At 39.3% G+C, this 57,671-nt stretch carries 53 protein-coding genes (2 of these 53 running past the window's edge); 7 read left to right on the top strand and 46 right to left on the bottom strand.

Annotated elements, in window-relative coordinates; all coding sequences use genetic code 11:
• On the bottom strand, nucleotides 1-320 hold the 5' portion of the coding sequence (locus IGJ14_RS04685) for an AEC family transporter (RefSeq protein ID WP_019723059.1). It extends 646 nt beyond the left edge of the window; the window shows 320 of its 966 coding nt (coding positions 1-320); the start codon lies at nucleotides 318-320; its stop codon lies off the left edge, out of view.
• 234 nt (nucleotides 321-554) lie between these two features.
• Here IGJ14_RS04685 and IGJ14_RS04680 point away from each other — a divergent pair, with 234 nt between their 5' ends.
• Nucleotides 555-1,445, top strand: coding sequence for a LysR substrate-binding domain-containing protein (locus IGJ14_RS04680; protein WP_195274525.1), 891 nt, complete (start codon nucleotides 555-557; stop codon nucleotides 1,443-1,445).
• Between the two features lie 80 nt (nucleotides 1,446-1,525).
• On the opposite strand, the gene pyk is transcribed toward IGJ14_RS04680, so the two are convergent.
• The 3 genes from pyk to dnaE form a co-directional block, all read right to left on the bottom strand.
• On the bottom strand, nucleotides 1,526-3,310 hold the full coding sequence (pyk, locus tag IGJ14_RS04675) for a pyruvate kinase (RefSeq protein ID WP_010735840.1): 1,785 nt from the start codon (nucleotides 3,308-3,310) through the stop codon (nucleotides 1,526-1,528).
• A 128-nt stretch (nucleotides 3,311-3,438) separates the two neighbouring features.
• Entirely contained in the window at nucleotides 3,439-4,401 is a 963-nt protein-coding gene (gene pfkA, locus IGJ14_RS04670; RefSeq protein ID WP_034691339.1) for a 6-phosphofructokinase, read from the bottom strand.
• Between the two features lie 166 nt (nucleotides 4,402-4,567).
• Nucleotides 4,568-7,882, bottom strand: a complete 3,315-nt coding sequence (dnaE, locus tag IGJ14_RS04665; protein WP_195274527.1) for a DNA polymerase III subunit alpha — start codon at nucleotides 7,880-7,882, stop codon at nucleotides 4,568-4,570.
• A gap of 223 nt (nucleotides 7,883-8,105) precedes the next feature.
• Between dnaE and IGJ14_RS04660 the strand changes: the two genes are divergently transcribed.
• On the top strand, nucleotides 8,106-8,300 hold the full coding sequence (locus tag IGJ14_RS04660; RefSeq protein WP_010735843.1) for a YjzD family protein: 195 nt from the start codon (nucleotides 8,106-8,108) through the stop codon (nucleotides 8,298-8,300).
• A gap of 45 nt (nucleotides 8,301-8,345) precedes the next feature.
• Here the strand turns inward: IGJ14_RS04660 and IGJ14_RS04655 are convergent, their stop codons facing one another.
• From IGJ14_RS04655 to IGJ14_RS04645, 3 genes are all read right to left on the bottom strand, one after another.
• A complete protein-coding gene (locus tag IGJ14_RS04655) occupies nucleotides 8,346-9,542 on the bottom strand; it encodes a multidrug efflux MFS transporter (RefSeq protein WP_010735844.1) in 1,197 nt (398 codons plus the stop codon).
• Between the two features lie 254 nt (nucleotides 9,543-9,796).
• Nucleotides 9,797-10,252 carry an IS200/IS605 family transposase gene (gene tnpA / locus IGJ14_RS04650; protein ID WP_100917284.1) on the bottom strand — a complete coding sequence of 152 codons (456 nt, stop codon included), beginning with the start codon at nucleotides 10,250-10,252 and terminating at the stop codon, nucleotides 9,797-9,799.
• Between the two features lie 207 nt (nucleotides 10,253-10,459).
• Nucleotides 10,460-11,896, bottom strand: a complete 1,437-nt coding sequence (locus tag IGJ14_RS04645; protein ID WP_019723063.1) for an NCS2 family permease — start codon at nucleotides 11,894-11,896, stop codon at nucleotides 10,460-10,462.
• 292 nt (nucleotides 11,897-12,188) lie between these two features.
• Between IGJ14_RS04645 and IGJ14_RS04640 the strand changes: the two genes are divergently transcribed.
• On the top strand, nucleotides 12,189-12,998 hold the full coding sequence (locus IGJ14_RS04640) for a Cof-type HAD-IIB family hydrolase (protein WP_010735846.1): 810 nt from the start codon (nucleotides 12,189-12,191) through the stop codon (nucleotides 12,996-12,998).
• Nucleotides 12,999-13,152: 154 nt separating this feature from the next.
• Here IGJ14_RS04640 and IGJ14_RS04635 read toward each other — a convergent pair whose 3' ends face one another.
• The 7 genes from IGJ14_RS04635 to IGJ14_RS04605 form a co-directional block, all read right to left on the bottom strand.
• Nucleotides 13,153-15,309: a peptidoglycan D,D-transpeptidase FtsI family protein gene (locus tag IGJ14_RS04635; RefSeq protein WP_041684181.1), complete on the bottom strand. Its 2,157-nt coding sequence runs from the start codon at nucleotides 15,307-15,309 to the stop codon at nucleotides 13,153-13,155.
• 254 nt (nucleotides 15,310-15,563) lie between these two features.
• Complete coding sequence (locus IGJ14_RS04630) at nucleotides 15,564-16,409, bottom strand: MurR/RpiR family transcriptional regulator (RefSeq protein ID WP_010735849.1); 846 nt, start codon at nucleotides 16,407-16,409, stop codon at nucleotides 15,564-15,566.
• Nucleotides 16,410-16,691: 282 nt separating this feature from the next.
• The gene (locus IGJ14_RS04625) at nucleotides 16,692-17,096 is read right to left on the bottom strand and encodes a VOC family protein (protein WP_195273408.1); all 405 of its coding nucleotides are present in this window, start codon (nucleotides 17,094-17,096) and stop codon (nucleotides 16,692-16,694) included.
• A 42-nt stretch (nucleotides 17,097-17,138) separates the two neighbouring features.
• Nucleotides 17,139-17,942, bottom strand: a complete 804-nt coding sequence (locus IGJ14_RS04620; RefSeq protein ID WP_195339603.1) for an AraC family transcriptional regulator — start codon at nucleotides 17,940-17,942, stop codon at nucleotides 17,139-17,141.
• Nucleotides 17,943-18,100: 158 nt separating this feature from the next.
• Nucleotides 18,101-20,035, bottom strand: a complete 1,935-nt coding sequence (gene thrS / locus IGJ14_RS04615; protein WP_195476288.1) for a threonine--tRNA ligase — start codon at nucleotides 20,033-20,035, stop codon at nucleotides 18,101-18,103.
• A gap of 325 nt (nucleotides 20,036-20,360) precedes the next feature.
• Complete coding sequence (locus IGJ14_RS04610) at nucleotides 20,361-20,540, bottom strand: 2-hydroxymuconate tautomerase (protein WP_002287649.1); 180 nt, start codon at nucleotides 20,538-20,540, stop codon at nucleotides 20,361-20,363.
• A 110-nt stretch (nucleotides 20,541-20,650) separates the two neighbouring features.
• Nucleotides 20,651-22,462 (bottom strand): heavy metal translocating P-type ATPase, encoded by a 1,812-nt coding sequence (locus IGJ14_RS04605; RefSeq protein WP_195339605.1) that lies wholly within the window; start codon nucleotides 22,460-22,462, stop codon nucleotides 20,651-20,653.
• Nucleotides 22,463-22,658: 196 nt separating this feature from the next.
• On the opposite strand from IGJ14_RS04605, the gene helD reads away from it, so the two are divergent.
• Nucleotides 22,659-24,941 (top strand): RNA polymerase recycling motor HelD, encoded by a 2,283-nt coding sequence (helD, locus tag IGJ14_RS04600; RefSeq protein ID WP_195339606.1) that lies wholly within the window; start codon nucleotides 22,659-22,661, stop codon nucleotides 24,939-24,941.
• A gap of 199 nt (nucleotides 24,942-25,140) precedes the next feature.
• On the opposite strand, the gene IGJ14_RS04595 is transcribed toward helD, so the two are convergent.
• Nucleotides 25,141-25,779: a hypothetical protein gene (locus IGJ14_RS04595; RefSeq protein ID WP_019724515.1), complete on the bottom strand. Its 639-nt coding sequence runs from the start codon at nucleotides 25,777-25,779 to the stop codon at nucleotides 25,141-25,143.
• Between the two features lie 534 nt (nucleotides 25,780-26,313).
• Here IGJ14_RS04595 and IGJ14_RS04590 point away from each other — a divergent pair.
• Entirely contained in the window at nucleotides 26,314-27,609 is a 1,296-nt protein-coding gene (locus IGJ14_RS04590) for an ISL3 family transposase (RefSeq protein ID WP_195339621.1), read from the top strand.
• Nucleotides 27,610-27,781: 172 nt separating this feature from the next.
• Here IGJ14_RS04590 and IGJ14_RS04585 read toward each other — a convergent pair whose 3' ends face one another.
• The 25 genes from IGJ14_RS04585 to fabT form a co-directional block, all read right to left on the bottom strand.
• The gene (locus IGJ14_RS04585) at nucleotides 27,782-28,501 is read right to left on the bottom strand and encodes a YebC/PmpR family DNA-binding transcriptional regulator (protein ID WP_029594248.1); all 720 of its coding nucleotides are present in this window, start codon (nucleotides 28,499-28,501) and stop codon (nucleotides 27,782-27,784) included.
• 98 nt (nucleotides 28,502-28,599) lie between these two features.
• On the bottom strand, nucleotides 28,600-29,781 hold the full coding sequence (locus IGJ14_RS04580; protein WP_066025700.1) for a nucleotidyltransferase: 1,182 nt from the start codon (nucleotides 29,779-29,781) through the stop codon (nucleotides 28,600-28,602).
• 77 nt (nucleotides 29,782-29,858) lie between these two features.
• Complete coding sequence (locus tag IGJ14_RS04575) at nucleotides 29,859-30,620, bottom strand: class I SAM-dependent DNA methyltransferase (RefSeq protein WP_066025699.1); 762 nt, start codon at nucleotides 30,618-30,620, stop codon at nucleotides 29,859-29,861.
• 1 nt (nucleotide 30,621) lies between these two features.
• On the bottom strand, nucleotides 30,622-30,975 hold the full coding sequence (rsfS, locus tag IGJ14_RS04570) for a ribosome silencing factor (protein ID WP_034688417.1): 354 nt from the start codon (nucleotides 30,973-30,975) through the stop codon (nucleotides 30,622-30,624).
• 24 nt (nucleotides 30,976-30,999) lie between these two features.
• The gene (gene yqeK, locus IGJ14_RS04565; RefSeq protein ID WP_023519420.1) at nucleotides 31,000-31,584 is read right to left on the bottom strand and encodes a bis(5'-nucleosyl)-tetraphosphatase (symmetrical) YqeK; all 585 of its coding nucleotides are present in this window, start codon (nucleotides 31,582-31,584) and stop codon (nucleotides 31,000-31,002) included.
• On the bottom strand, nucleotides 31,574-32,221 hold the full coding sequence (locus IGJ14_RS04560; protein WP_019724119.1) for a nicotinate-nucleotide adenylyltransferase: 648 nt from the start codon (nucleotides 32,219-32,221) through the stop codon (nucleotides 31,574-31,576). Before IGJ14_RS04560 ends, yqeK begins: the two co-directional genes overlap by 11 nt.
• Before the next feature lie 12 nt (nucleotides 32,222-32,233).
• Nucleotides 32,234-32,545, bottom strand: a complete 312-nt coding sequence (gene yhbY, locus IGJ14_RS04555; RefSeq protein ID WP_019724120.1) for a ribosome assembly RNA-binding protein YhbY — start codon at nucleotides 32,543-32,545, stop codon at nucleotides 32,234-32,236.
• A 15-nt stretch (nucleotides 32,546-32,560) separates the two neighbouring features.
• A complete protein-coding gene (gene yqeH, locus IGJ14_RS04550; protein ID WP_019724121.1) occupies nucleotides 32,561-33,670 on the bottom strand; it encodes a ribosome biogenesis GTPase YqeH in 1,110 nt (369 codons plus the stop codon).
• The gene (locus IGJ14_RS04545) at nucleotides 33,667-34,194 is read right to left on the bottom strand and encodes a YqeG family HAD IIIA-type phosphatase (protein ID WP_010735865.1); all 528 of its coding nucleotides are present in this window, start codon (nucleotides 34,192-34,194) and stop codon (nucleotides 33,667-33,669) included. Before IGJ14_RS04545 ends, yqeH begins: the two co-directional genes overlap by 4 nt.
• A gap of 314 nt (nucleotides 34,195-34,508) precedes the next feature.
• On the bottom strand, nucleotides 34,509-35,243 hold the full coding sequence (locus tag IGJ14_RS04540) for an amino acid ABC transporter ATP-binding protein (protein WP_019724122.1): 735 nt from the start codon (nucleotides 35,241-35,243) through the stop codon (nucleotides 34,509-34,511).
• Nucleotides 35,244-35,256: 13 nt separating this feature from the next.
• Nucleotides 35,257-35,946 carry an amino acid ABC transporter permease gene (locus IGJ14_RS04535; RefSeq protein ID WP_019724123.1) on the bottom strand — a complete coding sequence of 230 codons (690 nt, stop codon included), beginning with the start codon at nucleotides 35,944-35,946 and terminating at the stop codon, nucleotides 35,257-35,259.
• Between the two features lie 11 nt (nucleotides 35,947-35,957).
• Complete coding sequence (locus IGJ14_RS04530; RefSeq protein ID WP_195339089.1) at nucleotides 35,958-36,776, bottom strand: transporter substrate-binding domain-containing protein; 819 nt, start codon at nucleotides 36,774-36,776, stop codon at nucleotides 35,958-35,960.
• Nucleotides 36,777-37,104: 328 nt separating this feature from the next.
• Nucleotides 37,105-37,962, bottom strand: coding sequence for a nucleotidyl transferase AbiEii/AbiGii toxin family protein (locus IGJ14_RS04525; protein ID WP_066025697.1), 858 nt, complete (start codon nucleotides 37,960-37,962; stop codon nucleotides 37,105-37,107).
• Between the two features lie 12 nt (nucleotides 37,963-37,974).
• Nucleotides 37,975-38,568, bottom strand: a complete 594-nt coding sequence (locus IGJ14_RS04520) for a type IV toxin-antitoxin system AbiEi family antitoxin domain-containing protein (RefSeq protein ID WP_195339090.1) — start codon at nucleotides 38,566-38,568, stop codon at nucleotides 37,975-37,977.
• A gap of 1,001 nt (nucleotides 38,569-39,569) precedes the next feature.
• Nucleotides 39,570-40,355, bottom strand: coding sequence for an acetyl-CoA carboxylase carboxyl transferase subunit alpha (locus IGJ14_RS04515; protein WP_195339091.1), 786 nt, complete (start codon nucleotides 40,353-40,355; stop codon nucleotides 39,570-39,572).
• A complete protein-coding gene (accD, locus tag IGJ14_RS04510; RefSeq protein WP_062805459.1) occupies nucleotides 40,348-41,217 on the bottom strand; it encodes an acetyl-CoA carboxylase, carboxyltransferase subunit beta in 870 nt (289 codons plus the stop codon). The genes IGJ14_RS04515 and accD overlap by 8 nt, the downstream gene beginning before the upstream one ends.
• 1 nt (nucleotide 41,218) lies before the next feature.
• Nucleotides 41,219-42,598 (bottom strand): acetyl-CoA carboxylase biotin carboxylase subunit, encoded by a 1,380-nt coding sequence (locus IGJ14_RS04505; RefSeq protein WP_066025694.1) that lies wholly within the window; start codon nucleotides 42,596-42,598, stop codon nucleotides 41,219-41,221.
• A gap of 7 nt (nucleotides 42,599-42,605) precedes the next feature.
• Nucleotides 42,606-43,025 (bottom strand): 3-hydroxyacyl-ACP dehydratase FabZ, encoded by a 420-nt coding sequence (gene fabZ / locus IGJ14_RS04500; protein WP_010735872.1) that lies wholly within the window; start codon nucleotides 43,023-43,025, stop codon nucleotides 42,606-42,608.
• 19 nt (nucleotides 43,026-43,044) lie between these two features.
• Nucleotides 43,045-43,524, bottom strand: coding sequence for an acetyl-CoA carboxylase biotin carboxyl carrier protein (gene accB / locus IGJ14_RS04495; RefSeq protein WP_317742961.1), 480 nt, complete (start codon nucleotides 43,522-43,524; stop codon nucleotides 43,045-43,047).
• Between the two features lie 2 nt (nucleotides 43,525-43,526).
• On the bottom strand, nucleotides 43,527-44,762 hold the full coding sequence (fabF, locus tag IGJ14_RS04490) for a beta-ketoacyl-ACP synthase II (protein ID WP_195339093.1): 1,236 nt from the start codon (nucleotides 44,760-44,762) through the stop codon (nucleotides 43,527-43,529).
• A 12-nt stretch (nucleotides 44,763-44,774) separates the two neighbouring features.
• Nucleotides 44,775-45,512, bottom strand: coding sequence for a 3-oxoacyl-[acyl-carrier-protein] reductase (gene fabG, locus IGJ14_RS04485; RefSeq protein ID WP_195339094.1), 738 nt, complete (start codon nucleotides 45,510-45,512; stop codon nucleotides 44,775-44,777).
• A gap of 10 nt (nucleotides 45,513-45,522) precedes the next feature.
• Entirely contained in the window at nucleotides 45,523-46,443 is a 921-nt protein-coding gene (gene fabD, locus IGJ14_RS04480; protein ID WP_066025709.1) for an ACP S-malonyltransferase, read from the bottom strand.
• A gap of 109 nt (nucleotides 46,444-46,552) precedes the next feature.
• A complete protein-coding gene (locus IGJ14_RS04475) occupies nucleotides 46,553-46,777 on the bottom strand; it encodes an acyl carrier protein (protein ID WP_010735877.1) in 225 nt (74 codons plus the stop codon).
• Nucleotides 46,778-46,831: 54 nt separating this feature from the next.
• Nucleotides 46,832-47,794: a beta-ketoacyl-ACP synthase III gene (locus IGJ14_RS04470; protein WP_010735878.1), complete on the bottom strand. Its 963-nt coding sequence runs from the start codon at nucleotides 47,792-47,794 to the stop codon at nucleotides 46,832-46,834.
• A gap of 9 nt (nucleotides 47,795-47,803) precedes the next feature.
• Nucleotides 47,804-48,244, bottom strand: a complete 441-nt coding sequence (fabT, locus tag IGJ14_RS04465; RefSeq protein ID WP_010735879.1) for a fatty acid biosynthesis transcriptional regulator FabT — start codon at nucleotides 48,242-48,244, stop codon at nucleotides 47,804-47,806.
• 310 nt (nucleotides 48,245-48,554) lie between these two features.
• Here fabT and IGJ14_RS04460 point away from each other — a divergent pair, with 310 nt between their 5' ends.
• Nucleotides 48,555-49,511, top strand: a complete 957-nt coding sequence (locus IGJ14_RS04460; RefSeq protein ID WP_108144144.1) for a GIY-YIG nuclease family protein — start codon at nucleotides 48,555-48,557, stop codon at nucleotides 49,509-49,511.
• A gap of 30 nt (nucleotides 49,512-49,541) precedes the next feature.
• Here the strand turns inward: IGJ14_RS04460 and IGJ14_RS04455 are convergent, their stop codons facing one another.
• From IGJ14_RS04455 to IGJ14_RS04430, 6 genes are all read right to left on the bottom strand, one after another.
• Nucleotides 49,542-49,772 carry a YkuJ family protein gene (locus IGJ14_RS04455; RefSeq protein ID WP_010735881.1) on the bottom strand — a complete coding sequence of 77 codons (231 nt, stop codon included), beginning with the start codon at nucleotides 49,770-49,772 and terminating at the stop codon, nucleotides 49,542-49,544.
• A gap of 85 nt (nucleotides 49,773-49,857) precedes the next feature.
• Entirely contained in the window at nucleotides 49,858-50,745 is an 888-nt protein-coding gene (locus IGJ14_RS04450) for an NAD(P)-dependent oxidoreductase (RefSeq protein ID WP_108144145.1), read from the bottom strand.
• A gap of 87 nt (nucleotides 50,746-50,832) precedes the next feature.
• On the bottom strand, nucleotides 50,833-52,056 hold the full coding sequence (locus IGJ14_RS04445) for a glycosyltransferase family 4 protein (RefSeq protein ID WP_108144146.1): 1,224 nt from the start codon (nucleotides 52,054-52,056) through the stop codon (nucleotides 50,833-50,835).
• Between the two features lie 23 nt (nucleotides 52,057-52,079).
• Entirely contained in the window at nucleotides 52,080-53,120 is a 1,041-nt protein-coding gene (locus IGJ14_RS04440) for a glycosyltransferase family 4 protein (RefSeq protein ID WP_104871384.1), read from the bottom strand.
• Nucleotides 53,121-53,285: 165 nt separating this feature from the next.
• A complete protein-coding gene (gene ptsP / locus IGJ14_RS04435) occupies nucleotides 53,286-55,013 on the bottom strand; it encodes a phosphoenolpyruvate--protein phosphotransferase (RefSeq protein ID WP_019723966.1) in 1,728 nt (575 codons plus the stop codon).
• Nucleotides 55,013-55,279 carry a phosphocarrier protein HPr gene (locus tag IGJ14_RS04430; RefSeq protein ID WP_002287602.1) on the bottom strand — a complete coding sequence of 89 codons (267 nt, stop codon included), beginning with the start codon at nucleotides 55,277-55,279 and terminating at the stop codon, nucleotides 55,013-55,015. The genes ptsP and IGJ14_RS04430 overlap by 1 nt, the downstream gene beginning before the upstream one ends.
• A gap of 544 nt (nucleotides 55,280-55,823) precedes the next feature.
• Between IGJ14_RS04430 and IGJ14_RS04425 the strand changes: the two genes are divergently transcribed.
• Nucleotides 55,824-57,671, top strand: the 5' portion of a protein-coding gene (locus tag IGJ14_RS04425) for an ATP-dependent Clp protease ATP-binding subunit (protein WP_104871385.1). Its footprint extends 390 nt past the window's final position; only the first 1,848 of its 2,238 coding nucleotides appear in the window; it begins with the start codon at nucleotides 55,824-55,826; its stop codon lies off the right edge, out of view.

The following is a 57,671-nucleotide window of genomic DNA, read 5'->3' as shown; positions in this document are numbered from 1 at the left end:
TTCACTACTGCATTCATAAAAATCCCCCGTCTACCTGGTTGTATCTTGAGTAATTTTGTTAGCACATAAGCAATCAGGTAGGAAATGATCACTGCAGCGATCGGATATATCAAACTTCCAGATAGTTCAATCAAACTGCTTTTAGTTAAATTCTTCATAACTGAAACAAAAATCGAGGCGGGTAAAGCTACTTTAGTAATCAAGGAAGAGATACTTCCCCCAAACTGTTCATCAAACCACCCCAAGCTTTTTAGTACATAGCCTAGTCCAATCATCAAGATTATACTGATCACACTTTCAATTGATTGAAAAAATACCATTTCTTCCATCTCCTCAGTACCCATTTAGTGAAGCAATCTCTTTATAAATATGAGCCAGCACTGCTCAAACATGTTGCTTCTTCTATTTTTTGTTTTAATCTAAAAGACGATTCGCGTGCCACTAGCCTAGCAGATTACTTATTTCTTTTTTAAGTGTAGTCTTTTAGGTTTGTTATAGTCAAAATTATCGATTACAATAAACATTATTTATATGTCAAGGGAGCGAATCGATTCATGAATACAAGAGATCTTGAATACTATGTTCAAATCGTCAAACAAAAAAACTTTACTAAGGTGGCTAAGTTTTTTGAGGTCAGTCAACCGACGATCACTTATGCCTTACAACGCCTGGAAAAAGAAATTGGTGCCACACTGATTACAAGAGATCGTTCCCATCATGAATTGATCATCACTCCTGCTGGTAAGCAATTATTGATCCATGCACAATCCGTCTTACAAGAAATTACACTTGCTAAGGCAGAGATTGCTCAACTACAAAAGAAAAAATTGCGCTTTGGTATGCCACCTATCATTGGCAATGAATATTTTCCAAAATTATCGAGCTATTTTATCAAGCATCAATTAATGGGTCAAATCGATATCATCGACGGAGGTTCTCGTGATCTATATGGCATGATTCATCAAGGGCGGATTGATCTTGCGATTCTTGGATCAACGCAACCGATCGTTGATCAAAAGCTAGAAGTCGAGCCATTGTTGGATAAATGCTTCATGATCATTGTGTCCCCTTCACACCCTCTAGCAGATCGTACAAGCATTTCTTTTAAGGAGCTAGTCAACGATCAATTTGTTTTATTAAATGAACACTACGTCCATCCTGCTGCGTTTACAAAGCTTTCTAAGCAAACGCATATTGTACCTAAGATCGTTTATCAGAGTAATGACTTAACTATTTTGAAAAGCATGATCCGAGAAAATATCGGGATTGGCTTTCTCACCGAGATCGCAATTCATCCTGAAGATAATCTCGTAGCTATTCCTTTAGCAGATACTGCTCAACCACGTTTTTTGATTTCATTAGCCACTCGTGCACAGCAGTTACCAACGGTTTTACATGAAAACGTGATCGAAGTCATCCATGAATTTATGAAAACTCAAAAATGACTTGCTCAACTCACACACAATAAAAAACAAAAAAAGAGTGCTGAGATTTCTCTCAACACTCTTTTTGATTTTGATTTCAATTAGATAGCTGTTGTTTCTCCGCGATAAACGATACCACGACGAGCGTCAACAGTGATCAATTCACCATCTTTGATTGTTGAAGTTGCATCTTTCGCACCAACGATTACAGGAATATCTTGTGCAATTCCCACAACTGCTGCATGTGAAGTCAAACCGCCTTCTTCAACAACTACTGCTGCTGCTTTTTCGATTGCAGGCATGAATTCTTTGTCAGTTGAAGGAACAACTAATACCATACCATCTTTTGCTTTTTTGATTGCTTCTGCTGCTGATGAAGCAACTACAGCGTTCGCTACAACAGATTGTTGGCCAATTCCTTGTGCTTCAAGCAATTTTGAACCAATCATTTGAATCTTCATTACGTTTGTTGTTCCACGTTCACCAACTGGTACACCAGCAGTGATCAAGATCAAGTCACCTTCTGAAGCGAAACCTAATTCGACTGCTTTTTTCGCAGCTAATTCAAACATTTCGTCTGTTGTTGTTGGTTTTTCAGCAACTGTTGGATATACACCCCAGTTAAGCATCAAACCACGTTTTGTGCGTTCGTCAAATGTAACAGCTAAGATGTCAGCATCTGGGCGGTATTTAGAGATCATTTTTGCTGTGTAACCAGATTCAGTTGCAGCAACGATTGTTTTTACGCCTAAGTTTTTCGCAGCACGTGCCACTGATAAACCGATTGTTTCTGTTACATCAGTTTTGTCAAATTCATTTAATTGGAATGAACCTAATTCTGCTAATGCTAATTCAGCTTGTTGGTCGATACGAGCCATTGTTGCAACAGCTTCAACAGGATAGTCACCATTTGCTGATTCACCTGATAACATTGTTGCGTCTGTTCCGTCAAATACTGCATTGGCAACGTCAGATGCTTCCGCACGTGTTGGACGTGGGTTTTCTTGCATTGATTCTAACATTTGTGTTGCAGTGATTACTGGGATACCCGCAGCGTTACATTTTTTGATGATACGTTTTTGAACCATTGGTACTAATTCAGCAGGAATCTCAACACCCATGTCTCCACGAGCAATCATGATACCATCAGAAACTTTGATGATTTCATCAATGTTGTCGATACCTTCTTGAGATTCGATTTTAGGGAAGATTTGAACATGTGTCATGTCTTTTTCTTCTAAAATTTCACGAATATCTAATACGTCTTGTGCTTTACGAACAAAACTTGCAGCGATGAAGTCGATGTCGTTATCTAGTCCGAAGCGGATATCGTCTGCATCTTTTGGTGTAATACCTGGTAAGCTGATTGAAACGCCTGGTGCGTTAACACCTTTACGTGATCCTAGCATACCTGCATTTTTCACTTCTACTACTAATTCACGCGTTGCTTCATCTTTTTCAATGATTTCCATGTCGATCAAACCATCATCGAATAAGATATGTCCACCTACATGAACGTCTTCAAAAAGACCTGGATAAGTTACTGCGATTTTTTCTTTTGAACCTACATGTTCAGGGTCCATTGAGATGCGTGTTTTGTCGCCAACTTCAAATTTGATGTAGCCTGCACGGCCAAAATCTTCTTCAGTTGTGCCTTGAACTGTTGTACGGATTTCTGCACCTTTTGTATCTAAAAGGATGCCGACATCTTTACCAGTTTTCTTCACTGCTTCGCGAACCATTACCATACGTGATAATTGTTCTTCATGGTCACCATGTGAAAAGTTGAAGCGGAAGACATTTGCTCCAGATTCAATCAATTTAGAAATAGTTTCTACTGAATTACTGGCTGGTCCTAATGTACTAACGATTTTCGTTTTTTTCATTTTACAAAACTCTCCCATTCAAATTGTTTATTTAAAGCCATTCAAAGCTTAAATATCTGTTAGATATTGGGAAGACCTGCTTCCCACTCCCATATATATCTATTGATTTATCTGACTACTTTTCTTTATTAGAAAGAAAGTGAGTTGTTCAAGTCATATAATGATAAATCTGGTTGGTGTTTGTTATTTTCTAGTGTGTCGATGATATCAGCCTCAACGATATCGTTGTCGCGAATACCGATACACAAACCACCTTTACCTTGTTGCAATAGTTCAACAGCATGTGCGCCAAATTTACTTGCTAATACACGGTCGCGTGCAGTTGGTGAACCACCACGTACAACGTGTCCTAAGATCGATACACGTGTATGATAATCGCCATATTCTGACAATTTTTCTGCAAATTCGTTTCCGCCCATTACGCCTTCTGCCAAAATGATCAAGCAATGTTTTTTGCCACGATCGCGGCCATCTTGGATTTTTTTGGCAACAACTGCCATATCAAAATCATGCTCAGGAATGATGATCTCATCCGCTCCACCAGCAACACCTGACCATAAAGCGATATCTCCAGCATTACGTCCCATTACTTCGATCACGAATGTACGAACGTGCGAAGTTGCTGTATCACGGATACGGTCGATTGATTCTAATACTGTGTTGATTGCAGTATCAAAACCGATCGTAAAATCAGTTCCTGGAATATCGTTATCGATCGTACCTGGTACACCCACTGCTGGGAAACCACGTTTAGTCAAAGCCATCGCGCCATGGTAAGAACCATCGCCACCGATCACAACAAGACCTTCGATACCGAATTTTTTCAATTGTTCGATTCCTTTTAATTGTCCTTCTTCTGTTGCAAATTCAGGATAACGTGCAGAGTATAAGAATGTACCTCCGCGTTGGATCTTATCACCGACATCTGCAACATCTAATCGACGGATATCTCCGGCAACTAATCCAGCAAAACCATAATTGATCCCGTAAACTTCCAATCCTTCATATATACCTTTACGAACGACTGCACGAACTGCTGCATTCATCCCAGGAGCATCTCCACCACTAGTCAAAATTCCGATGCGTTTCATATTCATCTTCACCTCATTAAATTACTTTATCCTAAGCAAGACTTAGGTTTATAACCTTCTTTGTATTAACCACGACTAACATTCTAACATTATTTTGCTCACTTGTCTTGATTTCCTGATAAAAAAATGAAAAAAAATGAAAGCAAATAGTATCTTTTACCGTAAGTTATTTGAAAACAACATTTTCTTCTTTTAAAAGGTAAGCTAATTGCTGCTTGAGACTGTCTGAACCATCGAGCCAAAAGGCTTCAGATAACACAACTTTTCGTTGGTCTTTTTCATGATACATCACAACAGGAATATATCCTGGGAATTTTTTGAACAATTCTTGCAGTTGTTTCATCGTATCTGGTTGATCTGCCTCTTCCCTGATTCTCAAATAACACGTTTGTTCTGGATACTGCTGTTGCAATTCTTCAGGATCAGCGACTACTTCTGCAATCAGCTGCAATTCTTGATTATATTTACTGATTTCTGAACGTCCTTGCACGAAAATCACTTGATTTTCTTTGAATAATGGACGCGCTTGGCGGTACAGCTCTGGAAAAACGGTAATAGCTATTTCTCCACTACTATCTGTCCCGCTGACAAAAGCCATCAACGCTCCTTTTTTCGTACGGATTTCTCTTACCTCTTTGACCATCACTAAAACATTTGTGGCTTGTTTAGGGACGATTTCTGTGACTAAATGGACTTTTTTTGCTAATTTAAGTCGCTCATACCCTTCTGTCGGATGACCAGATAAATAGACACCTAAATGCTCTTCTTCTAATTGAAGCTTCTCTTCGAGGCTATAATCTGCGACTTCTTCCTCTTTTAAAGCCATGATATCTAAAAGGTCTAAACTACCACCACTATATAAGATGTTTTGGATCTTACCTTCCAGATCCAACATCAACTGTCTGCGGTTTCCTACTAATTCATCAAAAACACCTGATGCAACTAATGTTTGTAGCAACTCCAATTTGAGCCAACGTTTATTGATACGAATCAGAAACTGATCAACCGAACGGAATGGCCCATCTTCTTTTCGTTCACGAATGATCTCCTCAACAAAATCTCGACGAACACCTTTGATTGCTGTCAATCCGAAACGAATGGTTTCTTTATCCGTCAGCTCAAAACCATAAAAACTTTGATTGATGGATGGAGGGGTCAGCTTTATTTTATACTTTTTTGCCTCAGCAATATACTCTTTTAACTTTGCCGTGTTGTGACGGACGGAATTCATCAAACTCATAAAAAATGCACCAGGGTGATGAACTTTGAGATAGGCCATTTGAAAGCCAACAAAGGAGTAAGCAAACGCGTGGGAACGATTGAACCCATAGTTAGCAAAGCGTTCGATATATTCGTACACTTCATTGGCCTTTTCCTTACTGTACCCTTGTTGGTTGGCACCTTGAACAAAATGATCTCTTTCTTGATCAATCACGTCTTTTTTCTTTTTACTGATTGCTCGCCTCAAAATATCCGCTTGTCCAAGAGAAAATCCAGCCATGGTTGAAGCAATCTGCATAATTTGTTCCTGATACACAATGACGCCATACGTATTTTTCAACATCGGTTGTAGTGAATCGTCGGGATAATGGATTCTTTCCTTCCCTTTCTTACGAGCGATAAATGTATCGATATTTTGCATTGGTCCAGGACGATACAAGGCGTTGACAGCGGCAATATCTTCAATGTTTTCTGGTCCTAATCTCCGGAGGACATTCCGAATCCCGGCAGATTCGAATTGAAAGACCCCTGTTGTTTCGCCACGTTGGAAAAGCTGTAAAGTTTTAGGATCATCTAATGGTATTTCTTTGAGTTCGATATCTTTGTTTTCGACACGTTTGATTGCTTTCACTGTGTAATCGATAATAGACAGATTTCTTAATCCAAGAAAATCCATTTTTAACAACCCAATAGCTTCGACATCATTCATTGTATACTGAGTCAAATATGCTTCATCTGATCCTTTTTGTAAAGGAACTAACTCTAGTAGATTCTTATCACTTAAAACGACACCAGCTGCATGGGTAGAAACGTGTCTTGGCAAACCTTCAAGTATTTTTGCAGTATGGAACAACAATTGATTTTTTTCACTCGCTTGTACTAATTCAACCAGCTTGTTAGAAGTTCGATAAGCCTCATTCAACGTCATTTTCAATTGATTAGGAATCGCTTTAGACCAACGATTTGCTTCGCTTTGTGAGAGGCCAAAGACACGTGCCACGTCTCTTAGCACCATTTTAGCTGCCATGGTTCCAAACGTGGCGATTTGTGCCATATGGTATTGACCATATTTCTCACGAACATAAATCAGCACTTCTTCTCTGCGATTATCAGGAATGTCTAGATCGATATCTGGCATCGTGTATCGTTCTGGATTCAAAAAACGTTCAAATAGCAAGTCGTACTCCAATGGATCTACATCTGTGATCTCCAACACATAGGCGACTAATGACCCCGCAGCTGAACCACGACCAGCACCAGTAACGATGTTTTTTTTATGAGCAAAAGCCATGACATCCCAAACGATCAAGAAATAATCATCAAATCCCATCTGGTGGATCACTGACAGTTCATAATCTAAGCGCTCTTGGTAAGCTGCAGTGATCTTTTCCACACGCTTGCCTAATTGCTTCTGACAAAGTTCCTGTAAATACTCTCCTGCACTTCGATTTTCTGGTACCGGATAATGTGGTAGTAATTTCTGATGGAACTGAAATTCAAAAGTTACTGTTTTAGCTAATTGCTGCGCATTGTTCAACGCTTCTTCCAATCCTGCGTTTATGAATCTTTGTCGTAATTCTGCTTCGGGAAGTAAAAAACCTGTGGCTGAATCACGAGTCGTTTGTCGCACTTCATCAAAAGAGAGTTGCGTTCCTTCACGCAGATGTTTCATTGTTTCCAAAGAAAAAAGTTCCTCTTGGTGCAAACTAGCAATCGGATGTACTGCACAAAGTTGAAATTGATTTGTTCGTAAATAAGCTAGCCATTCTGGAGCTTCTAGGGGCGTTTCTTCTGTGACACCAACATAAAGATGAGAAGATGCTATTTTTTCTTGCAAACTTTGCCAATGGCTATCAAATGATGCTGACACACCGTAGTCATCAGCAATCGATTTTTTGGTTGGTAAAACGACAAGCAAATGATCGAGTTCATCGATCTCGTGAAGCTCGATTTTTTCTCGGATCATTTTCTTGCTTGAGAGCTTGATCAATTGTTGGTAGCCGATCCTATCTTTTGCGTAGAGTAGTAACTCATAATGACGTTCTTGAAACTGGTAGGTCAAGTTCAGTCCAATAATTGGTTGTATTTTTTCACTCATACAGATGCGGTAAAATTCCGCTGCCCCAGATAGCACATCCTTATCTGTGATCGCTAATGTCTGATAGCCTAGTTTCTTTGCTTCTCGAACGTATTCGTTTATGCGAATCGTACTTTGCAACAAAGAATACGAGGTGATCGTATAAAGTTGTGGAAGAAACATTTTTACATACCACCTTTTCCATTCACTTTCTTTTTAGGGGAATATTCGTAACATCAACTCGTTACCTTGTATGACTGGTTACGTGTATTCGTCTTTCATCATGCTTTTCCCATTCGATGAACGATCTATACTTTTTATACTATCCACTGACGTTGAATGCCTGTTTCTCCCTTTACATTCAAAAAAAATCTGGTAAACTGAACTTAGAAAAGAGGTGTTTGATATGCGATATATCGTCACATTATTTTGGGCAGTCATTTTAGGTCAAGTGGTTGGCTATATCGGTGGTGCATTGTCTAGTAGCCCATATGATTTTACCATGACGACTATTATTTCATTGGTTGCAGGATTGATCGTCATTTTGATCAGCGCTGTTGCAACACCTAAAAAAGAAACTTCGTCCGCTTCACATTCATAAAAGCCGAACAGATTGGAGAAATACTCCAATCTGTTTTTTTCTTGATCATAGTTTTTGATGAAGTACTTTTCTAAAATTAAATAGTGATAAAAGGATATTCGTCAGAACAAAGAGACTAGTCACAATAAACACTGTACTATAATTGTACGCATGAGCGACTGTCGAACCTAACATCGGTCCTAGTACTTGACCAAAGTTCGTAAACATTTGGTTATAGCTGTATACGCGACTGACACCTTCTTCTGGTGTGATCTTGCTGATCAATGTATTGATCGATGGCATCAACGCACCTGTCGAAAAACCTAATATAAAACGTAAGATCCCTAATTGTAAGGGCGTAGTCACAAATGCCATTGGTAAGTAACAACAAAACGAAAGTACCAAACCTGCTAACAGCACCTTCTGATTTCCGATCTTATCCCCTAATTTCCCCAGTCTTGGAGAAGAAAATACTGCTGAAACACCTGATACTGAAACAATCAGTCCACTAACAAATAAGATATTGGATGTGTCACCACTCAATTCCCGAATGTACAATGTCAAGATCGGGCTGATCGTGGTGATCCCTAACTGTAAGATCAGAGTAGTAACAAATAAACCGACTAACACAGAAAAGTGATCCATTTTAGCAAAAACTTCTTTGGTACTGATCATATCTTTTTTCTCTACCGGTTGGAAATCTTCTTTTACCATGAAAATCGTTAAGATCGTGGTGATCAGTAATAACCCTCCAGTAATCAAAAAAACATTTTCCATTCCGAACCATTGCGCCAAAGCGCCTCCCATTGACGGACCAATCAGCGTCCCTGCCACTGCCCCAGTAGAAAGCGTGCCTAACGCCCAACCACTTTTCTCTTTAGGCGCTTGTGAAGCAATCATCGCTGTCGCATTAGGTATGTATCCAGATAAAATCCCATTAAAGAAACGCATGACTAAAAGCCAATAAGCATTTGGGACAAAAGCTAGTGATCCCATAGTGATCGTCATACCTGCTGCTGCCCGGATCATCATCATTTTCCGTCCTTTTCGATCGGCTAGATTTCCCCAAATAGGCGCAACGATCGCCGCAGCAAAGGCTGTTACTGAAATCGCTAATCCTGAAAATAATTCAATTTGATCCTTAGGTGTACCTAGTTGTTCGACGTAAACTGGAATGAATGGCATGACTAAACTGATACTTGAACCAGTAAAAAAGCAGCCTATCCAAGCTACGAATAAATTTTTTCTCCATTGAACCTTCATCTATCACCCTTCTTTCGTCTCTATTATCATACCTATTTTTGTACGTGTGTGCAACGTATGTGCCAGTATCATTCATTTTTGTCAAAGAGGACATAGACCAAATCATAACCACCCTTCAAAAGGATGGTTTGCTCTAGGGCTATAAGCCCTTAACACCGGCCAGCGCCTAAAGACGCTGGCTTTCTCATTTCATGTTCAAGCCATATTGCCTTTGTCACTTTTGCCTACCTTTAAAAAGGTGTTTGTTCTACTCTTTAACCCTTAAAAGGGTCTTCATATTCTCGAACGCTCAATTTATCTAGCGCTATATCATGTTTCTCCTGTTCTTGAATGTATTTCCTTATGGTCGCTTCATTCAATCCCACAGTGCTTACATAATATCCTTCTGCCCAAAAATGTCGATTGCCAAATTTATATTTTAAATTTGCATGCTTATCAAAAATCATCAATGCACTCTTTCCTTTAAGATAACCCATAAAACTTGACACACTTATTTTTGGCGGGATACTCAATAACAGATGGACGTGATCTGGCATCATATGTCCCTCCAAGATTTCTACTCCCTTGTACTTGCATAGTCGTTTGATAATTTCTTGAATACTTGCTCGATATTGATTATAGATGATTTTTCTTCTATACTTTGGTGTGAATACAATGTGGTATTTGCACAACCACTTTGTATGGGCTAAACTATTTGCTTTATTAGCCATTTCTTTTCCCTTCCTTTCGTTATCAATATGACCTGAACAATCATATTTTAACGATAGGAAGGGCTTTTTGGTAGAACCTTTTATTCCCCACCCGCATAGCAGGTGGTTTTCTGTTTCACTCGCTTTGCGAGCTCAACTTGGTCTAAAGACAACAATAAAATAGGAGCAAAGAGTTAACCTACTCTTCACTCCTATTAAAAATGTCTTTTAAATGATTGCTAAAATGACGAAGTTGAGAATGAATAAAATATCAACAACCCATAGAGCAATTGAAATCTCGTTTGTTTTGCCTTTGATCACTTTCATGATCGTGTAGAAGATAAAACCAGCAGCGATTCCGTAAGAGATGCTGTAAGCTAATCCCATGAAGATCGAAGCAAAAAAGGCAGGTAATGCTTCTTCCATATCTAACCAATTGATATCAGCAAACGAAGCCATCATCATCACACCAACTAAGATCAATGCTGGTGCAGTTGCTTGTGCCGGTACAATAGCGATCAGTGGAGAAAATAAGCTACTTAAAGCAAATAATGCGGCTACGACAACTGAAGTCAAACCTGTACGACCACCAGCGCCAATACCAGCTGCTGATTCGACATAAGTCGTTGTATTCGATGTTCCGAAAATCGCACCGATCGATGTTGCGATTGCGTCAGCGAACAACGCTTTATCCATTTTAGTTTTGAATCCTCGTCCATCTTCCAAAGCTTCCTCATCTTCTTTAGAGAAAATACCTGTACGCCGTCCAGTACCGATGAACGTACCGATCGTATCAAATGTATCGGATAAACTAAAGGCAATGATCGTCATCAGGACTTGTGGGATCTTAGAGCTATCGCTGAATAAAGATTGCATCCCTTCCGCACCAAATGCTGCACCAAACGTCGTGCCTAGTTCATTGATTGAATTGCCTAAAGAATTTTGTTCCCAATCGATCGTTCCTAGATCCACAACACCCATCAAGATCCCGATGATCGTTGTTACTACGATACCGATCAAGATTGCACCACGAACATTTTTAACAACTAAGATCGATGTCAAAACTAATCCAATGACAGCTAGTAGGATCGGCGCATTATTGAAGTTTGCAAGTTCTGGAACGATCCCACCGTTGATCGTCACATTCGTCACTTGACCATTATCAACCACAGAACTAGTTATCGCTGATTGATCTGCAGAGAAAGACAAAAATCCAGCATTTTTGATCCCAACGTATGCAACAAAAATCCCAATACCACCGCCGATTGCATGTTGTAAACTCTCAGGAATAGCATGGATGATCATTTTCCGAATATTTGTTACTGTAATAAATACATTAATCAACCCACAAATAAAGACCATGGCTAATGCTTCTTGCCACGAATAACCTAACCCAAAAACAACTGTAAATGTGAAGAAAGCATTCAAACCCATTCCTGGGGCTTGTGCATAAGGCACATTAGCAAATAATCCCATAACTAAAGTACCGATGATCGAAGCAATGATCGTCGCTAAAAAGACTGCCTGAAATGGCATGCCAGCAGCTGACAAGATCGTCGGATTAACAAATAATATATAACTCATGGCAAAAAACGTTGTTACACCAGCCATTATTTCTGTTGGTACATTTGTATTATTTTTCTTTAGTTGGAAAAACTTTTCCATAAAAATTTCCACTCCCTGACTTTTTCTAACGGACTATATAATATGTAAAAATAAATCCAAATATAATTTTCCGTCGAACATTTATAGATTATATAGACATTTCATTCGTTTTTCAACACAAAACTTTATGAAATGTCATTTTTATCTTTTAATGTTCGTGTTTAGCTCGATTTGTTTTGATTCTTTTCTATTTTTGCTTTAAAGCATTTATTTTTCAGAAAGATCTGTACCTTGTTTATTCATTGAAATATGCTAGACTGAAACAAATCGTTGTTTGAAAGGAATGACAGCATTGAACAAAAAATTGATTGCGATCGACTTGGATGGAACAACGTTGAATCCTGAGTCGATCATTACTTCTAAAACCCAAGAGACATTGAGAAAAGCCATTGATGCTGGCCATCATGTCAGTATTGCAACCGGACGTCCTTATCGAATGAGTTATCAATATTATCAACAGTTAGAATTGACAACACCGATGGTCAACTTTAACGGTGCGCTTGTGCATATCCCAAACCAACAATGGGCTGGGGAGCAAGAAACATTGATCAACAAAGAGATCGTTTTTGAGATCTTAGCGCAAAAAAATCAATTGAATCTAGACTTTATTGCTGCGGAGAATCGCGACACTTTCTTTATCGATACTTTTGATTTTTTTGACGCAAAATTCTTTGCTTCACCAAATCCTAAACCAGAAAACTTACTGTCTCCACGAAATCTAACAACTAACCCTACATCCTTATTGGTACGTACAGAAAAACAATATGCTGAACAAGTTTCTGCCGAACTAACACGTCAATTTGGGAAGCATGTCGATGTAAGGACTTGGGGTGGCCCAATGGCGATACTAGAGATTGTTTCAAAAGGGATCGAAAAAGCGAAAGGAATCCATCAAGTAGCGAATTATCTATCGATCGAACAAAAAGACGTGATTGCTTTTGGTGATGAACACAATGACTTAGAACTTCTTGAATATGCGGGCTGGGGTGTGGCAATGGCTAATGGGACTGAGCAACTAAAAGGCGTAGCCAACGATGTCACTGAACAAACGAATGAAGAAGACGGTTTGGCGAATTACCTTGAAAAATTACTTTCATTATAAAAAATCTGTCTGGGGCATTCGTCCTCTCGCACCACTTAAAACCAAATAAACAGAGGGAGCAGAAGTAAGCTCTTCGAAAATAAGGCGCCATCCACAAAATCTTCGTGGATGGCGCCTTATTTCTTGAGGCTAAATACTTCTGCTCTGACCTCTGTTATCTGTTTGCCATGAACATATCGTAATAAGCATTCATGATTTCTTTGGCTATGACCGAATTCATATGGTCTTTTTCATCTAGCAGGTTTGGTAAGACAACACTTACCGCAATCTCAGGATTTTCTGTTGGTCCGTAAGCCACAATATTACTATTGACTGTTACGATATCGGGATGACCTTCAGCGACTGTTTCGGCTGTCCCTGTTTTAGCAGAAAGATCCATTTTTGCATCTGCTAATGATCGAGCAGTCGTGTAGTTATTTGTTCCATGGACTACTTGATGGAATCCTTCACGTAAAAGGGCCATCTCTTCAGGAGACACGTCTACTGTATTTTCGACAACTGGTTCCATCTCTTTTTTCACTTCACCTAAGTTACCATTCTCGTCGTTCCCGTAAATGCCTTTGACAATGCGTGGTTGGATTCTTTTTCCACCGTTCGCTACTGTTGCTGCATATTGCGCTAACTGGATCGGGGTATACGTATCGAACTGGCCAAATGCCAAGTCAGTAAAGTTTCCTGGTGTGAACCAGTCTTGTCCGTTGTCTGCATTGAATTTCTTCATGTATTCAACAGAGTGTGAGATCCCCGCAGACTCATTTGGTAAATCGATCCCTGTGACTGTTCCAAGTCCAAATTGTTTAAAGCCGTCACGCAATTGTTCATACGCTTGTGCCTCTTCACTTAGACTAGGTAAGCCCATATTTGGTACGTACTCTAACCCCAGCATCTTCAACGCTACTTTGATCATATAGGTATTTGATGAAAGCTCTAACGCTTGGACCACATCCAAAGGTACAGATCCAGTACGATTGAAGACGGAGCTTTTTTCTGAAGAGCCTTGTAATCGAATCGGTTCATCTACTAATACTTGATTACCGCTGATCACGCCACTTTGCCAACCGGCGGCTAACGTACCTGCCTTTACAACAGATCCTGGAACAAAGGCATTCGTGATCGTACCAAGGGCATTTTCAGTCAACTCTTTTGAGCCTTGCTCATGGCTGAAACCCGTCATCGCTAATACTTCACCTGTTTGAGGATTCATCGCGACTACATACGCACCTGGTGAGTATTGGGCTTTTCCATTATCGACTAATTTTTGATAATTGTTTCTAAGAATCTCTTCGACCTTCGCTTGGAACTCTGCATTGATCGATAACATCAAATTCGATCCTTTTTCTCCTGCATACAATTCTTTTTGTTGGATGACATTTCCATTGTTATCTAAAGTGATTTCATATTGTGTCTTTGTGCCTTGTAAGACATCTTCATATTGTTTTTCTAAATAGCTTTGGCCTACTCGGTCATTACGTGAGTAGCCTTTTGCCAAGAATTCTTCCACTTGATCGGCAGGTAAGCCTTGTTTTTCTGATGTTACGCTTCCTAGAATACTCTTTATGGAATCCGCCGCATTATACTGGCGTACCCAGTCAGTTCCTGTTGAAACACCTGGCAGGTCTGATGCATGTTCTGCCACGATCGCCAATTCTTGATCTGTAACACCAGAATTTTTGATGAAAACTGTATTCAGTTCATACGCATTATTCATTCGTTTAAAAATCGTTGCTGCTTTCAATTGTTCCTCATTGAAATTGATTTCCTCATCTGTCACTTTATCTACAGTTGCTTGGTATTGCTCACTCGTACTCAAGCTTTTTTCTTTTGCCGATAGGCGTTCAGTCGCAGCTTTCAAATGATCGGGATCTGCTAACCAAAAATCCTTCTTATCACGTGTAGTCAAATTTTCATCCACTGGCATATCGATCAACTGTGTCAAGGTATTTGCTGTTTTCAGCAAATCCTCCGCTGTCATATTTCTGCCTCTCGTGAATGTGATTGCTTGGTTGGCTTGGTTTGTCACCAAAGCTTTCCCGGTGGCATCGTAGATCATGCCTCGTGGTGAACTTACTTGTACCGTTAGAGACGAAGATGATTTGACTTTTGCTTCTAGTTCCTCACTGTTTACGATCTGCAAATAACCTAATCGAGCAATCAATGACACGAACAACGTAAATATAATGAAAAAAAGGAAATTTAAACGAAAGGGAACATGTGACCGTCGAAACGTTTTATTTTTTGGTTCTTGTGTTCCTTTTTTTATTCGATCTAACCAAGAATTATTTGTATTTTTTTTCATAAAACTTTTCATCATTCCTTCTTTTTCGCCTACTTATAGGCTCCATTGTACCTAAAAAAAACAAAATTAAAAAGTAAAATCCTGATCCGCAAGAAATTCTTTAATTCTCGACCCAAAAAAGACTAGTTTGTTTCACAAACAAGCAATGTGTCACACAAATGGATTCTAAAAAACTTTAAAAAATATGGCTATTTTTGAAAATAAAGTTTTCTTTTACTGTGAAACAATGGAAACAAATATGACATTGTGGAAAACTATCATCTGTTATTTCATTTTTGTTTGACATAATTTTTGATCACTTCTTTGGTTTGAGTGACTTTCTCGGTTAATTTTTCATTCTTTGCCATATAAAGATAAAAAATGATATCAATCGTTGCAAATTGAGCCAATAATGAGTTAGTTGCTGCACTTCGGTTCGTGATTTCTTTTGGTCTTGATGTCTGGACAACGACATCGGCCAATTTACTTAATCGGTTATTTCCGAATTGAGTCAATGCGATAATATCAATTCCCATTTCTTTGGCTAACTGTCCGATCATTACCACTTCTTTGCTGTTTCCTGAGTTAGAGACAAGCCATAGCACTTTTTTTGTTTCATTACTCACTAATTGTGGCAATAAGACGTGGATGTCTTTTTCAAAAATGATTGGTTTTCCTACACGAGACCATTTTTGGAGGATATCCTCAACGACTAAAGAAGATGCGCCCACACCATATAGATAAACTGTTTGTGCTTCTTCCAGACGCTCAACGACACGTTGGATCATCTCCTCTTCTAAAATATCCACAGTTTCTTTGATCGCTACTTGCGCATTATTCCCTAATTTATGTTTGATTGAATAAAATGATTCATTTGGTTCAATATCGCTGAATCCTTCCACGATACCTGCTTGTAATTCGGTGGAAATAGTGATTTTAAAATCCGTTAAACTTTGAAAGCCAAGTTTTTTGGAGAAACGAACAACTGTGGGAGCGCTCAGGCCCGCCGCTTCTGCTAACTCATTGGCTGTCATCGTTGGTATTTTTTCTACATGTGTTACGATATAATCTGCTAGTTTTCTTTCGGCAGAAGAATAGTCATTCATCATACTTTCAATGCGACTCACTACGCTCATCTCATACACATCCCTTTTTCTAAATGTCTATGTCATTATATCATACTCAAAGGCAAACAATTCTCATACTAAACAAGAAAATAGAGAATATCCTTTGTTCTCTGCCTGCTCAACCGATTACTGTTATTCCTAAAAATCAATCGCTAAAAAAAGAAGCCAAGGTATAAGTGGCAACATGTCACACCCTTATCTTGGTTTCTTTTGACTTATCATTTATGGAATTTCACAGAACCAGCTATAAAAAACAAAATAAAAAAGAAAGAAGCAACATCCAAAAAGAAACTAATACCCATCATTCAGTTCAAACAAATTGCCTTCCGGGTCTCTAAAGTAGGCACTGGTAACTCCTCCCCAAGCCTCTATTTTCTGTGGTTCACCTAAAAAAGTGACACCCTTTGCGGTTAACTTCGCATAGTCTTTTTGGATATCCTTCGTAGGTAATATGATCACCACTGTATCAGATATTCCATTTTTAGCAGACTGTATATACCCTTTGACCAAAGACATTTCTTTTGCTAATGTCATATCAAAACAGTTAGGTTCTCCTTTTGCCATAGCAAATGACGTATACGGACCTTTTCGATCGCCCCATGTAGGAACCAATCCTAATTTTTTTGTGTAAAAATCATAACATTCCCCATAATCTTTTTGAATCAACAACCCGATTTTTGCCTGATTAAAGTTCATCTATCGACCACTCCTTTTTTAAGTTAGTTTTATTGTAGCAACTTAGGTTAGTAACGTATTGGATAGAAGCGACATTTTTCGCTGCTCACTCAACTTAACAAACTCAATGGGTGTGAGGCCAATATTTTTTTTGAACTCATTGATAAAATGGGACTGGTCATAATAATTTCCAACAAGCTCCCTTCGATCGGCAGGTTGTTTTAATAAAATGGTCAAACTATGATGAAATTTTATGGTCGATAGAGCCAATTGTGGGGTGAGACCGTAATGCTTTTTGAATAGCCGTTGGACATGCCTTGGACTAAGCCTCATATATTCGTATAATGCTTGTGGGGAAGCTAATTTTTTTATATATAGTTTTTCAAATAACTGAATGTATTCCGTCGAAGAGATACATTTGGCTAATCCGGATAAATAGCTGATCAGCGATTCTTTCATTTCTTCAATCGTGAGCGTAAAAAGAAGGGTTGTATCAAACCCAATATCTACTTCTTCAATGAACAACACTTGATCCATCGCTGCTGTTGCCTCTCGACCAGTTAAGGCAGAAAAAGTGCCTGGCTTTAAGCGAAAACCAATATAGTGTTCGGGAAACCTTGAGAGAAAGTTGAAGTCCGTTTTACTTGAACCAGTATAGAAAACAGATTGCTCCAAAACATTGACAATCAAATCAATGCAGCCGTCGGCGATGATCACGTCGTTGACCGTACCGCTAAAGTCAAATGAAATAGACTCCCACATACACACCAAGACATCTGCTAAGTCTGGGAGAACCGTTTCTTTATAATGCATTTTTTCTTCATATGCTTGATGAAACAGATGATGAGGTTGGATCGGTTGATACATTCTCTACGTTCCCCCTTATTTATCTAATACATTTTTTTAGCACGATCTAGCGTTTTGACGTGTGTAATAAGTGCCCCATAAAAAAACAGGAAGGAACAATTCTTTGTTGTCCTTCCTGTTTTTATTAAATTAGGCGTTGGTTCTCTTGCGAACTCGTCTTAACGGCTGTAATTATGAACCTCTTCTGCCATTGCATCGACAAAGATATTCAAGTCCTCTACAGCAGTTTCTTTACTACCATATCGGCGGATATTGACTGTTGCATCTGCCACTTCTTTATCCCCAACTACGATTTGGTATGGGATTTTTTGCGTTTGTGAGGCACGGATCTTATAGCCCATTTTTTCATTGCGATCGTCGACTTCTACACGCAAGCCTTTCATTTGTAGACGTTCTTTGATTTCATAAGCGTAATCTGAATGAGCATCAACTGAAACTGGGATGATCGTTGCTTGGATCGGTGCCAACCAAGTTGGGAATGCGCCTTTGTATACTTCTGTCAAGTATGCCACAAAGCGTTCCATTGTTGAAACGATGCCTCGGTGGATAACGACTGGGCGATGATTATTTTCGCCATCTTCTCCTACATAAGTTAAATCAAAGCGTTCTGGTAACAAGAAGTCTAATTGGATCGTTGATAATGTTTCTTCTGTTCCCAATGCTGTTTTAACTTGGACATCTAATTTTGGTCCATAGAAGGCTGCTTCTCCTTCCGCTTCGAAATAGTCAAGTTCCATTTCATCCATCGCAGCTTTTAACATGATCTGTGCTTTTTCCCACATGGCATCATCGTCAAAATATTTGTCCGTGTTGTTTGGATCACGGTAACTTAAACGGAAGCGATAGTCTGTAATATTGAAATCAGCGTAAACTGCGACCATCAACTCCAACGTACGTTTGAATTCATCTTTGATCTGATCAGGACGAACGAATGTGTGTCCGTCATTCAATGTCATTTCACGTACACGTTGTAATCCAGACAACGCACCTGATTTTTCATAACGGTGCATCATACCAAGTTCTGCGATACGGATCGGTAACTCACGGTAAGAATGGATCGTATTTTTGTAGACCATCATATGATGTGGGCAGTTCATTGGGCGTAGCACGAGCATCTCGCCATCTCCCATATCCATTGGTGGGAACATATCTTCTTGGTAATGATCCCAGTGGCCTGAAGTTTTGTATAACTCTACGTCCCCCATGATCGGTGTATACACATGTTGATAGCCTAAGCTGATTTCTTTATCTACGATGTATCGTTCGATCGTACGACGGATTGTTGCACCTTTTGGTAACCAGAAAGGTAAACCAGAGCCAACTTCAGGAGCTACCATGAATAATTCTAGCTCTTTACCTAGTTTGCGATGGTCTCTTTCTTTTGCTTCTTCGCGCATTTGGATAAATGCTTTTAATGCTTTTTTATCAAAAAATGCTGTTCCATAAACACGTTGCATCATTTGGTTATTTGAATTTCCACGCCAGTAAGCTCCTGCCACAGATAATAATTTGAAGACTTGGATACGACCAGTTGATGGGACATGTGGCCCACGGCATAAATCGATGAATTCTCCTTGTTGGTAGGCAGTGATGACTTCGTCTTCTGGTAATTCGCTGATCAGTTCCACTTTGTAAGGGTCACTTGCAAAGATTTCTAATGCTTCTTGTTTTGATAACACACGACGTTCGATCGGCAAATTTTCTTTGACGATCGCCATCATTTCCGCTTCGATCGCTGGTAGGTCTTCGACACTGACTTGGCTCTCACCGTTATCAGTATCATAGTAAAATCCTGAATCGATTGCTGGTCCTACACCAAAGTGGATATTGGGATATAAACGGCGCATGGCTTGTGCCATCAAATGAGCACTTGAATGACGAATCAAAGCAAGTGCGTCCTCATGATCAGGTGTCACAATCTCGATTGAGCCATCCTCTTCGATCCCGCGGTTCAAGTCGATCAGTTCGCCATTCACTTTTCCAGCTAAGGCTTTTTTGGCTAAACTTTTAGAAATACTTTCTGCAATTTCTGCAGTGGTGATCCCTGGCGCAAACTCTTTGACTGCACCATCAGGAAATGTCATTTTTATCATAGGGGTTCCTCCTTTAAATTTCCGTTTTTAGCTTCGCCACCAATAAAAAAAAGTCCTAGTATCTGTACAGATACTAGGACGAAAAATTCGTGGTTCCACCTAATTTTGAATACGACATGCGTATTCCTCAAGCGTGATAACGGTACGACCGCCTCTGTTTCAACAAAGGTTTCGAAAGTGGTCATCCTTTGGTTTTCTCCTGGAAAAGTTTCAGCCTAGCTTTTCCTCTCTTATCGAAGACTCTCAAATTCAGTTGTCTTTCTCATCAATCATCTATGTGTTTATTTAACCACTATTATTTCAAAAAATCAAGTCTCGAATTCACTTATTTTTTCCATTCACCATTGACACCATACGTGCCTTTTTTCATTTCGTTGATAATTACATGAATGTGTTCTTTTGGTGCTTGCGTATTTTTATGGACCGCCTCGGTGATATCTTTCATCATGTTTTCTAATTGTTCTGGGCTACGTCCTTCGACTAGTTCAACATGTACGAATGGCATGTTTTCAACTTCCTTTCATCGTTCACTTTTTTATTGATCAACTATTGCTTCTCTCTTTGCATCATACCGCAAAAAGATTTTGCTGAAAAGTCTCTTTTATCATTTTGCCTTTAATTTTGTGTGATCATGGCATGTGGTTGTTGTTTCGCTGATTTTTTTGCACGTAACGCACTTAAAATGGAAACTGTATCAACCACTTCTTGAAGCATCGCGCCAAACAATGCTGGAATGACTCCTGTACTGGCAACGATCATCAAAAAGACACAGACAAAAATCCCAATCAAAACAGATTGTTTCGCTACTTTCATCGTTTCTCTAGAAATCATCACTGCTTCTGCCACTCGTTCTAAATCATCTTTCAAAATGACGACATCTGCACTTTCACTTGCAGCAGTTGAGCCATGTGCGCCCATGGCGATGCCTACATCTGCGACAGTCAAGGCAGGAGCATCATTGACACCATCTCCTACCATCGTGACAGGCCGCTTTTCTTTGGGGATACTAGTTAAAATCGTTAATTTATCTTGTGGTAAACAACGAGCATGAACTTCGGTCAAGCCAACTTCCTCGGCAATTGCTTCTGCCACAGTACGTCCGTCCCCAGTCACTATCAGTAAGTCGGTGATGCCTTGAGCTTTCAAGCGAGCGATTGTTTTACTTGCTTCTGGACGGATCGTGTCTGAGAAGTAGATCGTGCCGGCGTATTTTTCATCAATCGCCACATAGATCGCAGTCGTATCTGTTTTAGCTTCTGGAACATCAATAAAGCGTGCATTCCCTACTTTAACCTGCCTGCCATCAACCGTAGCGGTAATCCCTTGCCCTGAGATTTCTTTCAAATCAGTGACTGGCAACAATTGGGGAACTGCTTGAACTAAGGAACGGGCCAAGATATGGGCTGAGCCTTGTTCCGCACTCGCCGCCACACGTAATAATTCCGCTTCTGAAAACCCTTGAACGGGAGCGACACCAGTTACTTCAAGCATCCCTTTGGTGATTGTTCCTGTCTTATCAAAGGCAATCGTTTTAGTCTCTGCTAATTTTTCCACAGCGGTACCAGTCTTGACAACGATCCCACTTTTACTTGAACGACTCATTCCCGCTACTAGAGCAACAGGTGCAGCCAAAATCAATGGACATGGCGATGCTACAACTAAGACTTGCGCAAAGCGTACAGGATCACCACTAGCCCACCAAGCGATTCCGCCGATCAAGTAAGCGATCAAAGTAAAGGGAACAGCATAACGATCTGCTAGACGGACAAAACGTGCGGGTTTTTCTTTCGATTCTTCTACTAGTTTGATAATTAATTGATACTGGCTATCTTCTGCCCGTTTCTCAACCACCATTTTGACAGATGAGTCCCCATTGACCGAACCGGACATCAATTCATCACCGACTTTCTTGCTCAACGGTTTTGCTTCTCCAGTCAGTGATGCTTCGTCAAAAGTAGATTCCCCCATGATCACTCGTCCGTCAGCTGGAACGATTTCTCCTGGTTTGATCACCAGATGATCGCCGATCTCAAGTGTGTCTACCGCAACATCAAGTTGTTGATCTCCTTGCAATTTATGGGCAGTTCTTGGCGTATTATCTAATAGGGATTGCAATTCCTGACCTGCTTTTTTTTGCGCATAGTCTTCCAAACTTTCGCCACCTGTCAGCATGATCAAAATCATCAAACTCGCCCAATATTCATTGACGAGCAACGTCGCAACAATAGCCGTAATCGCTAAGATATCGACCCCATATTTTCCTGAACGCAGCGTTTTGATCATTTCGATAAACATCAAGAAGGCAAGTGTACCACCGGTGATAGCAATGATCATAAACGCAAGGCGAGGACGGTCGAACATAAACTCACTGATGAGGGCCACCACTCCAATCAGTAGTGTCATGGCAAATTTTTTAAAATGTGTCATTTCGTTCAGCTCCTTTCTCCACATTTAGAATACCTGTTCTCTAAAGCCATTTAAACTAAAAACCCCTAAATGAAAACAACTATCACTCTCATGTAGTTTTACGTTTATTTTTAGTTAACTCACTTGTGTACCTTTTTTAGTCAAACTGTGCTATACTTTTAATTCGTTATTTACGGCGGAAGGAGTAAACGATGCAATGAATGAAAGACAATTAGAACAACAGCATGTGGAAGAAACCACACAAATGATCCAACTTGAACAACGCCTATTGAATCGCAAATTAAGCGACTTGACTGAAAAAATGAATGACTCCACAAAAGAAACAGCCAATCACAAAATACGTAGCGGCTCCAACGAGTCTTTTTATGAGTCAGTGGTCGAATACCGCCAACATGAACAAGAATTGCTTTTAAAATACCATACATTAGAATCTCAGCAAAAACGTCTACAAACATTAGAAGTAATGAAAGAAAGTCCTTACTTTGCTCGCATCGATTTCAAAGAAGAAGCGGAAAAAGAAACCCTCTATCTAGGAATCGCCTCATTGAGAGATACAGAAGAAGAAACCATCGTGATCGACTGGCGTGCACCGATCGCTAATTTGTATTACGAAGGAGAAATCGGCCCCGCTTTTTATGAAACAGATGTCGAAAAAATCGACGTCGAACTTCTATTAAAACGACAGTTCAAAATCGTTGAAGGAAAAATCGTCTCGATGGTCGATACATCTGAAGTCATCAATGATGATTTTCTATTAGAAATCTTGGATGATGCATCAAGTGCTCACATGAAAAACATCGTGTCGACGATCCAAAAAGCACAAAATGCCATTATCCGTGACACCAACAGTAAAGTGATGCTGATCGAAGGAATTGCTGGAAGCGGTAAGACTTCAGCATTACTTCAACGTATCGCATTCATCCTTTATCACAATCGGAAATGGCTGGATGCTGAGAACGTCTTATTGTTCTCACCAAACCATCTGTTTTCTGATTACATCTCCACTGTTTTACCATCTCTTGGTGAAAGTGGTGTTCCGACACAAACCTTCAAAAATTATTTACAGCAATTGGTTCCTGAATTTGAGTTGACTGAAGAAGAACAACAAGAAGTCGGTTTCCTTTCTGGTGCTGATGACCCGATAAAAACGTTGAAATCCGGATTGACTTTCGTTGATCACCTGGAGACTTACATCCAGACGATCACTGATTTTGGGCCATTGTTCCGTGAGATGAAAATCAATGGTCGAACGATCCTATCCAAAGAAGCGATCCGAAAATGGTACCAAGAAACCAATGAACTACTTCCATTGCATCAACGTCTATCTTTATTACAGACAAAGTTATTGAAAAAATTAGGCGGTCTGCAAAAGGATGAAACCCGTCAGAAGTGGGTCAAAGAGCTTGCTGAAGAACAACTTCAAGAACTATATGCAACCGATCCAAATTTAGAATACACCGAACAAAAAGAAAAATCATTGCGTAAAAAACTCACGAATCAAATCGTGAAAAAAAGATTCCGTAAAGTTCACCGAGGAATTTTACATTATCAATTCGTCAACTTACCGAAACAGTTTCTTCACTTTTTACAAACGATTCCTAAAACGATGTTAACCGCACATGGAATCAGCGAAACTTCTTGGAACGAACATCTTCAAGAAGTCAAAATGAACTTACGGAAAAGAGAATTGCCACAGGAAGACGCTGTCTTGTACTTCCTCTTGATGCGTCGAATCCATCCTGTATCAGTCACACAAAAGGCAAGGTATATTTTCATTGATGAAATGCAAGATTTTGCTCCTTCGCAGGTCGCATTGCTGCAATCAATCTATCCAACTGCCAATCTAACATTTTGTGGGGATCTGAACCAAAATGTTTTTGGGAACGAGACGATCACTGGTTCGTTAGAGTCGCTTTTCCCAGAGAAAGAAGTGACCCAATTCCAATTGACGACGAGCTATCGCTCCACGAAACAGATCACTGATTTTGCCAATCATTTCTTAGCTCACGACAATCTTGTAGAAACAACGGCTCGTGAAGGTCGCCTACCGTTGATCGTCCAAAGTGATTCATCTGCAAGCAAAATCAACTGGTTGGAACAAACGATCATTGACACGAAAGAGCAAGCAAAATATTGGCGTACCGCGATCATTGGTAAAACGATCGCTGAATGTGAAGCACTCTATGAACAATTGCCTGTATCCCTGAAAGATCAAGTCCAATTGATTGCTGATGAATCTGATTTTATGAAACGTTCGATTATTCTTCTTCCTGCTTATCTAGCAAAAGGATTAGAATTTGACCGAGTCTTTTTATGGAATGTCGATGATGCACATTTTAATTCTGGTCATGACAAACAAATCTTATATACAATGTGTACGCGTGCCATGCATGAATTGATCCTATTTACATCAGCGAAAGACGCTTCTTTTCTACAAGCATTGGCTACTGAAAGTCATGAGTCTCTCGCTTTAGATTGATTCGTTATTAAAAATAAAAAGCATCAGGGGAATCAGTCCTCTCGCACCACTTTAAACTGAATATACGGCGAGAACAGAAGTAACCTCTTCAAAAAATAAGGCGTCATCCACAAAAATTGAAAAAACAATTTTCGTGGATGACGCCTTATTTCTCGAGGCTAAACACTTCTGTCTCTGCCTCTTTTTATTCATCTATCGATCATAACATCAATTCTGTGTTTGGGTATTTCAAACGAACAAGTGAGACGATCATTCGCAATTCTTCGATATTTTCGGGATATTCTGGGTCAAATACTTTACTATGGCGACCAATCCCTCCGTTATCGATCAGACGATAAATACGATTCCAATCCATAAATTGTTCGACTGTTTGGAAATTACTGATCGGGTAACCCCCACTATCCAATATTTCTGATACACGAAAAGCCAAATAAGCTGTATCAATGACTTTTTCTTTTTTCGTATCAACTTTTTGACTTGTTTCAATCAATATCTTTTCTGGTTGATGCTTCAGACTCCAGTCCAATAATAAAAAGAAAGCTTCCATCCGATAATCTTCTTCAAACAACTGAAATGCTGAGTCAGAACGTCGAAAAAGCAATGGAATCAAATATTTTTTTTTATAGATCAGCATGGGCGCGCGATCAACCATACATTCTAGATAACGATTCAAATAGCCTGTGCCTATATAGTTTCCTAAACGATAGCCTTCTACCCCATAAGGTGCATATTTTTGTGCAAGCTTTGAGCAATCGGTGATATTGACTGCCAACTCTTCTACTTTTTGGTAACCGCTTAGAATACGTTCGAAAGGCTCTAGATTAATTTTTGCTTCCATTATTCTTTCCCCGCCTACATCAAATTACTATTCGTTTACTCACGATACTTTAATAATAACACAGGTTGAAATAGAAATGATAATAAATCACAAAAAAACTGTAACAAATAACACAGGATTTTTAATTTAACTACTCTGTATTTGTTCTCTTTCTTTCATATCGTATGACTATACTTCTTTTTTAGCCTCACCGATATTTTCTCTTCTCCGAAAAAATCGTATAAATAAAAGTACGAAAGCAAAACATGACATTAGGTTTTTAAGCAGGATAACAGCTATTTGTTTTTTTAGGAAAATAAAAAAGTGTCTGGACATTCATCCTCTCGTAACACTTAAAACTGAACAAACGGCGGGAACAGAAGTATCTCTTCACAAATAAGGCGCCAGCCACAAAAATTGGCTCTATAATTTATGGGACTGATGAATCAAAATTGATTCTTCAGTCCCATTTTCATTTTAGGTATTAAAAAACATATCGTTCTCTAGTATGATTAAATCACCACAAAATAAACAACTGAGAGGACGATATGCTATATGAATGATTCTATCAAAAAAATGCTAAGATTAATAGATAAAGATTTGATGATTACTGAGATCTCTTACGAGATCTTTCATAAGGAAAAGACATTGGTCATTAATGCCATTCTCTCACCTGATCCTTGTGCCTGTAGAAGTTGTGGTTCTACTGTGGTAGATGGAAATGGGAAAGCAATTGTGGTGAAAAATGGGAAGAAAGAAATCATTGTCCGCTTTGAACAATACAATCATATGCCAATGGTTATGCGCTTAAAAAAGCAACGCTATACCTGTAAAAACTGTCGAACCCATTGGACTGCTCAAAGCTATTTTGTACGCCCAAGACATTCAATTGCGGATCATGTCAGATATAAAATTGCTTCTTTACTGACTGAAAAAGTCTCTTTATCTTTTATTGCGAAAAGCTGTCAGGTATCTTTGACTACCGTTATTCGTACATTGAAAGAGTTTAAAAGCTATTTACCAAAGCCCACTAAGAGGATTCTCCCCAAAGTATTGATGGTTGATGAATTTCGTTCGCACACTTCCATAGAAGATAAAATGAGCTTTATTTGCGCAGATGGAGAAACAGGTAATTTAATTGATATCTTACCTACTCGTAAATTACCTCGATTAACAAACTATTTCTTGGGCTGCACCAATCCAGAAGAAGTAAAATTCTTAGTCACAGACATGAACGCCGCCTACTTCCAGCTCACCAAACGCGTTCTGCCAAATGCGAAAGTAGTGATTGATCGGTTCCATATTGTCAAACACATGAATCAAGCTTTCAATGAGTTGCGTATCCGTGAAATGAATGAACTGCGTAAAGCAGGACAGAAAAGCCATGCAGAAAAACTGAAAAAGAACTGGCGCTTTCTGCTAAAAAATCGTGCAAACATTAATCACTATGAGTATAAAACATGGAAAAGTTTCCGAGCACCTAAATACCCATTTCTTACTGAAGCAATGATGATTGATCGATTGCTTAGCTTTTCTAAGCCCCTAAAGGAGGCGTATCCCTTTTTCCATGAATTAGTTGAAGCTTTTCGAGACAAAGACCCTGACTTGTTTTTCTCCTTATTGGCAGAACTTCCCGAAACGTTAGATGACGGCTTTCGTGAGAAACTTCAAAACCTACTGACCTACGAAGAAGGCATCGCCAATGCGATGATTTATCCTTACTCCAATGGAAAAATAGAAGCAAAGAATACCCACATAAAAACGATGAAACGAGTATCCTACGGATTTAGATCATTTGAGAACATGAAAATTAGAATCTTTTTGACCAATCAATTAATCAAAGTTAGATAACAAAAAATCTGAGCCAGAATGTGGTTCATTCTGACCCAGATTTAATTTTTCGCAACTCATCAGTCCTTATTGACAAAGAGCCCAAAAATTTGAAAAACAATTTTCGTGGCTGGCGCCTTATTTCTCGAGGTTAAACACTTCTGTTCCGACCTCTTTTATCCGCTTTATTCGATTAATCTTCTAAGGCAACATTATGGAAGACATGTTGGACATCTTCTAGATCTTCTAATACATCGATCATTTTTTCGAATTGTTCCAAGTCTTCGCCAGTCAATGTCACTTCATTTTGAGGGATCATTTGGATCTCCGCAATTGAAAAGTCAGTGATGCCTTTTTCTTTTAGTGCTTCTTGAATACTGTGGAAATCTGGCACTTCTCCGTAAACGATGATTTGGCCATCTTCTTCCATGACATCACGTACATCGATGTCCTTTTCCATCAAGTATTCTAAGATCTCATCTGCATCTTCACCGGCAAAACCAAAAATCGCGGTATTGTCGAACATATAAGATACTGCCCCAGAGACACCCATATTTCCGCCGTTTTTACCGAATGCTGCACGCACATCAGCGGCTGTGCGGTTTACGTTGTTGGTCAATGTGTCTACGATCACCATTGAGCCATTTGGTCCAAATCCTTCATAGCGCAATTCAGAGTATGTTTCATCCCCAGAACCTTTTGCTTTTTCAATTGCTCGGTCGATGATATGTTTTGGTACATTGTAAGTTTTAGCGCGCTCAATGACGAAACGTAGTTTTTGGTTAGCGTGTGGGTCAGGATCACCTGATTTTGCTGCTGCATAGATTTCAATTCCGAACTTCGCATAAACTCGGCTGTTGTTTGCATCTTTAGCTGTTTTTTTAGCTACGATATTGGCCCATTTACGTCCCATAGTTTCACTTCGCTTTCTGATTTGATATAGGATAGATTCTTTTTGATTCGTGCGGGAACACACAAAACGTCCTGTTTCATTATACTTGTGAATCAGGTTTATGTGAAGCTTTTTTTCTCTTCCATTGTTTCGATAAAGACTGGTTTTCGCCCAAATACTTGTTCCGCTACCTCGCCACCTAAGCGATAGATTTGATCACTGCGAACGAGTAGTTTTGCCACTTGCGCTTCTTTTTTGCCGATTTTCGCAAAAAGGGCTAAGGCTTTTTTATTTTTGAGACATGCTCTACCTGCTGCTGTAAAGCCCAACACATGGATGTATTCTTGCATCTGTTGCTCTCTCATCTCTTCTTTTTGGATATTCAATAACACGTAGCACGACAGGCGTTGGATCCTCGTCCACGTATAGCGTTTTGTTTTGACTTGTTCGACAAACTCGTAAAATGTATTAGCTGTCTTGGCCGCTTCTAACATCCTGATCTCTAAACCTTCCGTCATCTGGTAGATTTTTTGCAACGAATCAACGGTGGAAGAAAGCAAACGGTATTTTAGCAAGGGCCAATAGGATGTCCAAGTTTGCAAACTTTCTGTCTTTAAAAATCTCTCTGTCTCTGAGGGAACTGTTGCAGAAATCGATCGATTTTCCGTTAATGCTTTACGAATCGCTGTGGCACTGGCTATTGTTTCTTTTGGTAACTCTTCATCATGATAACCAGCCCCTTTACGGTTGATCGGAACTAGTTCCATTGGATGTTCATAGGTAGCATTTTCTTTTGCATAGCTCAGCCCTAGAATATGATTAGGCGAGGAAAAATCAAGTGAGATTTCTGGGTAGACGTGCTTGAATACCTGTGTCATCTTTTGCGGATAACTCATTGTCTGATCGGGCAACTCTTGAAATGCTTTGGTGATTTGATCCTGATGGTGCAAAACAAATTGACCAAATGCTTGATAATCGAAGGTCGCTTCATCTTCTGTTCCAAAACATAAATAGTCACAGTTTAATTTTTGCAACAGTTGAACTGCTCCTTTAGCAAAATAATCAGCAGATTGTACTGCCCACTCAATTGGTAATTCAACTACGAGATCCACTCCGTTTTGCAAGGCTACTTCTGCACGTTGCCACTTATCTAAAATCGCCGGTTCACCTCGCTGCAAAAAATTGCCACTCATCACCGCAATCACTACGTCGGCACCGGTTCGTTCCCGTGCTTGCTGGACATGATAAAGATGACCATTGTGAAAGGGATTATATTCAACAATGATGCCACATACTTTCATTCGCTTTTCTCCTTTCGCCTAGTAAAAAAGAAGAGACTAAGCTTTTTGATCCAGCCGTCTCTCCTTTTTATTGTTTGCTACAGTTCGTCGATTTCGCCTTCTTCTTTCTGGGCGACAAAAAACCAACGTCTGGATTCTTCGTTAGGTGTTTCGTCTGTAAAATCAGCGAATACTTCTACTTTAGCAAATCCGCTATTCTCTAACATCCGCAAGTAGTTTTCTAGTGGATACGTACGTTCTTGATGTAATTCATCTTCACGTGTGAACGTACCGTCTTTTTCTTGTGATTCGACAAAGAATGTCAAATAATGTTCAATGCTATGTTTTTCTTTCCCCGTATAACTATCCCAAAGAAAGGCAAAATCGTCTCCTTGGTAATGATAACTATACTCCGGAAATACTTGATCGATTTGATAAACGGAATGGACATCAAACAAGAAACGGCCGTTTTCTTCCAATGCCTGATAGACTTCATCGAATACTTGTTGTACTTCTTGATCGTTTTGCATATAGCACAAAGAATCTGAGAAACAAGTGATGGCTTGATATTGCCCACTCTCTGATAGATCTAACATATTCCCTTCAACAAATTGTACCGTTGCTTCTTCTTCATAGGCACGTTGACTGGCGATCATCAGCATTTCTTCTGATAGATCCAAGCCAGTTACATTGTAGCCGTCTTTGGCAAAAGCCACAGCTAATGCGCCTGTACCACAAGCTAGTTCAAGGATGTTTTTAGTTGTTTCAGGCAAATGGCGTTTAGAAAATGCGAGCCATTGTTCATAAAGCCCGTCATCCATGACTTCATCGTAAATAAAGGCAAATGTTTCGTAGGCCATGTTAATCCAACCATTCAGTCAAATCGACAAGTGGCGCATCTGACCATAACTTCTCTAAATTATAAAACCCACGTTCTGGGGCATGGAATACATGGATGATCAAATCACCTAGATCGATCAGAATCCATTTGCCGCCTTCTTTTCCTTCTACGCGTTTTACTTCGTATTTGCTTTCTTCTTCTTTTTCAATGATTTCTTCCACGATGGCATTGATCTGACGTTCACTGTTTGCTGAACAGATCATAAAGTAGTCAGCTAATAGCGACACTTTACGGACGTCTAAAGCTAAAATATCTTCTGCACGTTTTGAATCTGCTGCTTGGACAGCGATTTTTAATTGTTCTTTACTATCGATGATGATTTCCTCCTAATGGGTCAGCTATTTTGCCACCCAATGATTATATGTTTCAATTGTTTTTGGATAAATTTTGCTTTCTTGCGCAATCAAATGTGCTAAGGTATGTTTGGTTTCGAATGCAACTGCTTCATCTAAATCGATCATGGCAATCTCACGGGCTTCTTTGACACCTGGAAAAGAACGTCCTGGTTCGATATAGTCAGCCACATAGATGACTTTATCGAGTAAGGACATTTCAGCAGCTCCTGTCGTATGGAGACGGATTGCTTGTAAGATCTCCTCATCAGTGATGCCTAATTCTCGTTCAACAAATGATGCACCGACTAATCCGTGCCAAATTGCATTTCCATAAGCTAATAACTCTGGATCAAGTTGCTCACGTTCGATGAATAAGATAAACTCATCGTCTGGTCGTTCTTTCGCATAATCATGTGTCAATGCGGCGATACTCGCTTTTTCTGGCGAGCAACCATACCTTTCAGCAAGTGCAACAGCTGTTTGTTCTACACCCAAGACATGTTTGAAGCGTTGTTCACTCATTCTCATTTGGACTTTTTGCATCAAGATTTCTCGAGTATAGGCCGTATAATCTGTACTATAATTCATGTTGATACAATCCTTCTTTCTGAATATAATCCAAGACTTTATCTGGGACCAAATAACGGACGGAACAACCTTGTTGAATTTTTTGACGAATCTTTGTCGAACTTAGATCAATCTCAGGGACATCGACCCAGATCACAGGATACGGGGTTTCCACTTGATACCCACGTCGATGGATACCGACAAAGTGGACCATTGTCAATAACTCGTCGATTTTGTACCACTTTGGTAAATATTCGACCATATCACCGCCGATGATAAAATAGTAGTCCGTATCAGGATTATTTTGAGTCAAAGCCTTCATCGTGTCATACGTATAGCTTTTGCCGCCTCGTTCGATTTCAATCGTTTCAATCGTTAGAAAAGGATTGTCTTCGATCGCAAGTTCCAGCATGTTTAAGCGATGTTCTGCCGGTATAGTTGGCTTTTCATCCACATGAGGTGGTTGATAGGAAGGCATTAAACAGACATGGTCTAGTCCTAAATTCTGTCCTGCTTGTTCTGCCATCACTAGATGGGCTAGATGCACAGGATTGAAAGTTCCGCCCAAGATCCCCACCTGTTTTCTTTTCTCATAAAGATGGGGCATTTCTTTTGGAAATACTTGAGGTCGAACAAAGGATTTCGCTTGCGATTTCATCTTCGTCACTCCTTAGATTGCATGTACTTCTTTAGATATCCGTTGGTATTTCTCTTTAGATGATGCTTTGTATAAAACAAGCACGCGTCCGATGATCTGAACCACTTCACATGCGATAGCTTGTTCTAATACTTGTGCCACATCTTCTGCGATCTCATCTGTATTTTGCAACAATGATACTTTGATCAATTCTCTTTTTTCAAGTGCTTCTTCGATTTGGACGATCATTGCTTCATTGATCCCACCTTTACCGATTTGGAAGATCGGTTGAAGATGGTGTGCCTGACTACGTAAAAATCGTTTTTGCTTTCCTCTTAAACTCATGTTTTTCCTTCTTTCTTAAATCAGTGCTTTTCTTCTTAACACATGTACCCCTTTTGGCGCCCAGCCTGCGATGACTGCTGGTTCCGTTACCGTGATCCAGCCTAGTCCTGCAAAGACGATATCTGTCTTTTCTTTTACAGAAAACTCAAAGCGAACAAGTTCAGGGAATTCACTGACTTCATTCGGACGTGGTGGTTGCAATAAGCCGCCTACATGTTTTTCATAAAAAGCATCGGCTTTTTCTAATTTTGTCCGATGTAAATTGACATCATTTGATACATAAGCAATAAATGAACCTCGTTTGCCACTGATAAAGTCGAATCGAGCTAATCCTCCAAGGAAAAGCGTTTGACCTTCATTCAGCTGATACACCTTAGGCTTGATTTCCTTCGTCGGTGCGATGATACGTAAGTCTTTTTTGCCTAAATAGTGCGCCATTTGATGGCGATGGATAATTCCTGGTGTATCGATCAAAAATTGGCCATCATCCAATGGGATCTCGATTTTGTCTAACGTTGTTCCTGGGAACTGCGAAGTCGTGATCACTTCTTGGACGCCTGCCGTATTTTTGATGATCTGATTGATCAATGTCGATTTCCCGACATTCGTCACACCAACGATATACACATCTCGACCCTCACGATATTTTTCGATTTTCTCTAGAAGTGTTGTCATTTCAGGTGCTTTTTTTGCGCTTGTCAACAACACCTCGACAGGTCTTAGCCCTGCTTCATGGGCACGCTCATTCATCCATTGGATCATTTTTGATTTTTTTAATGATTTAGGTAAAATATCGACTTTGTTCCCAACCAAAAGAACTGGATTGTTTCCGACAAAACGATGTAATCCAGGAATCAGTGAACCGTTGAAATCAAAAATATCCACCACATTGACGATCAATGCGTCTTTTTGACCTAATTCATTTAGTAATCGCAAGAAATCATCATCTGTCAGTGATACATCTTGGATCTCATTATAATGTCTCAAACGGAAACAACGTTGACAATAAACATCCCCTGTTGCTAACCCTTTTTCGAGTGCTGCTTTTGGTGTATAGCCTAATTCATCAGGATGTTCTGTTTGGATCATCACGCCACAACCGATACATTGTAATTCTTCGTTCATTCAATGCCACCTCGCCAATCCATATCTGGATGTTTCTTTACTAAATAACTCATGATCTTACGTTCCCAGAACCGATTGAATTTCGTCTTCCAACTATCAGTTTCAATGATTGGTTTAACTAAGACACTACGGATACCGGCACTATTCGCGCCACGAATATCGGTCATGATCTGATCACCAATCATGATGATCTCTTCATCTGCCAGATCCAACATTTTTTTTGCTTTATTGATTCCCACTGGCAAAGGCTTCAACGCTCTTGCAACATAAAGTAGCTCAAATTTTTTAACTGCACGAGCTACGCGTTCTGAGTTGTTGTTAGAAACAACGACTACTGGTATGCCCGCATTTCTCATTTCTAAAATCCAAGTGAACAATTCTTCCGTTCCATCTGGATTATTCCAAGCAATCAGTGTATTATCAAGGTCCGTCAAGACGGCTTTGATCCCTAGTTTTTTCAGTTGTGCAGGGGTAATTTTATAGACGGCTTCTACCATCCATGTAGGTTTATAATTTGAAAACATGTTGTCTCCTCATCTGCAAAAAATGAAGGAGCACGATATGTACTCCTCAACCCCATATTATACTGTAAAATCTAAAAAAAAACTACCTCTATACATTAAACCTTTTAATGGAGGTAATAACAGAAGGAACCAGCTCCAAAAAATAAGCAACCAGCTCATAAAATAGATTCTTCTATTTCTTGAGCTGGTTGCTTATTACTGAAAGAGTTGCTTTTGGAACATCATTCCTACAATTTTAGAAAAACCTAAAGAACTGAAATCACTATCCATAGGTAATGTTGGAAAAGAGCGCCATTTCTTATATCTTATTTTTACTACAATACTTTGGCCAAAAAATCGATAGTCCGAGGCTGGCTCGTCCGCTCCAGCACCTCACTAGGTGTCCCCTCTTCCACGATCTGTCCTTGATCCATAAAGATGATTCGATCACCCACTTCTTTCGCAAAGCCGATTTCATGAGTGACAATGACCATCGTCATCCCTTCTTGTGCCAATTGCAACATAACCGAAAGTACTTCACCCACCATTTCTGGATCAAGTGCCGAAGTAGGCTCATCGAACAACATGACGTCTGGTTGCATTGCCAACGCTCGGGCAATCGCTATCCGTTGCTGCTGTCCACCTGATAAAGAGTAAGGATAAGCGGTGGCTTTATCTGACAAGCCAACTTTTGCCAATAATTCCAAAGCGATCGCCTCGGCTGCTTTCTTAGGCATTTTTTTCACTTTGATTGGTGATAAGGTGATATTTTCTAATACTGTCATATTGGGAAATAGATTGAACTGTTGAAAAACCATCCCCATTTTTTCTCTTGTTTTAAAAATATCGTGTTGCTTATGTGTGATATCCGTTCCCTCAAACTCCACCGTACCGGCTGTAGGAGATTCGAGTAGATTCAAACAACGGAGAAACGTACTTTTCCCTGAACCTGAAGGACCAATGATCACCACAACCTCCCCGGCGGAAATAGTCGTAGTAATTCCTTTCAATACTTCTGTTTCTCCAAATGATTTACTTAGCTGTTTGATCGTTATTATTGATTTTTCCATACGACATTCTCTCCTAACGTTGATACCCTTTTCCGAGTTTTTTCTCCCAACTACTCAACAACCGCGATGTTACAAAGGTCATAACAAAGTATAACCCTGCGGCAATAAAATAAGGTTCCAATGGGATATAGGAGTTTGAGATAACGATCTGAGCAGATCCCATCAATTCATTGATACCGATCACTGTCAGTAAAGAAGAATCTTTGATCAACGTGACAAACTCATTTCCTAATGGTGGCAGGATATTTCTCAACGCTTGTGGGAAAATGACATAACGCATCGCCTGTATAGGACGTAAGCCTAGTGAATACGAAGCTTCTGTTTGTCCCATATCAACAGCCGCAATCCCTCCACGAATGATCTCAGCAACATACGCCCCAGAGTTCAGTGATAATACGATGATTCCTGGTATCAAACGCCCTAAGTCGATGGTTAAAATCCCCACGGACCAATCCACCGCTGGAAAGAAACGTTGCAATAAGATGAATCCGATCATGATCTGCAATAACATCGGTGTGCCTCTTAGTAATTCGATATAACTATTAGCTAACCAATTCAAAGGCTTGATCTTTGAGCGCTTCATCAATGCCATGGCTAGGCCAATCATTGTACCAAAGATGACTGTCAAGATCGAAATGACGATCGTAACGACCGCGCCGGATAAAAAATACGGTAAGTACTTATCTAAAAACGAAAAATTCACACTGCGTCCCTCTATTCTGTCGCTGTTTGTTCAGCTAGTTCATGATTTTTTTTGATGAATTCATCGATTTTTCCCTCATCACTTAATTTTTTGATGATTTTATTCAACTCTTCTTGTAATTCTGTACTCCCTTTTGGTAAGGCAACAGCAAAAGCTTCATCATCTGATTGTTCCAAAGGGATATCGGCAATCATCAAGTTGGGGTTCTGAGCAATATATGCTTCGGCAATCGTTTGTTCAACGACCATGCCATCCAGTGAACCTTGATTGATCTCGATCACCATATTTGGCACTTTATCGATCGTGACTACTTTAGCTTCTTTAATTTGTTCGTTGATCACTGCTTCTTGGATCGAGCCTTTTTGCGCTCCTAAGCTCTTACCTGCTAAGCTATCAATGCTTGTGAACGTGTTTTCATCTTTTTTATTGATCACGAGAACTTGTGGCGGATTGTAATAGTTGTCGGTGAAATCAAATTGTTCTTTTCGTTCTGCGGTCGCTGAAATCGCTGAGATCGCTACATCGACTTTTCCTTCTTTTAAAGAGGCTAACACCGTGTTGAAACTCATATCTGAGAGCTCCAATTTCACACCAAGCTCATCTGCGATGGCGTTTGCTAAATCAATATCCGATCCGACGATTTGATCTTTCCCATCGACGATCGTATGAAATTCAAACGGCGCATAATCAGCAGACGTCGCCACTTTCAATACACCACTTTCCTTGATTGCTGCTAATTGATCGTTTGATTCCGCTGCATCCCCATTCCCGCAAGCACCTAATGCGAATGTTGTAACTAAAAATAAAATAATTCCTGAAATCTTTTTCATTGTCTCGCCCCTTATTCATTTTGTTCTGTCATTATAGCATGAAAATTTCAAAAATAAACCTTTTTTGTATATTTATTTAATTTAATTCGTTTTTATGCTCTTAAAATGAATAATATAAACGAAAAAAGAATATTTATTTTAATGTTTCAAGGAAAGAAATGAAAAAAGCCGAGAACCAAGTCTCAGCTTTTTTTATTTGATTTTCAGTCTATTTTACTTTGTTTCTCAAGGCCAAACACCTCTGTACCAAGCTCATTGGTTCCGCTGATTTACGCTAAATCACACAATTAATATCGTTTGCCATCTTGATTTGTTCAATTCTTGTAAACTATTGTTTTCTTTCTTGATTTTCAATTTTGATTACATTTTGCATTAAATAAGCAACTCCGTTAACTGTATCTGCAAATGAAATAGAATTCGCAAAAGAATTTACCGAGCGATATTTGTCCCATAGTTTTTCCAAATAATCGCTCTCTTTGATCTTTTCCATTTCCCTTTCATAATAAAAAGATAACAGTTTATTGTCTCCACGTTTTGTAAAAGTATTTCGGACACTTTTATATAGCTCTTTCATATCAATATTTTCTAGTTTTGGGATGGCAAATAGGTCGTAGTAATCTTTCAATCTCGAATTATCTGTCCCAAAGCTAAATGTAGCACTCAGCTTTTCTGCAATAATCTGTTCTGTTGGATAAGCTGGAATCTCCACTTTTTTATCTTCAAACATCAATTGATGATAATGTATATCTACTTCAGGATAAATAGAATCTCCTGTTGTTACATCCAATTTAAATGGGACACGTATTTTTTCTAAATGAGCTATCAATTTAATTTGAAACCCAGGATAAAAATCAATTTCCCTTGTTTCTTTAATCTCTTGAATAGAGAAAACAATCCCCTCTTTCGTAGGTTTACTAGTTAGCTCATTAAAGATGTTCTTCAATTTTTCTTTAGTTAATTTGCTATTTCTAAATGTCGTATCAATATCAATTGTTGTTCTTCTATCGATTCCATATTTTGAACCCAATAGAAAGCCACCTTTTAAAATAAAGTCATTTTTATACTTCGATTCAGAGATTTGTTCAACTAAGCGATCCATCATAAAATGCCTTTGAACTAACTGTGCATTTAATCCTATACTTTTTGCAAGATTTCTTGTTTTTGCTGTAAATTGTGTAGGGGTCATATTTTCTCTCCATCAATACAAACTCTGCATATGATATTTCATTTCTTTTTCTACATGTAGTTTTGTCATATAATCTCTTAATTTACTTGGGTCTCTCATAGGATCTCTCATGTACTCTTTTAAAGCTTCTAATTTCATTTCGTATTCAATTTCATATCTCGGTTTCCAAATATCACAAAGGGTACGTTCCTTATCGTATATAGTAATAGGATTTCCTTGAAAGGAAGTTCCCTCTACTTTCCCTAGCTCGTATACTTCCTTCTTCACAAAATGAAATTGTAACTGTTGCTCTTTTGTAATTGAACGATCCACATTATAGCCATGTGGAAAAGTCAAATGAATGAAGTTCGGCATGTTTGTAGAAAGTTGATATATATCTAATGTCGTTTCATGAGAAAATATTCCTCTGGAAAATCGTTGCTGAAGACAAAATAAATCATCGATTCCATGACCAGTCTCTACATAATACCCACGATCAACTTTCATCAACATTCCTTGATTCACCAATCTTTGTACAGTAGTTGCTGAAATTCCTAATTTTCTAGCTTCCTTCATAGATAAATTTCCATCGCGAATACGCAACAACTCTTTCAACTTAGCTTGCATCTAATCCCCTCACTTACGTTACAAATACACTACATTAAACTTATCATAATAGTGTAATTGTAACAAGGCATTCTTTATGCGGAAAAGAAATGGGAGATTACTGTGTGTAATGAATGTTTCACGAATGTCTGGACAATATAACTTCCTGAAAGCTATACCAAGACGATAAGATACGTTAACATGTTTATGCACACACCAAGAACGCCTTACGCTGTAACTATTTAAAGGGTCTGCTTGAATAGTTAAGTGCCAATATCCAAGCACTAAAAAGAAATGCCTATGGTTTCAACAGCTTTTAAAATTTCAAATCAAGAATCCTGATTTGGTACAGAAAAATATTTTTAATCAATTAAAAGAACAGGGAAAAGATGGTGCCCCCTTCTTTCTGTTCAAATTATTCTGAAATTCCTCTTCTTCAAAAATCATTTTGCAAGAAGAGGAATTTTTTTAGTCTACTCCTTTACTCAACTATTCCTCATCCCCTGACACAAAACTATATTCAATCTTATGTATGTCAGCTAAGCGATTCCCCGTTTCATCTATCCAAGATAATTCTTTTCGATAATCCTTCCCGACTAATGTTGTCGTTTTCTTCTCCTGATTGACTTCGACTGTGACATGTTTGATTTCTTTAACAAACGTTTGAAAAAGTTCAGTCGTTTTTAAGTCTTGTTCTGCGGTTGTAAAATCAGATGTTAAAAATCATTCATTTTTTTATTTGCAATTATTTCATCAACAATAAAAAGTCCATCTAAATTAGAACACATTATCTAACCACCCATACAACTACTTGTTTTATCATTTAACTCGTAAAATAAGTATAAAAACAAGTTATTATCAAAAAAATATATGTTTTTCCTAATTTATTTCTTTTTTTAACTAGTAAATCATGCATATAATCACGTTAAATATACAAATCATAAACCAATTACTATACCTTCATATGATAAATCAGAAAAAACTGTAGAGTAAACTCTCTACAGTTAAATCAAAAAATCTTCTTAATATTTACGAAAACGTTGGTAGCGTTGTTCGATCAATTCTTCGGTTGGTTTCTGACAGAGTTCGGTCAGTTTTTCGATCAATGCTTTTTGCATCATACGCGCAACTTTTTCTTTGCCTAAAGGCTCTCCATTGAATGTTTCGGGGATCACTCGATCAATGACGTCTAACTCTAATAATTCACCAGCAGCGACTTTCATCAATTCAGCGGCTTCGGCTGCTCGGCTGCCGTCTTTCCAAAGAATCGAAGCAAAGCCTTCTGGTGATAAAACAGCATAGATCGTTTGTTCTAACATCCAGACTTCATCGGCTAATGCTAAGGCTAGTGCCCCACCACTACCGCCTTCACCAATAATAATACTGATGATCGGTACCTTCAAATCCGACATTTCTAATAGATTACGGGCAATCGCTTCCCCTTCGCCACGTTCTTCTGCACCGATTCCACAATAGGCACCCGCAGTGTTGATCAACGTAATGACCGGACGGTTGAATTTTTCTGCTTGTTTCATTAAACGCAGTGCTTTACGATAACCTTCCGGATGAGGAGAGCCAAAATTCCGACGAATATTTTCTTGCAAGTCACGGCCTTTTTGGATGCCAATGACGGTCACTGGTTTTCCGGCTAATTTTGCTACGCCTCCGACAATCGCTTCATCATCACCAAAGAAGCGATCACCATGAAATTCTTGGAACCCTTCAAAAATCGTGTCAAAAAAATCAAGACTTGTCCAACGATCTTTTGCCCGCGCCAATTGGACGATATCATGAGCAGTTTTATTCATGGTTGATCCATCCTTTCTGCGTATGCAATTCTAATAATTGATGGATCGTGTCCTTGAGTTCTTTTCTTGGAACGATTTGATCCACAAAGCCATGTTCCAGTAAAAATTCTGCTTTTTGGAAATCTTCTGGTAGTTCTTGTTTGATCGTTTGTTCGATCACTCGGCGGCCAGCAAAGCCGATCAAACTTTGCGGTTCAGCTAAGATGATATCCCCTTCCATCGCAAAGCTGGCGGTAACACCACCTGTCGTCGGATCTGTTAAGACAGTCAAATAAAATAGCTGTTTATTGCTATGACGTTTGACCGCTGCGGAGATTTTGGCCATTTGCATGAGAGAGAAAATCCCTTCTTGCATCCGGGCGCCCCCTGAAGCAGTGAACAATACGACGGGTAATTTTTTACTCGCCGCACGTTCAAACAAGCGTGTGATCTTTTCCCCTACGATCGTGCCCATACTTCCCATGATAAAATTAGGGTCCATGACACCGATAGCAAAAGGAATGCCTTTAATAGTCGCTTGACCAGTTAGAACTGCTTCATGTAAGCCAGTCTTTTCTTGCATCTTGCCGATCTTTTCTTGATAATCAGGAAAATCAAGGGGATCTTTTGTAACTAGATCCGTATCCCATTCCTCTAAACTTTTCTCATCAATGATCAACGCTAATCGCTGCCATGCGCCGATCCTAAAGTTATAACTACAGTGTGGACATACTTTTTCTTCCCCGATATCTTTTGTGTAGATGATATGTTTACAATTTGGGCATTTCGCCCACATATTGTCAGGGACCGATGGTGCATTCGTTGGCTTGATTTCTCGATTAGGATTGATTCGAATGTATTTTTTCTTTTTGAATAAAGCCATCTTATTCGTCTCCTATCTCCGTCTCGGGAATCCAATTTGGTAAAAACTCTTCTTGTAAGAATGCGGTACTGTAATCACCAGCAATCACGGCAGGGTGACTGATCAGATCCATTTGGAATTCAGCATTCGTGATCACGCCATCTGTCACGATCTCGCTCAATGCCCGTTGCATTTTCATCAACGCATCGAAACGTGTATCGCCATGTACGATGACCTTAGCAATCATTGAATCATAATAAGGCGGAATCGTGTAACCTGAATAAACCGCACTGTCGACCCTTAATCCCATACCACCAGCTGGCAGCAACAAATTCTTGATTTTACCTGGCGAAGGAGCGAAATGAAATGCTGGATTTTCTGCATTGATCCGGCATTCAATCGCATGACCTTGGAAAATGATCTCTTCTTGTTGGATCTCTAATGGTCGTCCAGCCGCAACCTCGATTTGTTTTTTAACTAAATCGATATTTGTGACCATTTCAGTTACTGGATGCTCGACTTGGATGCGGGTGTTCATTTCCATAAAATAAAAATCACCGGATTCATCCATTAAAAATTCGATTGTTCCTGCATTTTCATAATTCACTGCCTTTGCTGCTCTGACAGCTGCTGCACCTAAGTGATTTCGTTTTTCCTCAGAGATCACAACAGATGGTGATTCTTCTAAGACTTTTTGATTATTCCGTTGTAAGGAACAATCACGTTCACCTAGATGCAGAACATGACCAAATTGATCACCTAATATTTGTACTTCAATATGTCTTGCGGGATAAATGATTTTTTCCAAATACATATCATCGTTACCAAAAGCAGCTGCTGCCTCTTGTTGGGCGGATGAAAAATGTTGTGGTAATTCTTCTTTTGACAAGACTTTGCGGATTCCTTTACCGCCACCACCAGCGGCGGCTTTGAGCATCACTGGATAGCCAATTTTTTCTGCCACTTCCAGTGCTTCTTCAACAGTCGATAGCACACCATCACTACCTGGGATCACAGGAACATCTGCTTGTTGCATCAACTGACGTGCGTTGATTTTATTCCCCATATCATCGATCGTTTTGCTTTTAGGTCCAATAAAGACGATATTACATTCTTCACACATCGAAGCAAATCGACTGTTCTCAGATAAGAATCCAAATCCAGGATGGATTGCTTCTGCTTTTGTAACGATGGCTGCACTTAGAACTGCTTGTACATTCAAATAGGAATCTGTTGCTCTTGCAGGACCGATGCAGACGGCTTCGTCTGCTAATTGTGTGTGTAATGCCTCCGCATCCGCTTCAGAATAGACCGCAACGGTTTGGATTCCAAGCTCACGGCAGGCACGAATGATCCGTACGGCTATTTCGCCGCGATTTGCTATCAAGACTTTTGAAAACATAACTCACCTATCCAATCATAAAGGTTAATTCAGCTTCAGCAACTTTTTTGCCGTCCACTTTTGCAATTCCTTTGCCTATTCCTGCAGAAGACTTGATTTTAGTGATTTCCACTTCTAATATCAACGTATCTCCAGGAGTCACTTTTTTACGAAACTTCGCTTTATCTAATCCGCCAAAGTAAGCAGTTTTTCCTTTGAACTGTTCCAATGATAATAGAGCTACTGCTCCTGCTTGGGCCATCGCTTCTACGATCAATACCCCCGGCATCACAGGTTCTTCTGGAAAATGTCCTTGGAAAAAAGGTTCATTGATCGTCACATTTTTTTTAGCAACGATCCGTTCGCCTTCGACGATTTCTTCCACTCGATCAATCAGCAACAGCGGATAGCGATGAGGGATGATTTCTTTGATTTCTTGTATATTCATAGGTCTGGTTCTCCTTGGCTTAATTTGGTTGGATGATAAAGAGTGGTTGTCCGTATTCTACGACTTCTTCATTGTCGATCAAGATCGCAACGATCTCACCATCGACATCACTCGTTACTTCGTTCATCAATTTCATTGCTTCAATGATACAGATCACTTCACCCTTAGCGACTTTATCTCCTACTTTTTTGAATGCTGGTTTGTCAGGAGATGGTTGTAGATAGACGATTCCAACGATTGGTGATTTCACTTCAGTCCCATCAATTGTCGGCGCAACTGCTTCTGGTTGAACAGAATGGCTTTCTTCTTTTGGTAAAGCCGGTACAACTTGTTGAGGTTGTGGTTCAGAAGCACTCGTTGTTGGTACTGTTTGCCCCATTCCCCGACTCATTTCATTTTTATTCATATATAATTCAAATTGTCCGTCTTTCAAGTCAAATTCTGTTAAAGTTGACTGATCAAATTGACTGACTAATTCTTTGATTTCATTGATCTTCAACATTATTCCTCCCAGCGTTTCATACATAGTACAGCATTATGTCCACCAAATCCTAATGAATTACTCATGGCATAAGACAGTTCAGCTGGTTTACTTTCGTTGATCACAACGTTCAGATCGATTTCAGGATCTTGTTTTTCAACATTGATGTTTGGTGGAATAAACTGATGCTCTAACGCCATCAAAGTGGCAAGCGCCTCAATCCCACCTGCAGCACCTAATAAGTGACCAGTCATTGATTTCGTACTGCTGACATAGGTTTCTTTGAAAGAGTGTCCTAATGCGATTTGAATCGCTTTAGCTTCTGCTTGATCATTTGCAGGTGTACTTGTTCCGTGTGCGTTGATATAGCCCACTTCTTTTGCATCGATCCCGGCTTCTTCCATCGCCAATTTCATTGCTTTTGACGCACCAGAACCATCTGGTGTTGGAGCTGTCATATGGTAAGCATCACAATTTGAGCCGTAACCCACGACTTCACCATAAATTTTTGCGCCACGAGCTTGTGCATGCTCCAGTGATTCAAGGACTAATACTCCTGCCCCTTCACCCATAACAAAACCATTACGGTCTTCATCAAATGGCATCGAACCACGTTCAGGATCTGTCGATGTTGACAAAGCAGTCAATGCCGCAAATCCGGCGATCCCCATTTCACAGATTGTTGCTTCTGTTCCACCTGCAAGGATGATATCGGAATAACCATGTTTGATGTTGCGGAATGCTTCACCAATCGCATTCGTTCCACTGGCACAAGCGGTCACGATCGACGTACAAATTCCTTTCGCCCCTACACGCAACGCAATATTACCAGCTGCCATATTGGCGATCGACATTGGAACAAACATTGGTGATACACGATTGGCTCCTTTGTCGTGCATGCGGATGACTTGGCTTTCGATCGTTGGTAAACCACCAATCCCAGAGCCAACGATAACGCCAAAACGATCTTGGTTGATCGTTTCTTTTTCGATCCCACTCATCGTCAATGCTTCCATCGCAGCATAAATGCCATAGATTGAAAACATATCCATCCGTTTGCTATCTTTTTTTACAAAGTATTTATCAAAAGGAAAGTCTTTTACTTCACCTGCTAAAGTGATTCCTGTATCTGTTGCATCAAATTTTGTGATCGGTGCAATGCCATTCGTCCCAGCTTTTAAACTAGCTAAAAAACTATCTGCATCATTACCGATCGGTGAAGTGACTCCATAACCTGTAATTACTACTCGATTCATAAATTTTCCTCCCTATCCGTGCATGACCAATCCGCCGTCAACATTGATGACTTGCCCTGTGATATACGAGCTTTTCGCTAAGAACAATGCGGCTTCCGCAATATCTTCCACTTGGCCGAAATGTTGCATTGGAATTTGTTTTTCTGCTTGTTCTCTTACTTTTTCGGATAATACATCTGTCATATCTGTAGTGACAAACCCCGGAGCAATCACATTACATGTGATTCCTCGTGTGGCAACTTCTCTTGCCACAGATTTAGTAAAACCGACAACTCCTGCTTTACTTGCTGCATAATTGGCTTGACCCAAGTTACCGATCAATCCTGAAACACTTGAAAGATTGATGATCGCGCCTTCTCTTTTTTTCATCATTTTCTTTAACACGTGCTGTGTCATATTGAAAGTTCCTGTTAGATTGATATCCAAACATTTTTTGAAATCATCTGCATCCATACGTAAGACAAGTTTATCATTCGTAACTCCCGCATTATTGACCAAAATATCGACAGAACCCAGCTGCTGTTCTGCTTCTTTGATCATCTCTCCTGCTTTATCATAATCGGAGATATCACCTGAGATCCCTACACATTCAACCCCATGCGCTTTGATCGCATTGATTTTTTCGGCTGGGATCTCTCCACGACCATTTAAGAAGATGTTTGCGCCTGCTTTGGCAAAGGCTAAAGCGATTGCTTCACCAATTCCTCGTGTACTGCCTGTAATAAATACATTTTTTCCAGTTACGTCCATAACTTGCCTCCTATGACAATCGATTGATTGTTTCTTCAAATGTTTGTTGATTCTCCACACGTGCAACGGCGATCGACTTGTCGATTTTTTTCATAAAGCCACTTAATACTTTACCGGGCCCGACTTCGACCACTTGGTCGATTCCTAAATCTTTAAGTTTTTCGATACTTTCGTAAAAACGAACGGGTTTCATCACTTGTTGTTCAAGTAAACCTGGGATTCTTTCTTTCGTCATGATCTCTGTCGTGGTGTTGCTGATCACAGGTATTTCAGGTTCTGAAAAAACGATCTTGCTTAGTTCCTCCGCTAATTGTCTAGCAGCAGGTTCTAAGATTGCTGTATGGAAAGGGCCACTTACATTGAGTGGGATCATTCGTTTGATCCCTTGTTCTTGTAATAGTGCTACCGCTTGATCCACTGCTTTTTCTTCGCCTCCGATGACGATTTGCTGGGGTGTATTGTAATTTGCAGGGGAAACGATCCCCATTTCTTCCGCCTGCTTACAACAGCTCTCGATAACATCTACCGGTGCATTCATCACAGCTACCATTTTCCCACTACCGGTAGGTGCAGCGTCTGTCATAAACGTGCCTCTTTTTTCGACCAATGCGACTGCTTCACTAAAGGAGAGCGCACCACTGGCTACTAAAGCAGAATACTCACCTAAACTAAGCCCTAAAACGGCTTGAGGAGTGATCCTATGTTCTTTTAGCAAACGATAGAACGCAATGCTGACAGTCAAAATAGCCGGCTGCGTATAGATCGTTTGATCCAAACGTTCATTTGTTGAAAAACAAAGCTCCGCCATATCATAGCCCAAGATCTGACTAGCTTCATCAAAAGTCTGTTTCACGATGGGTTCATGGTAGAGGTCTTGACCCATTCCTTGGTATTGTGCACCTTGTCCGCTAAATAAAAATGCTGTTTTCATCATAGTCTCCAATTTATATTCAGGATAGATAGCTTTTTGTTTCATTTAAAAAAAGGCTAAGACATTCCTTTTTCGGAAAATGTCCCAGCCCCCAACCTAATCTTGATGATTATGCAGTTTGTTTTTCAACATAAGTGACTAAATCTTGAACTGTTTTGATGCCGTCTTCTGTTTCGATTTTCACATCAAATTCATCTTCGATCTCGTTGATGATTTGGAATAAATCCAAGCTATCTGCTTCAAGGTCTTCTTGGATGTTTGTCGTTAATTTGATTTCTTCTGTGTCTTTCCCTAATTCTTCCGCAATGATTTCTTGAATTTTTTCGAATACCATATGATAATTCCTCCGATATTGTTTCTTTATTTTATATTTTTTATTTTTATCAGTTTATAGTTCCATGAGGATACTTCCCCATGTCAATCCTCCACCATAACCTGTAAATACCACTTTTTGTTTTTGACCTAAGGTAATTTTTCCGCTTTCTATCGCTTCATCTAAAAGAATCGGGATGCTTGCTGCGGAAGTATTGCCATATTTATCCATGTTCGTTAGGAATTGCTCCTGGGGAATTTTTACCTTGCGAGCAATCTTTTCGATGATTCGTAAGTTTGCTTGATGCAAAAGCAGATAATCAACAGGTGTGTCTTGAATGAGTTCCTTGATGTTCATCGCGACGTCTCTTACAGCAAAGTCAAAAATATCCCGTCCAACCATTTTTAAATAGTAAGAACCTTCTGAATCTTTCGTGTATAAAGGCGATTGATTTGGTAGATAGCCAGAAGTAAGAGATTGCGCACGCGAACCATCTGCCGCTAGCGATTCTCTCAATAATTTTTGATCTGAGCCAGCTTCTAACAAAATCCCACCAGCACCATCACCAAACAAGACAGCGGTTGAACGATCCGTCCAATCGATCAGTTTAGATAATGTTTCGCCACCAATTACTAAACCTTTCATTGAGCCACAGCGAATCAGTTTCTCTGCAACACTCAAGGCATAAACAAATCCTGAACATGCGGCGCTGATATCAAAGGCGATTGCTTTGGTTGCGCCGATCCTTCCTTGAACTAAAGTTGCGACAGAAGGCGATGTATAATCAGGCGACATCGTAGCAACGATAATAAAATCGAGTTCCTTTGGATCGAGTGTTTTTTTCTTTAGTAATTTTTCGGCAACGAGGTAACACAAATCGGAAGTCTCCTGCTCGGTCACACAATGTCTCTCTTTAATTCCTGTACGGGATGAAATCCATTCATCCGAAGTGTCCATCATTTTTGAGAGATCATCGTTTGTGATGATTTTTTCCGGTAAGACACTTGCCGTTGCTGTGATCGTTCCAAATTGTTCCATTAAACTTCCTCACTTGTAATCTCGCAAGAAATCATGCAAGTTTTTCAATGCAGACAGCAAAGCTTGTTGTTCGTCGGTAGCCATACCGTCCATGATGTTTTTGACCATTTCACGATGGAAATGCTGATGCACACGGTAAAGTAACTTACCTTTTTTGGTCAACCCCAGCTTCACCACTCGTCGGTCGTCTTCACTACGGATACGCTCAACGTAGCCTTTCCTAACTAACTTGTTGATAGCAGTGGTCAAGGTCCCAACAGTAATCGACAGTTCTTTGGCTACTTCTGAAGTTGTCTTTTTCTTGTACATACCGATTGCCTCGATTGTATGCATCTCTGTAATCGACAGATCTTTGAATTGTGACTTTTTTAATTCGGATTCTTCGATCGTCAAAATATCATTGAAGACACTAACGAGATAATCATTTACTGTATTAAAATCAGGTTCCATGTTCCACCATCCACTAAAATTAGTTTGATTATCAAATCTTTTGATGTTCAAACTATATCTTAACTTTTTTCAAAATGCAACCTTTTAACTAAATTTTTTTGCATTATTAAATTTTTTTAATTTTTCATTTTAAAAGAAATGCTTATATATCAACGTTTTATTTACTGAAAATTAAAATATAGATATAAAAAAAATATTTTGATTATCAAAGTATCTCCATAATTTATTTATAAAATATGATAGCTTTTATTGTTCATTTTCGGAAATCTGTTATAATCTTTTTAATTCAATTTCAATTAGGGGAGCGCATATGCACTTAAAAGAGAAATTAAAAAACCTACCTTTGTTACCTGGTGTTTATTTGATGAAAAATAGCGAAGGTAAAATCATTTATGTAGGTAAAGCTAAAAATCTAAAAAATCGCGTAAGTACGTATTTTTATCAAAATAAACAACACTCGAAAAAAGTCTTGCGCTTAGTTCGTTCGATTGCTGATTTTGAGGTCGTTGTCGTTGATACAGAATTAGATGCTTTATTATTAGAGTGTCAACTGATCCAACACTATCGCCCGATCTATAATCGTCGGATGAATTATTTTGACAACTATAACTATTTACATATTCAATCCGATGGTCTTTTTCTCACGAATATCCCTACTGCAAGAACTTATGGACCTTTTCGTCTTTATAAAAAAATGCCAAGTATTCTACGCATTATTGAAGAAAACTACCAAATGCCATGGTTATCTGAAATCAGTCATTTAGCATTACAAGCCCAACTTCCAGAAATAAAAGATTGGACTTTTGAACAAAAGAAAAAAGAGATCCAAGGCTTATTACAGGGAAGAAATAAGAAATTATTAGGCTATTTAAAAAAACGTCAGTTGCATTTTATTGAGCAGCTTAATTTTGAAAAGGCAGCTATTCTTCAAAGGGATATTGAATTGGTAACGTATTTTACTCATCGAATACAAGAACAAAAAAGATTTTTGCGAACACCGAGAATCACATTGAGCATGCCGTTAGCTAGCGATGAGAACAAGATCAAACATTTCTTGGTTTCATACGGTCAAGTGGCTGACACAACGATTACAGAGCCTGGACAAGCGCCTCATTTCTATTATGAAAAAGACAACAGGTTGTCACTCAAGCGACAACTGTCTCAGGAAGAAATTGATCCTGTTCAAATCTTGATCAGCTACCAACGTAAACTGGTAAAAGACGAACAACAATCAAAAAAAGAGTCTGGAATCCAACCAATTGGTTGAATCCCAGGCTCTTTTAGCTAGCTCGAAATCTTATTGAATCAAATCATAGATCTCCATCGCAACGATATCGATATTGTCGAATTCGTATTGTTGATGTGTGTCTGTTTCAGTTAGTTCAAATGTTTCTGTCGCTTTATCATAAGTTACGGTACATTTTTCTACGCCCTCTTTTTCAAAGCGACGAACTTGCAGCTCATTGTCTGCTGATTCGACCATAGCCTCCAGTCGTTTAATGATTGCGACTAATTGTGAATGTGCCATCGGAGGTCCTCCTTTTCTTAGTTCTGTTATATTGTATCAAAAGCATCGTCGACTTGCATTGATTTTCTCCAAAAAAACTAGTTTTTTAGGATTTTTTTTTCGGCTGTCTGCCATCTTCCCACCAAAGCTTGATCAATGCTTGCGTTCCATCGTTCTCAAAACCCTTTTCTGCTAGCTGTTCATATAGCTTTCGTGCTTCTTTTGTCGCTGGTAAGTTCAACCCTACTTTGTCTGCTTCTGCCAAAGCAATCTTTAAATCTTTGATGAAATGTTTGACAAAAAAACCGGGTGTATAATTCTCTTGTAAAATACGTGGTGCATAGTTACTCAATGACCAATTCGCCGCACTGCCACCTGAAAGCGTCGCAATCACTTTTTCCAAGTCTAAATCAGCTTTCTGTGCATAAACGATCATCTCTGTCATGCCAGTCATTGTACCGGCAATCATGATCTGGTTTGCCATTTTTGTGTGTTGCCCTTTTCCAGCTGATCCATGTAAGGTAAACGTTGTTCCAAACTCACGAAATAGTGGTAATACTTGCTCGTAAACATGCTCTTTTCCACCAACCATGATCGTTAAAGTCCCGTTTTTTGCACCTAGATCGCCTCCTGAGACAGGCGCATCTAAGGCTTCTGCTCCGAGCTCTTGTGCGCTCGCTGCAATTTTCTCTGCAAGTGTTGGGGTACTTGTCGTTAAATCAACGACTGTTTTCCCACTTAAGCCTGCTCGGAAAATGCCTTTCTCACCATAATAGATCTCTTCCACATCTTGAGGGTACCCAACCATTGTAAAGACGACTTGGCTCGTCTCAGCTACTTCTTGTGGACTATCTGCCCATACTGCCCCTTCTTCTATAAGCGGTGCAGCTTTTGCTTTCGTGCGATTATAAACAGTCAGTTCATGACAAGCTTTTTGTAAATGACGAACAATTGCGCTTCCCATGACTCCTGTGCCGATAAAACCAATTTTCATCTTTTGTCCTCCTAAACGATAAAATCCTTGTTTCTATGCTAGTATACGCTAGAAACAAGGATTTTTTTAGGATTATTCACTGTTTTTTTATCTTTTGAACGAATTTAATTTAATTTTAATCCGTTCAATGGATGCTTCTTCTTCTTTTTTACGCATCTCTTCTTTGTAATAAACAAGCATATCTTCATAAAATTCGATCATTGATTGACCAAAATGAGTCGCAGAGATCTCGAAAAGTTTCTTCTCAAACACTTCTGGATTTTTTTCAACTTTGCTTTCAATATAATCAATAAGTGCAGGAGCAAAGTCTTCGTCCCGTTCGAAAGTTCGTCCAAGGGAAGCATGATCAAATAAACGATTTAAGTAATCATTTCCTTCAACTACACATGGTGTACCAGCTGCCATTGCTTCTGTATACGTCAGTCCTTGCGTTTCTGATGTCGACGCACACACAAAATAATCAGCCGCACGATAATAAAATGCGACATCATTGTTATCGACTTCTCCAGTAAATTGAACCACCTCAGCTAAATCCAGTGACGCGATCAATTCTTTTAGCTGTTCAACATAAGGTCCATTCCCAACTATGACTAGTCGTGCATCAGGATAGTGTTTGATGACTTCTGGGAATCCTTGGATCAACGCTTGGATATTTTTTTCATAAGAGATTCGACTTAAAGATAAAATCATCAAACCGTTTTCCTTGATCCCTAATGAAGTGCGTAGCTCTTTGATTTGTTCTTGTGTGATTTCTGGGCGTTTGAATTTGTCTATATCGATCCCAGTCGGTATCACTCGTAATGGTGCTGTCACCCCATAACTTCGCAATGTTTCGATGACACGCTCACTCGGACAAACCACACCTGTTGTATGGTTTACAAATAGTCGAGATAAGTATTTGACATGAGATTGTCGAATCACTTTTCCTTTTGCAATGTAATGGAGATAATCTTCGTACATCGTGTGATACGTATGGATCGATGGGATTTTTAATTTTTTCGCGACCATCTTTCCAAGAACACCTGCTCCAAACTCAGTGTGAGTATGGATAAGATCTAACTCTAACTCTTTTGCCACTAAATAGGCATACCACATTCCTCGTACCACTACTCGACGTTCTTTAAATGAGACAAAAGGAACACTTGGCATACGAATCACATCTTTTTCTAACTTGTCTGCATTGGGATCTGTTGTCGTGAATATATACACGTCATGTCCCATTTTTTCGAGTTCTTCTTTTAATGTCTTGATCGATGTCGCTACGCCACTTACCTGCGGAAAATAGGTATCGGTAAAAAAGCCGATTTTCATCTTTTTTCGCCTCCAAACTACCTTTATTTTGATTCTTGCATTTGTTCATTTGAAGAATCTGATGCTTTTAGCACTTGTTCATAAACGGATTGAAGTTGTTCACCAATTCTTTTGATACTTCGTTCTTCAGCCGTTTGATAGCCAGATTCAACTAGACTAGGCACTTCATGTCGAATGATTTTTTGAATAAGTTCAGAAAATTCTTGATTGTTTCGTCCCATATAACAATTTTTTTGATCTTCAAGCCAACCATCATAAACTGGGATATCACGGACTAACACATTTTGTTTACTTGCTAAAGCTTCAAGTACCACAATACCTTCTGTTTCTTCATATGAAGGGAAAAAGAACAGATCCGCCCCTGAGTAAGCTCCTTCGATGATTTCTCCACGAATATAGCCTGGAAAAATAACATTATCTGGATGATCCTCTTTCACGATTTTACGGATGTTGCTTGGGATCGAATACATCGGAACATGGCCAAACCAGATAAATGTATATTCTGGCAATTGCTTGGCTATTTCAACAAAGTCAATGATTCCTTTTCTAGCAAAGAAAAGTCCTACACAAATAATCACTTTTTGATCTGGTGAAAGATTGAAATATTTCCTGAAATTTTGTTCTTTGACAGGATCTGGCTGGTATTTTTCTAAATCGATCCCATTGGAAATGGATTGGATTGGTAAATCAATACCATAGCTTTGTAACAATTTTTTTGAATATGGGGTTGGTGTAATCAAGTAATCTGCCTTTTCATACAACCCAACTAAATATTTTTTCACTAACGGTGCTAATTGATTCGAACCGATAAAGGAATTACGGAAATCTTCCTCCGTTGAATGCGCATGATAAATAATTTTTTTACCGTCTCTACGCGCTTTGTTGACCATGTTGTGACTATTGATACCATATGTATTGATGTGCAAAATATCATAGTCTTCTTTACTATCTAAAGTATAGGAGATCCCTACATCCTTAAGAGCACGTTTTTGATGATCAAGTGCACGACCAATGCCGGACTTAGAAAGCATCTTCTCACTTTCAAAATATAATAATACCTTCATCTACGTTCCCCCTCACTCTTATATTATAACACAGCGTGAAAGCTGTCACTCAACCTTAAGTCCGATTTTTTCCCAACAAACTTGTAAGATGGCACGGAATTTTCTTTTTTATTATCGGAAGACAAAAAAAACAGGCACAGCAAAATACTGTGCCTGTTCTTAAAATCAAGCTAGATATTCATTAACAAGTTCTACGACTTCTTCCATTGTATCGCACTCATTTAAGGCGCGATCCGCAAGTTCAGCCATTTTGCTTGTATCTAAACGTTTCATCAAGCTACGAGTTTTTAAGATTGATGTTGCACTCATTGAGAACTCATCTAATCCCATACCGACTAGTAAAGGAACAGCCATTTGATCGCCGGCCATTTCTCCACACATACCAGCCCATTTACCTTCAGCGTGTGCTGCATCAATGACGTTTTTGATCAAACGTAGAATTGATGGGTTGTATGGTTGGTACAAGTATGAAACACGTTCGTTCATACGGTCAGCTGCCATTGTGTATTGGATCAAGTCGTTTGTTCCTACTGAGAAGAAGTCAACTTCTTTAGCAAATTTGTCCGCAATAACGGCTGCAGCTGGAATCTCGATCATGATCCCTACTTGGATCGAATCAGAGACTTCAATGCCTTCATTTACTAATTTTTGTTTTTCTTCTTCAAAGATTGCTTTTGCACCACGGAATTCTTTTAGTGTAGCAACCATTGGGAACATGATACGCAAGTTTCCATGTACAGAGGCACGTAATAACGCACGCATTTGCGTACGGAACATATCGTCACCTTGTTCTGACAAGCTGATACGTAATGCACGGTATCCTAAGAAAGGATTCATTTCATGCGGCAATTGCAAGTATGGTAATTCTTTATCTCCACCGATATCCATTGTACGAACAACGACAGGTTTTCCTTCCATTCCTTCCAATACTGCTTTGTAAGCAACGTATTGGTCTTCTTCAGTAGGAAAATCTGGTGAATCCATATAAAGGAATTCAGTACGATAGAGGCCAACTGCTTCACCACCATTGTTGTGTACACCGACTAAATCTTTAGGTGTACCAATGTTGGCTGCTAATTCAAAGTGTTTGCCATCGGCAGTCACTGTCTCAGCATGTTTCAGTTTTTCCCATTCTGCTTTTTGTGCAGCATAATCTGCACCGATTTTTTCAAATTCGGCTTTTTGTTCTGCTGTTGGCTCAATGACTACGTCGCCTTCGATTCCATTAACAGCTAACATTACGCCTTCTTTTACCTTCGCAGTGATTTCTTTTGTTCCAACGATTGCTGGAATTTCAAGAGAACGAGCCATGATTGCAGAATGCGATGTCCGTCCACCGATATCTGTTACAAAAGCTTTTACGAAGTTACGATCTAACTGAGCAGTGTCACTTGGCGTCAAATCATGCGCCACGACAACAACTTCTTCATTGATCATTGAAGGGTTTGGTAAAGTCACACCTAGAAGATGTGCTAAAATACGTTTTGCAACGTCACGAATATCTGCTGCACGTTCTTGCATGTAAGCATTATCTTCCATAGCTTCGAACATACCGATATACATATCCGTTACTTCTTTAAGAGCTGATTCAGCATTTACACTGTTATCTTTGATGTTTTGTTTGATTTGACCTATCATTTCAGGATCTGAAAGAACCATTAAATGTGCGTCAAATACTTGCGCTTCTGCTTCACCTAAGCTTTGCGCTGCTTTTTCACGAATTTGTTGTAATTCTTCAGTTGATTTTGCTAAAGCATCATCTAAGCGAGCTTCTTCAGCTGAAGTATCCTCAACTGTCGTCTTACTGAATGATAAATCCGGTTGAACTAGCAGGTAAGCTTTTGCAACGGCTACTCCGTCACTAGCGGCGATCCCTTTTAGCATTTCAACCATTATTCAGATAAGCCTTCTTTCTTCATTGTTTCAACGATAGCTGCCATAGCGTCAGCTTCGTCAGCACCTTCAGCAGTGATAGTAACGTCAGAACCTTGACCTACACCTAAAGACATAACGCCCATGATAGATTTTAAGTTTACTGATTTACCTTTATACTCTAAGTTTACATCAGAGTTAAATTTGCTTGCTGTTTGTACTAATAGTGTAGCTGGACGTGCGTGGATCCCAGTTTCTGCTACTACGTGAAATTCTTTCTTTTCCATATTAATCGGTCTCCTTTAAGTGAGTGTTGTTTTTATGTGAGGGTTTTCTTTTTTAGCAATCCATGATAGAACTAATCAGATGAACCCTTTCATCTGTAAAGATTACCATTTTTTTTCCTTAGATACAACAGTTTTCATTTAAATTGAGAGAAAATCCAGTAAACTATTGTGTGGTTTTGTTTTGGGCTTGGTTTTGACTATTCCTATTTTAAGGCAATCTATGTTTTTTTATAACCCAAGGCTCTTCTCACTAATCATTGATTGTAGCGCAGATTATCTATTAGTGAGATTTCACCTATAGTCCTTGCCAGATTCCAACACAACTTAAACTTGCCAGCCAAATAGTTTATTACCATTGCCTGAGGGAAAGAATCAATTGCTTGCGTCTCTTCAAAATTTTAGTATAATAAAACTAAATGGTCAGTAATGGTCAACTCATTATGACTTTTAAAGGCTTTTTGATCAAGTGTTATTCTTTTACCAAGAGAAATACGCGATGTAAAATAGACCTATTGACCAATGTTTGAAAGGACGTGAATGTTTTATGCTTTGTCAAAACTGTGGAAAAAATGAAGCAACGATTCACTTGTATGCGACTGTCAATGGTCAACGTACACAACTTGACTATTGTCAGAGCTGTTACCAAAAAATCAAAAATCAGCAAAATGGAGGTCTAACAAGTATGGCCCAAAATGATCCATTTGGCTTTGGGAGTCTGGACGATCTATTTCGTTCGATGTCTCGTCAAATGCAACAACAAGGCAATTTTGAACAAACACCCCCTACTCAATTTGGTGGGAACAACAACTTTAATGGTGGACAACCGCCACAAGGCCCTGCTTCAGATGGTCTTTTAGGCGAATACGGTATCAATATCACAGAAGAAGCGCGACAAGGAGAAATCGACCCTGTTATTGGACGGGATGATGAAATCAAGCGCGTGATCGAGATCTTGAATCGCCGTACAAAAAACAACCCTGTCTTGATTGGTGAGCCAGGTGTTGGTAAAACGGCTGTTGTTGAAGGTCTCGCACAAAAAATCGTTGATGGCGATGTCCCACAAAAATTACTTGATAAAGAAGTGATTCGCTTAGATGTCGTTTCACTTGTCCAAGGTACAGGAATCAGAGGGCAATTTGAAGAACGGATGCAAAAACTGATCGAAGAAATCAGACAAGCAGAAAATGTCATTTTATTTATTGACGAAGTTCATGAAATCGTTGGGGCTGGTTCAGCTGGTGATGGTAACATGGATGCCGGAAATATACTAAAACCTGCGTTAGCTCGTGGTGAATTACAAATGGTTGGGGCAACGACATTGAATGAATACCGGATCATTGAAAAAGATGCTGCGTTAGAGCGACGGATGCAACCTGTTCGTGTCGATGAACCTTCTGTAGATGAAACGATCAGTATTTTACAAGGGTTACAAAAACGCTATGAAGATTACCATCATGTCAAATACACAGATGCTGCGATCGAAGCTGCGGCTAGATTATCTAATCGTTATATCCAAGATCGTTTTTTACCGGATAAAGCCATTGATCTACTTGATGAAACAGGATCTAAGAAAAACTTGACGATCCAAATCGTTGACCCAAAAATGATCGAAAAGAAATTGGAAGAAGCGGAAGAACAAAAATTGTTGGCTTCTAAAGAAGAAGATTTCGAAAAAGCAGCTTATTATCGCGATCAAATCAATAAGTTGAAAAAAATGCAAGAACGTCAACTTTCAGAAGAAGAAATCCCAGTGATCTCTGAGAAAGACATGGAAAAAATCGTTGAACAACGTACAGGCATCCCTGTCGGTGAACTAAAAGAAAAAGAACAAACTCAATTGAAAAACTTAGCTGACGACTTGAAAAAACATGTCATCGGGCAAGATAATGCGGTGGATCGGGTAGCCAAAGCTATTCGTCGTAATCGAGTTGGTTTAAGCAAGAAAAACCGTCCAATTGGTTCTTTCTTATTTGTTGGTCCTACTGGTGTTGGTAAGACAGAATTAGCGAAACAACTCGCCTACGAGTTATTTGGATCTGAAGAATCAATGATCCGTTTCGATATGTCCGAATACATGGAAAAACACAGTGTCGCAAAATTGATTGGTTCCCCTCCAGGCTATGTCGGCTATGAAGAAGCTGGTCAATTGACTGAAAAAGTACGTAGAAATCCGTATAGTTTGGTTCTGCTTGATGAAGTAGAAAAAGCACATCCAGATGTCTTACACATGTTCCTACAAATCTTAGATGATGGACGTTTGACTGATGCGCAAGGTCGGACAGTCAGCTTCAAAGATACGATCATCATTATGACAAGTAATGCTGGGACCGGAAAAGTAGAAGCCAATGTTGGCTTTGGTGCAGCCCGTGAAGGTGTGACTCGTTCTGTCTTG

Source organism: Enterococcus sp. DIV1304_2 (genome assembly GCF_050555445.1).
Taxonomy (GTDB): domain Bacteria; phylum Bacillota; class Bacilli; order Lactobacillales; family Enterococcaceae; genus Enterococcus_B; species Enterococcus_B pernyi.
The sequence above is the reverse complement of the archived record's forward strand: the minus strand, read 5'-3'. Positions and strand labels throughout refer to the sequence as shown.

Bases quoted from the DNA above. Each gene is read 5' to 3' on its own strand.
- IGJ14_RS04680 (WP_195274525.1), top strand. From the start codon at position 555: ATGAATACAAGAGATCTTGAATACTATGTTCAAATCGTCAAACAAAAA.
- pyk (WP_010735840.1), bottom strand. From the start codon at position 3,310: ATGAAAAAAACGAAAATCGTTAGTACATTAGGACCAGCCAGTAATTCA.
- pfkA (WP_034691339.1), bottom strand. From the start codon at position 4,401: ATGAAACGCATCGGAATTTTGACTAGTGGTGGAGATGCTCCTGGGATG.
- dnaE (WP_195274527.1), bottom strand. From the start codon at position 7,882: ATGTTTCTTCCACAACTTTATACGATCACCTCGTATTCTTTGTTGCAA.
- IGJ14_RS04660 (WP_010735843.1), top strand. From the start codon at position 8,106: ATGCGATATATCGTCACATTATTTTGGGCAGTCATTTTAGGTCAAGTG.
- IGJ14_RS04655 (WP_010735844.1), bottom strand. From the start codon at position 9,542: ATGAAGGTTCAATGGAGAAAAAATTTATTCGTAGCTTGGATAGGCTGC.
- tnpA (WP_100917284.1), bottom strand. From the start codon at position 10,252: ATGGCTAATAAAGCAAATAGTTTAGCCCATACAAAGTGGTTGTGCAAA.
- IGJ14_RS04645 (WP_019723063.1), bottom strand. From the start codon at position 11,896: ATGGAAAAGTTTTTCCAACTAAAGAAAAATAATACAAATGTACCAACA.
- IGJ14_RS04635 (WP_041684181.1), bottom strand. From the start codon at position 15,309: ATGATGAAAAGTTTTATGAAAAAAAATACAAATAATTCTTGGTTAGAT.
- IGJ14_RS04630 (WP_010735849.1), bottom strand. From the start codon at position 16,409: ATGAGCGTAGTGAGTCGCATTGAAAGTATGATGAATGACTATTCTTCT.
- IGJ14_RS04625 (WP_195273408.1), bottom strand. From the start codon at position 17,096: ATGAACTTTAATCAGGCAAAAATCGGGTTGTTGATTCAAAAAGATTAT.
- IGJ14_RS04620 (WP_195339603.1), bottom strand. From the start codon at position 17,942: ATGTATCAACCGATCCAACCTCATCATCTGTTTCATCAAGCATATGAA.
- thrS (WP_195476288.1), bottom strand. From the start codon at position 20,035: ATGATAAAAATGACATTTCCTGATGGTGCAGTCAAAGAGTTTGCGCCA.
- IGJ14_RS04610 (WP_002287649.1), bottom strand. From the start codon at position 20,540: ATGCCATTCGTACATGTTGAACTAGTCGAAGGACGTAGCCCAGAACAA.
- IGJ14_RS04605 (WP_195339605.1), bottom strand. From the start codon at position 22,462: ATGACACATTTTAAAAAATTTGCCATGACACTACTGATTGGAGTGGTG.
- helD (WP_195339606.1), top strand. From the start codon at position 22,659: ATGAATGAAAGACAATTAGAACAACAGCATGTGGAAGAAACCACACAA.
- IGJ14_RS04595 (WP_019724515.1), bottom strand. From the start codon at position 25,779: ATGGAAGCAAAAATTAATCTAGAGCCTTTCGAACGTATTCTAAGCGGT.
- IGJ14_RS04590 (WP_195339621.1), top strand. From the start codon at position 26,314: ATGAATGATTCTATCAAAAAAATGCTAAGATTAATAGATAAAGATTTG.
- IGJ14_RS04585 (WP_029594248.1), bottom strand. From the start codon at position 28,501: ATGGGACGTAAATGGGCCAATATCGTAGCTAAAAAAACAGCTAAAGAT.
- IGJ14_RS04580 (WP_066025700.1), bottom strand. From the start codon at position 29,781: ATGAAAGTATGTGGCATCATTGTTGAATATAATCCCTTTCACAATGGT.
- IGJ14_RS04575 (WP_066025699.1), bottom strand. From the start codon at position 30,620: ATGGCCTACGAAACATTTGCCTTTATTTACGATGAAGTCATGGATGAC.
- yqeK (WP_023519420.1), bottom strand. From the start codon at position 31,584: ATGAATTATAGTACAGATTATACGGCCTATACTCGAGAAATCTTGATG.
- IGJ14_RS04560 (WP_019724119.1), bottom strand. From the start codon at position 32,221: ATGAAATCGCAAGCGAAATCCTTTGTTCGACCTCAAGTATTTCCAAAA.
- yhbY (WP_019724120.1), bottom strand. From the start codon at position 32,545: ATGAGTTTAAGAGGAAAGCAAAAACGATTTTTACGTAGTCAGGCACAC.
- yqeH (WP_019724121.1), bottom strand. From the start codon at position 33,670: ATGAACGAAGAATTACAATGTATCGGTTGTGGCGTGATGATCCAAACA.
- IGJ14_RS04545 (WP_010735865.1), bottom strand. From the start codon at position 34,194: ATGTTTTCAAATTATAAACCTACATGGATGGTAGAAGCCGTCTATAAA.
- IGJ14_RS04540 (WP_019724122.1), bottom strand. From the start codon at position 35,243: ATGGAAAAATCAATAATAACGATCAAACAGCTAAGTAAATCATTTGGA.
- IGJ14_RS04530 (WP_195339089.1), bottom strand. From the start codon at position 36,776: ATGAAAAAGATTTCAGGAATTATTTTATTTTTAGTTACAACATTCGCA.
- IGJ14_RS04525 (WP_066025697.1), bottom strand. From the start codon at position 37,962: ATGACCCCTACACAATTTACAGCAAAAACAAGAAATCTTGCAAAAAGT.
- IGJ14_RS04520 (WP_195339090.1), bottom strand. From the start codon at position 38,568: ATGCAAGCTAAGTTGAAAGAGTTGTTGCGTATTCGCGATGGAAATTTA.
- IGJ14_RS04515 (WP_195339091.1), bottom strand. From the start codon at position 40,355: ATGAATAAAACTGCTCATGATATCGTCCAATTGGCGCGGGCAAAAGAT.
- accD (WP_062805459.1), bottom strand. From the start codon at position 41,217: ATGGCTTTATTCAAAAAGAAAAAATACATTCGAATCAATCCTAATCGA.
- IGJ14_RS04505 (WP_066025694.1), bottom strand. From the start codon at position 42,598: ATGTTTTCAAAAGTCTTGATAGCAAATCGCGGCGAAATAGCCGTACGG.
- fabZ (WP_010735872.1), bottom strand. From the start codon at position 43,025: ATGAATATACAAGAAATCAAAGAAATCATCCCTCATCGCTATCCGCTG.
- fabF (WP_195339093.1), bottom strand. From the start codon at position 44,762: ATGAATCGAGTAGTAATTACAGGTTATGGAGTCACTTCACCGATCGGT.
- fabG (WP_195339094.1), bottom strand. From the start codon at position 45,512: ATGGACGTAACTGGAAAAAATGTATTTATTACAGGCAGTACACGAGGA.
- fabD (WP_066025709.1), bottom strand. From the start codon at position 46,443: ATGAAAACAGCATTTTTATTTAGCGGACAAGGTGCACAATACCAAGGA.
- IGJ14_RS04475 (WP_010735877.1), bottom strand. From the start codon at position 46,777: ATGGTATTCGAAAAAATTCAAGAAATCATTGCGGAAGAATTAGGGAAA.
- IGJ14_RS04470 (WP_010735878.1), bottom strand. From the start codon at position 47,794: ATGGAACAATTTGGAACGATCACAGCAACGGCAAGTGTCTTACCGGAA.
- fabT (WP_010735879.1), bottom strand. From the start codon at position 48,244: ATGGAACCTGATTTTAATACAGTAAATGATTATCTCGTTAGTGTCTTC.
- IGJ14_RS04460 (WP_108144144.1), top strand. From the start codon at position 48,555: ATGCACTTAAAAGAGAAATTAAAAAACCTACCTTTGTTACCTGGTGTT.
- IGJ14_RS04455 (WP_010735881.1), bottom strand. From the start codon at position 49,772: ATGGCACATTCACAATTAGTCGCAATCATTAAACGACTGGAGGCTATG.
- IGJ14_RS04450 (WP_108144145.1), bottom strand. From the start codon at position 50,745: ATGAAAATTGGTTTTATCGGCACAGGAGTCATGGGAAGCGCAATTGTT.
- IGJ14_RS04445 (WP_108144146.1), bottom strand. From the start codon at position 52,056: ATGAAAATCGGCTTTTTTACCGATACCTATTTTCCGCAGGTAAGTGGC.
- IGJ14_RS04440 (WP_104871384.1), bottom strand. From the start codon at position 53,120: ATGAAGGTATTATTATATTTTGAAAGTGAGAAGATGCTTTCTAAGTCC.
- ptsP (WP_019723966.1), bottom strand. From the start codon at position 55,013: ATGGTTGAAATGCTAAAAGGGATCGCCGCTAGTGACGGAGTAGCCGTT.
- IGJ14_RS04430 (WP_002287602.1), bottom strand. From the start codon at position 55,279: ATGGAAAAGAAAGAATTTCACGTAGTAGCAGAAACTGGGATCCACGCA.